This window comes from Marinobacter sp., from assembly GCF_033722735.1.
GTDB lineage: Bacteria > Pseudomonadota > Gammaproteobacteria > Pseudomonadales > Oleiphilaceae > Marinobacter.
On sequence record NZ_JAWVYN010000008.1, the window covers coordinates 57,672 to 113,690 of the forward strand.

General features: G+C 64.2%; 55 protein-coding genes (2 of these 55 running past the window's edge). 40 read left to right on the plus strand and 15 right to left on the minus strand.

Going from position 1 to position 56,019, the window contains the following annotated elements:
* Together R3175_RS07945 and R3175_RS07950 are read right to left on the minus strand one after the other, a co-directional pair.
* On the minus strand, positions 1-296 hold the beginning of the coding sequence (locus R3175_RS07945) for a hypothetical protein (RefSeq protein WP_318943538.1). It extends 352 nt beyond the left edge of the window; 296 of the gene's 648 nt are visible here — the first part of the coding sequence; it begins with the start codon at positions 294-296; the stop codon falls past the left edge of the window.
* 188 nt (positions 297-484) lie between these two features.
* A complete protein-coding gene (locus R3175_RS07950; RefSeq protein ID WP_318943540.1) occupies positions 485-1,825 on the minus strand; it encodes an MATE family efflux transporter in 1,341 nt (446 codons plus the stop codon).
* A gap of 236 nt (positions 1,826-2,061) precedes the next feature.
* On the opposite strand from R3175_RS07950, the gene coxB reads away from it, so the two are divergent.
* Genes coxB through R3175_RS07970 form a run of 4 tightly spaced genes read left to right on the plus strand, consistent with a single transcriptional unit; the run spans position 2,062 to position 6,362 of the window.
* Positions 2,062-3,186: a cytochrome c oxidase subunit II gene (coxB, locus tag R3175_RS07955; protein ID WP_318943542.1), complete on the plus strand. Its 1,125-nt coding sequence runs from the start codon at positions 2,062-2,064 to the stop codon at positions 3,184-3,186.
* 49 nt (positions 3,187-3,235) lie between these two features.
* Positions 3,236-4,819, plus strand: a complete 1,584-nt coding sequence (ctaD, locus tag R3175_RS07960; RefSeq protein ID WP_318943543.1) for a cytochrome c oxidase subunit I — start codon at positions 3,236-3,238, stop codon at positions 4,817-4,819.
* 15 nt (positions 4,820-4,834) lie between these two features.
* Complete coding sequence (locus tag R3175_RS07965; RefSeq protein WP_318943544.1) at positions 4,835-5,428, plus strand: cytochrome c oxidase assembly protein; 594 nt, start codon at positions 4,835-4,837, stop codon at positions 5,426-5,428.
* 16 nt (positions 5,429-5,444) lie between these two features.
* Positions 5,445-6,362: a cytochrome c oxidase subunit 3 gene (locus R3175_RS07970; RefSeq protein WP_318943545.1), complete on the plus strand. Its 918-nt coding sequence runs from the start codon at positions 5,445-5,447 to the stop codon at positions 6,360-6,362.
* A 13-nt stretch (positions 6,363-6,375) separates the two neighbouring features.
* Here the strand turns inward: R3175_RS07970 and R3175_RS07975 are convergent, their stop codons facing one another.
* Positions 6,376-6,579: a twin transmembrane helix small protein gene (locus R3175_RS07975; RefSeq protein ID WP_318943547.1), complete on the minus strand. Its 204-nt coding sequence runs from the start codon at positions 6,577-6,579 to the stop codon at positions 6,376-6,378.
* 61 nt (positions 6,580-6,640) lie between these two features.
* On the opposite strand from R3175_RS07975, the gene R3175_RS07980 reads away from it, so the two are divergent.
* The 7 genes from R3175_RS07980 to hrpB all read left to right on the plus strand — a co-directional run bounded on the left by R3175_RS07980 (position 6,641) and on the right by hrpB (position 14,801).
* Entirely contained in the window at positions 6,641-7,462 is an 822-nt protein-coding gene (locus tag R3175_RS07980) for an SURF1 family protein (protein ID WP_318943548.1), read from the plus strand.
* Positions 7,431-8,078 (plus strand): hypothetical protein, encoded by a 648-nt coding sequence (locus tag R3175_RS07985; RefSeq protein WP_318943550.1) that lies wholly within the window; start codon positions 7,431-7,433, stop codon positions 8,076-8,078. Before R3175_RS07980 ends, R3175_RS07985 begins: the two co-directional genes overlap by 32 nt.
* Before the next feature lie 30 nt (positions 8,079-8,108).
* Positions 8,109-9,173 (plus strand): COX15/CtaA family protein, encoded by a 1,065-nt coding sequence (locus R3175_RS07990; protein ID WP_318943552.1) that lies wholly within the window; start codon positions 8,109-8,111, stop codon positions 9,171-9,173.
* On the plus strand, positions 9,170-10,090 hold the full coding sequence (cyoE, locus tag R3175_RS07995) for a heme o synthase (RefSeq protein WP_318943554.1): 921 nt from the start codon (positions 9,170-9,172) through the stop codon (positions 10,088-10,090). Before R3175_RS07990 ends, cyoE begins: the two co-directional genes overlap by 4 nt.
* A gap of 30 nt (positions 10,091-10,120) precedes the next feature.
* A complete protein-coding gene (locus tag R3175_RS08000) occupies positions 10,121-10,786 on the plus strand; it encodes an SCO family protein (protein WP_318943556.1) in 666 nt (221 codons plus the stop codon).
* Positions 10,787-10,882: 96 nt separating this feature from the next.
* On the plus strand, positions 10,883-12,109 hold the full coding sequence (locus R3175_RS08005) for a YbfB/YjiJ family MFS transporter (RefSeq protein ID WP_318943558.1): 1,227 nt from the start codon (positions 10,883-10,885) through the stop codon (positions 12,107-12,109).
* A gap of 223 nt (positions 12,110-12,332) precedes the next feature.
* Entirely contained in the window at positions 12,333-14,801 is a 2,469-nt protein-coding gene (hrpB, locus tag R3175_RS08010) for an ATP-dependent helicase HrpB (protein WP_318943559.1), read from the plus strand.
* A 22-nt stretch (positions 14,802-14,823) separates the two neighbouring features.
* Here the strand turns inward: hrpB and R3175_RS08015 are convergent, their stop codons facing one another.
* The 5 genes from R3175_RS08015 to R3175_RS08035 form a co-directional block, all read right to left on the minus strand.
* Positions 14,824-15,030 carry a putative motility protein gene (locus R3175_RS08015; RefSeq protein ID WP_318943561.1) on the minus strand — a complete coding sequence of 69 codons (207 nt, stop codon included), beginning with the start codon at positions 15,028-15,030 and terminating at the stop codon, positions 14,824-14,826.
* 130 nt (positions 15,031-15,160) lie between these two features.
* Positions 15,161-16,363: a CynX/NimT family MFS transporter gene (locus tag R3175_RS08020; RefSeq protein WP_318943563.1), complete on the minus strand. Its 1,203-nt coding sequence runs from the start codon at positions 16,361-16,363 to the stop codon at positions 15,161-15,163.
* An 11-nt stretch (positions 16,364-16,374) separates the two neighbouring features.
* Complete coding sequence (locus R3175_RS08025; RefSeq protein ID WP_318943564.1) at positions 16,375-16,767, minus strand: ectoine synthase; 393 nt, start codon at positions 16,765-16,767, stop codon at positions 16,375-16,377.
* A gap of 188 nt (positions 16,768-16,955) precedes the next feature.
* Positions 16,956-18,386, minus strand: coding sequence for a GTPase/DUF3482 domain-containing protein (locus R3175_RS08030; RefSeq protein ID WP_318943566.1), 1,431 nt, complete (start codon positions 18,384-18,386; stop codon positions 16,956-16,958).
* Entirely contained in the window at positions 18,383-19,783 is a 1,401-nt protein-coding gene (locus tag R3175_RS08035; RefSeq protein ID WP_318943567.1) for a DUF2868 domain-containing protein, read from the minus strand. The genes R3175_RS08030 and R3175_RS08035 overlap by 4 nt, the downstream gene beginning before the upstream one ends.
* Positions 19,784-19,865: 82 nt before the next feature.
* Between R3175_RS08035 and R3175_RS08040 the strand changes: the two genes are divergently transcribed.
* From R3175_RS08040 to R3175_RS08050, 3 genes are all read left to right on the plus strand, one after another.
* Positions 19,866-20,225, plus strand: a complete 360-nt coding sequence (locus tag R3175_RS08040) for a DUF6164 family protein (RefSeq protein ID WP_318943568.1) — start codon at positions 19,866-19,868, stop codon at positions 20,223-20,225.
* 322 nt (positions 20,226-20,547) lie between these two features.
* Positions 20,548-21,888: an outer membrane protein transport protein gene (locus R3175_RS08045; RefSeq protein WP_318943570.1), complete on the plus strand. Its 1,341-nt coding sequence runs from the start codon at positions 20,548-20,550 to the stop codon at positions 21,886-21,888.
* Positions 21,889-21,905: 17 nt separating this feature from the next.
* A complete protein-coding gene (locus R3175_RS08050; RefSeq protein WP_318943571.1) occupies positions 21,906-25,034 on the plus strand; it encodes an Ig-like domain-containing protein in 3,129 nt (1,042 codons plus the stop codon).
* Positions 25,035-25,065: 31 nt separating this feature from the next.
* On the opposite strand, the gene R3175_RS08055 is transcribed toward R3175_RS08050, so the two are convergent.
* Positions 25,066-25,743 (minus strand): Crp/Fnr family transcriptional regulator, encoded by a 678-nt coding sequence (locus R3175_RS08055; RefSeq protein ID WP_318943573.1) that lies wholly within the window; start codon positions 25,741-25,743, stop codon positions 25,066-25,068.
* 503 nt (positions 25,744-26,246) lie between these two features.
* Between R3175_RS08055 and R3175_RS08060 the strand changes: the two genes are divergently transcribed.
* The 9 genes from R3175_RS08060 (at position 26,247) to R3175_RS08100 (ending at position 38,117) form a co-directional block, all read left to right on the plus strand.
* On the plus strand, positions 26,247-26,375 hold the full coding sequence (locus tag R3175_RS08060) for a hypothetical protein (protein WP_318943575.1): 129 nt from the start codon (positions 26,247-26,249) through the stop codon (positions 26,373-26,375).
* A gap of 174 nt (positions 26,376-26,549) precedes the next feature.
* Positions 26,550-27,707 carry a DcaP family trimeric outer membrane transporter gene (locus R3175_RS08065; protein WP_318943577.1) on the plus strand — a complete coding sequence of 386 codons (1,158 nt, stop codon included), beginning with the start codon at positions 26,550-26,552 and terminating at the stop codon, positions 27,705-27,707.
* Positions 27,708-27,842: 135 nt separating this feature from the next.
* On the plus strand, positions 27,843-29,291 hold the full coding sequence (locus R3175_RS08070) for a sigma-54 interaction domain-containing protein (protein WP_413231742.1): 1,449 nt from the start codon (positions 27,843-27,845) through the stop codon (positions 29,289-29,291).
* Between the two features lie 314 nt (positions 29,292-29,605).
* Entirely contained in the window at positions 29,606-30,658 is a 1,053-nt protein-coding gene (locus R3175_RS08075; protein ID WP_318943579.1) for a TRAP transporter substrate-binding protein, read from the plus strand.
* A gap of 106 nt (positions 30,659-30,764) precedes the next feature.
* A complete protein-coding gene (locus tag R3175_RS08080; RefSeq protein ID WP_318943581.1) occupies positions 30,765-31,403 on the plus strand; it encodes a TRAP transporter small permease subunit in 639 nt (212 codons plus the stop codon).
* Entirely contained in the window at positions 31,403-32,767 is a 1,365-nt protein-coding gene (locus tag R3175_RS08085) for a TRAP transporter large permease subunit (RefSeq protein WP_318943583.1), read from the plus strand. Before R3175_RS08080 ends, R3175_RS08085 begins: the two co-directional genes overlap by 1 nt.
* A 13-nt stretch (positions 32,768-32,780) precedes the next feature.
* Positions 32,781-33,560, plus strand: coding sequence for a 3-hydroxybutyrate dehydrogenase (locus tag R3175_RS08090; RefSeq protein WP_318943585.1), 780 nt, complete (start codon positions 32,781-32,783; stop codon positions 33,558-33,560).
* Positions 33,561-33,586: 26 nt separating this feature from the next.
* Positions 33,587-35,578: an acetoacetate--CoA ligase gene (locus tag R3175_RS08095; protein ID WP_318943587.1), complete on the plus strand. Its 1,992-nt coding sequence runs from the start codon at positions 33,587-33,589 to the stop codon at positions 35,576-35,578.
* A gap of 295 nt (positions 35,579-35,873) precedes the next feature.
* Positions 35,874-38,117, plus strand: coding sequence for an NADP-dependent isocitrate dehydrogenase (locus tag R3175_RS08100; RefSeq protein ID WP_318943589.1), 2,244 nt, complete (start codon positions 35,874-35,876; stop codon positions 38,115-38,117).
* Between the two features lie 130 nt (positions 38,118-38,247).
* On the opposite strand, the gene R3175_RS08105 is transcribed toward R3175_RS08100, so the two are convergent.
* On the minus strand, positions 38,248-38,424 hold the full coding sequence (locus tag R3175_RS08105; RefSeq protein ID WP_318943592.1) for a hypothetical protein: 177 nt from the start codon (positions 38,422-38,424) through the stop codon (positions 38,248-38,250).
* Positions 38,425-38,701: 277 nt separating this feature from the next.
* Between R3175_RS08105 and R3175_RS08110 the strand changes: the two genes are divergently transcribed.
* The 3 genes from R3175_RS08110 (at position 38,702) to R3175_RS08120 (ending at position 42,632) form a co-directional block, all read left to right on the plus strand.
* Positions 38,702-39,070: a VOC family protein gene (locus tag R3175_RS08110; RefSeq protein ID WP_318943594.1), complete on the plus strand. Its 369-nt coding sequence runs from the start codon at positions 38,702-38,704 to the stop codon at positions 39,068-39,070.
* A 204-nt stretch (positions 39,071-39,274) separates the two neighbouring features.
* Entirely contained in the window at positions 39,275-40,567 is a 1,293-nt protein-coding gene (locus R3175_RS08115; protein WP_318943596.1) for an ATP-grasp domain-containing protein, read from the plus strand.
* Between the two features lie 40 nt (positions 40,568-40,607).
* Complete coding sequence (locus tag R3175_RS08120; protein WP_318943598.1) at positions 40,608-42,632, plus strand: CocE/NonD family hydrolase; 2,025 nt, start codon at positions 40,608-40,610, stop codon at positions 42,630-42,632.
* A gap of 30 nt (positions 42,633-42,662) precedes the next feature.
* Here the strand turns inward: R3175_RS08120 and R3175_RS08125 are convergent, their stop codons facing one another.
* Positions 42,663-42,899 (minus strand): hypothetical protein, encoded by a 237-nt coding sequence (locus R3175_RS08125; RefSeq protein WP_318943599.1) that lies wholly within the window; start codon positions 42,897-42,899, stop codon positions 42,663-42,665.
* A 211-nt stretch (positions 42,900-43,110) separates the two neighbouring features.
* On the opposite strand from R3175_RS08125, the gene R3175_RS08130 reads away from it, so the two are divergent.
* The 3 genes from R3175_RS08130 (at position 43,111) to R3175_RS08140 (ending at position 45,130) form a co-directional block, all read left to right on the plus strand.
* Complete coding sequence (locus R3175_RS08130; RefSeq protein ID WP_318943602.1) at positions 43,111-43,974, plus strand: M15 family metallopeptidase; 864 nt, start codon at positions 43,111-43,113, stop codon at positions 43,972-43,974.
* Positions 43,975-44,018: 44 nt separating this feature from the next.
* Positions 44,019-44,486: a hypothetical protein gene (locus R3175_RS08135; protein ID WP_318943604.1), complete on the plus strand. Its 468-nt coding sequence runs from the start codon at positions 44,019-44,021 to the stop codon at positions 44,484-44,486.
* A gap of 167 nt (positions 44,487-44,653) precedes the next feature.
* Positions 44,654-45,130 (plus strand): YbhB/YbcL family Raf kinase inhibitor-like protein, encoded by a 477-nt coding sequence (locus R3175_RS08140; protein WP_318943606.1) that lies wholly within the window; start codon positions 44,654-44,656, stop codon positions 45,128-45,130.
* Between the two features lie 69 nt (positions 45,131-45,199).
* Here R3175_RS08140 and R3175_RS08145 read toward each other — a convergent pair whose 3' ends face one another.
* Positions 45,200-46,312 (minus strand): hypothetical protein, encoded by a 1,113-nt coding sequence (locus tag R3175_RS08145; protein ID WP_318943609.1) that lies wholly within the window; start codon positions 46,310-46,312, stop codon positions 45,200-45,202.
* 267 nt (positions 46,313-46,579) lie between these two features.
* On the opposite strand from R3175_RS08145, the gene R3175_RS08150 reads away from it, so the two are divergent.
* The 4 genes from R3175_RS08150 to R3175_RS08165 all read left to right on the plus strand — a co-directional run bounded on the left by R3175_RS08150 (position 46,580) and on the right by R3175_RS08165 (position 49,194).
* A complete protein-coding gene (locus R3175_RS08150; protein ID WP_318943611.1) occupies positions 46,580-47,215 on the plus strand; it encodes a glutathione S-transferase family protein in 636 nt (211 codons plus the stop codon).
* A 31-nt stretch (positions 47,216-47,246) separates the two neighbouring features.
* A complete protein-coding gene (locus R3175_RS08155) occupies positions 47,247-47,459 on the plus strand; it encodes a hypothetical protein (RefSeq protein ID WP_413231743.1) in 213 nt (70 codons plus the stop codon).
* Positions 47,460-47,485: 26 nt separating this feature from the next.
* Positions 47,486-47,803, plus strand: coding sequence for a VanZ family protein (locus tag R3175_RS08160; RefSeq protein WP_318943615.1), 318 nt, complete (start codon positions 47,486-47,488; stop codon positions 47,801-47,803).
* 101 nt (positions 47,804-47,904) lie between these two features.
* The gene (locus R3175_RS08165) at positions 47,905-49,194 is read left to right on the plus strand and encodes a hypothetical protein (RefSeq protein WP_318943616.1); all 1,290 of its coding nucleotides are present in this window, start codon (positions 47,905-47,907) and stop codon (positions 49,192-49,194) included.
* Positions 49,195-49,253: 59 nt separating this feature from the next.
* Here R3175_RS08165 and R3175_RS08170 read toward each other — a convergent pair whose 3' ends face one another.
* Complete coding sequence (locus tag R3175_RS08170; protein ID WP_318943618.1) at positions 49,254-50,129, minus strand: metal-dependent hydrolase; 876 nt, start codon at positions 50,127-50,129, stop codon at positions 49,254-49,256.
* A gap of 113 nt (positions 50,130-50,242) precedes the next feature.
* Here R3175_RS08170 and R3175_RS08175 point away from each other — a divergent pair, with 113 nt between their 5' ends.
* The 6 genes from R3175_RS08175 to R3175_RS08200 all read left to right on the plus strand — a co-directional run bounded on the left by R3175_RS08175 (position 50,243) and on the right by R3175_RS08200 (position 54,003).
* On the plus strand, positions 50,243-51,298 hold the full coding sequence (locus R3175_RS08175; protein WP_318943621.1) for an AraC family transcriptional regulator: 1,056 nt from the start codon (positions 50,243-50,245) through the stop codon (positions 51,296-51,298).
* Between the two features lie 95 nt (positions 51,299-51,393).
* Positions 51,394-51,918, plus strand: a complete 525-nt coding sequence (locus tag R3175_RS08180; protein WP_318943623.1) for a hypothetical protein — start codon at positions 51,394-51,396, stop codon at positions 51,916-51,918.
* A 33-nt stretch (positions 51,919-51,951) separates the two neighbouring features.
* Positions 51,952-52,239: a hypothetical protein gene (locus R3175_RS08185; RefSeq protein ID WP_318943624.1), complete on the plus strand. Its 288-nt coding sequence runs from the start codon at positions 51,952-51,954 to the stop codon at positions 52,237-52,239.
* A gap of 9 nt (positions 52,240-52,248) precedes the next feature.
* Positions 52,249-52,899, plus strand: a complete 651-nt coding sequence (locus R3175_RS08190) for an MOSC domain-containing protein (RefSeq protein ID WP_318943625.1) — start codon at positions 52,249-52,251, stop codon at positions 52,897-52,899.
* A gap of 61 nt (positions 52,900-52,960) precedes the next feature.
* Entirely contained in the window at positions 52,961-53,452 is a 492-nt protein-coding gene (locus tag R3175_RS08195; RefSeq protein WP_318943627.1) for a gamma-glutamylcyclotransferase family protein, read from the plus strand.
* 116 nt (positions 53,453-53,568) lie between these two features.
* Positions 53,569-54,003, plus strand: coding sequence for a GNAT family N-acetyltransferase (locus R3175_RS08200; RefSeq protein WP_318943629.1), 435 nt, complete (start codon positions 53,569-53,571; stop codon positions 54,001-54,003).
* Here R3175_RS08200 and R3175_RS08205 read toward each other — a convergent pair.
* Both R3175_RS08205 and R3175_RS08210 read right to left on the minus strand, forming a co-directional pair.
* Positions 53,994-54,827: an RNA pseudouridine synthase gene (locus R3175_RS08205; protein ID WP_318943631.1), complete on the minus strand. Its 834-nt coding sequence runs from the start codon at positions 54,825-54,827 to the stop codon at positions 53,994-53,996. The two genes, R3175_RS08200 and R3175_RS08205, sit on opposite strands and share 10 nt — an antisense overlap.
* Before the next feature lie 64 nt (positions 54,828-54,891).
* A complete protein-coding gene (locus R3175_RS08210; protein ID WP_318943632.1) occupies positions 54,892-55,146 on the minus strand; it encodes a hypothetical protein in 255 nt (84 codons plus the stop codon).
* Positions 55,147-55,254: 108 nt separating this feature from the next.
* On the opposite strand from R3175_RS08210, the gene R3175_RS08215 reads away from it, so the two are divergent.
* On the plus strand, positions 55,255-56,019 hold the 5' portion of the coding sequence (locus tag R3175_RS08215) for a LysR family transcriptional regulator (protein ID WP_318943634.1). It continues 156 nt past the right edge of the window; 765 of the gene's 921 nt are visible here — the first part of the coding sequence; the start codon lies at positions 55,255-55,257; its stop codon lies beyond the right edge, outside the window.

Consider the following 56,019-nt stretch of genomic DNA (forward strand, 5'->3'; position numbering starts at 1 on the left):
GCCAGCAGTTCCGATGGCTGGGTGAAATAACGGGTGGCGGCCTCGACAAACGGCGCGAACAGCTCCAGGCAGCCGGCTTCGCGGGCACAGGCCTCAACACACTCAATCAGCCGGGGGGCCATCTCGATGTATTCCACGGCAAACTGGAACAGGCTGATGGCCGGTTGGTAGCCGTCAACGGTAATACTGGCCGGGAGCGCTGACGCACGCGCCCGCATCTGCCGGAGGAACTCTCCGGAGTGGGCTTCCTGCCGGCGCGCCTGGTCGATGATGTTGAGTAATACCGCTGGTGTCATATCAGGAGAAGCCGGTGATTCAACGGAGTAGGGTCGCAAGGCGCCTCCCGCCATTCTGGTCCCGTCCCAAGAGCCAGGTTCCGGGTCTTCGCCCTCCCTGGTCGCCGTCAGCCCCTTGCCGATGGGCAATGCGGGGCCTCTTGAAAGAAGTGTAGTTGAGTTTTAACAGAGTGCCTGTACAAGCCCGATTACGTGAACCAGCGGTCGTTTTGAAGATCTTTGACAATTCGCCAGGCCATGCTGGCGGCCCTGGCCACCATCAGACAGATCAGCGAAAACCACAAGCCATGATTGCCCCAGCCGGTGGTCAGCCACCACACCGGCAGGAACACCACCACCGCCGAGAACAGCATGCTGTTCTGCATCTCCCGGGTGCGGGTGGCGCCGATGAAAATGCCGTCCAGCAGGAAGCCGCCCACCGACGCCAGCGGCAGCAGCCACAGCCAGGGCAGGTATTGCCAGGCGGCGTGCTGGACCGCCTCGATGCTCGTCAACAGACCAATCAGCCCGGGCCCGGCCAGCACGAACACGGCGGTGAACAGCACCGCCCCCCAGACGGACCAGCGCAGGGTGGCGGCACAGGTCCGGCGGAAGTAACGACGGTCCTGCTGGCCGATGGCCTCCCCCACCATGGCTTCGGCCGCGTTGGCGAAGCCGTCCAGGCCATTGGAGATCACCATCAGGAAGGTGATCAGCACCGCGTTGGCGGCCAGGATGACGTCCCCCTGGCGGGCGCCCTGGGCGGTGAAGAAGGCCAGCACCAGCAACAGGGTGACTGTGCGCACCAGGATGTAGCGGTTGACCCGCAGGAGGGCGGCGTAGTCGGTCAGGGTTCCCAGCAGGTGCCGCAGGCGGAACCGGGTGGCGGGGAGTCGGCCCAGCACCAGCCAGGCGCCAAGGCCGGCGGCGGCGTATTCGGCGATCACGGTGGCCAGCGCCACTCCCCGGCTGTTCCAGCCCAGGCCGGTGACGAACAGCACATCCAGCAGGATGTTCAGGCCGTTGGCGGCAATCAGCATCAACATCGGGCCGCGGGGAAACTGGGTACCGATCATCCAGCCCACCAGGGTGTATTGGCAGAGCACCGCCGGGGCACTCCAGATCCGGATGGCGGCGTACTCGGCGGCCAGCGCTGCCACCGCAGGGCTTGGATTCATCAGCGCCAGACCCAGCTCGATTACCGGTCGGTGGCCCAGGATCAGCAGCCCGCCAATCGCCATGGCAAGCAACAGCGAGCGCAATAACAGGGCGGTCTGGCCGAAGCCGTCCCGGCGTCCGTAGGCCTGGGCCGCCAGGCCGGTGGTGCCCATGCGCATGAAGCCGAAGGTCCAGTACAGCAGGGTGAACAGGTTGGCCCCGATCGCCACCGCGCCCAGGTATTCCGGGCTCGCCAGGTGGCCCAGTACGGCGGTGTCCACCAACCCCAGCAGGGGGACCGTCAGGTTGGTGAGCATCATCGGCCAGGCCAGGGCCCAGAGGCGTCGATCCAGGGTAGGCAGGGTCAGCCCGGAAAGTTTGGGTAACGGCATAGGGACATTGGGGGAGTGAATGGCTGTTTAGAAATTTTAATTATAAAAAAACCTTGTTAATAGTCGTTTATTGTTTAGTCGATTTTTAGCATTTCCCAAACCCCTGTCTATACTCATCAATGATTAATCCGTGAGCAGACTTCCACTTCGGTTCTAACGGTGCGTGCGAACACCGTCGGTTTCCGGAGCGGTGCGTTAGAAAATCCGACAAGAATAATCCTCTGCGGAGACACACTATGGGCGTGCACGCAATGCGGGCAGGTGTCCTCGCGGGTGGGCTGTTGCTGCCAGCCTGGTCCATGGCGGACTGGACTCTCAACATGACACCCGGCGTTACCGGCACCAGTAACGAGATTTTCAGCCTCCACATGACCATCCTCTGGATCTGCGTCGCCATTGGCGTGGTGGTGTTCGGGGTCATGTTCTGGTCGATCCTGGCCCACCGCAAATCCGAGGGCCACAAACCCGCTCACTTCCATGAGCACACCGCGGTGGAGGTGGCCTGGACCATTGTCCCCTTCGTCATCCTGGTGATCATGGCCATTCCGGCCACCGCCACCCTGGTGGATATGTACGACACCGGGGAGTCGGACATCGACATCAAGGTCACCGGTTACCAGTGGAAGTGGCGTTACGACTACATCAATGACGACTTCGGCTACTTCTCCAACCTGGCCACCAGCCAGGACGAAATCTACAACCGGGCGGAAAAGTCGGAGAACTACCTGCTGGACGTGGACAACCCCCTGGTGATTCCGGTGGGCAAGAAGATCCGTTTCCTGGTTACCGCCAACGACGTCATCCATTCCTGGTGGGTGCCGGCCTTCGGGGTGAAGAAGGACGCCATCCCCGGCTTCATCAATGAAACCTGGACCCGGGTGGATGAACCCGGCATCTACCGCGGCCAGTGCACCGAGCTGTGCGGCAAGGACCATGGCTTCATGCCGGTGGTGGTGAAGGCCGTGCCCCAGGAGGAATACGACGCCTGGAAGCAGGAGCAGATTGCCGCGGCGGAACGGGAGCGCCAACTCACCGAGAAGGACTGGACCCTGGAGGAGCTCATCGAGCGGGGTGAAGGGGTCTACGCCACCAACTGCGCCGCCTGTCACCAGGCCAATGGTGCCGGTGTGCCGCCGACCTTCCCGGCCCTCAAGGGCAGCCCGATCGTGACCGAGGACCTGCAGGCCCACCTGGACGTGGTGGTCAATGGGGTGTCCGGCACCGCCATGCAGGCGTTCGGACCTCAGCTCTCCGAGGCGGACCTGGCGGCGGTCATTACCTACGAGCGCAATGCCTGGGGTCACAACACCGGCGAGATGGTCACGCCGAAACAGGTTTTCGATTACAAGAACCAGCAGTAACTGACTGACAATCGCCACCGGCTGGTCCGGTGGCCACAGGGGGTCTTTCATGAGTGCGGTTATCGATACCCACACCGGAGAGCATCATCACGGGCCCGCCAAGGGCTACACCCGTTGGCTGTTTACCACCAACCACAAAGACATCGGCACCATGTACCTGGTGTTCAGTTTCGCCATGTTCCTGTTTGGCGGCAGCATGGCGATGGTGATCCGGGCCGAACTGTTCCAGCCCGGCTTGCAGATCGTCAATCCGGAATTCTTCAACCAGATGACCACCATGCACGGGTTGATCATGGTGTTTGGGGCGGTGATGCCGGCCTTCGTCGGCCTGGCCAACTGGATGTTGCCGATGATGGTGGGGGCCCCGGACATGGCGCTGCCACGGATGAACAACTGGAGCTTCTGGCTGTTGCCCTGTGCCTTCCTGATCCTGGCCTCCACCCTGTTCATGGAAGGCGGCGCACCGAACTTCGGCTGGACCTTCTACGCACCGCTGTCCACCACCTACGGGCCACCGAGTACCACCTTCTTCATCTTCGCGGTCCACATCATGGGGATCTCCTCGATCATGGGGGCGATCAACGTCATCGCCACCATCCTCAACCTGCGGGCGCCGGGCATGACCCTGATGAAGATGCCGCTGTTCGTCTGGACCTGGCTGATCACCGCCTTCCTGCTGATTGCGGTAATGCCGGTGCTGGCGGGCGTGGTGACCATGATGCTGATGGACATCAACTTCGGCACCAGCTTCTTCGACGCCAGCGGTGGCGGTGACCCGGTGCTGTTCCAGCACGTGTTCTGGTTCTTCGGCCACCCCGAGGTCTACATCATGATCCTGCCGGCCTTCGGCGCGGTGTCCCACATTATTCCGGCCTTCTCCCGCAAGCGGCTGTTCGGCTATGCCTCGATGGTCTATGCGGTGGGGGCCATCGCCCTGCTCTCCTTCGTGGTCTGGGCCCATCACATGTTCACCGTGGGCGTGCCCATCGCCGGCCAGTTGTTCTTCATGTACGCCACCATGCTGATTGCGGTGCCCACCGGGGTGAAGGTATTCAACTGGGTGACCACCATGTTCCGCGGCTCGCTCACCTTCGAGGCGCCCATGCTGTTTGCGGTGGCCTTCGTCATCCTGTTCACCATCGGCGGTTTCTCCGGCCTGATGCTGGCCATTGCCCCCGCCGACTTCCAGTACCACGACACCTACTTCGTGGTCGCCCATTTCCACTACGTGCTGGTGCCCGGCGCCATCTTCGGCATCTTCGCCTCCGCCTACTTCTGGCTGCCCAAGTGGACCGGCCACATGTACGACGAGACCCTGGCCAAGACCCATTTCTGGCTGTCGTTCATCGGCATGAACCTGGCTTTCTTCCCGATGCACTTCCTGGGGCTGGCGGGCATGCCCCGGCGGATCCCGGACTACGCCCTGCAGTTTGCCGACTTCAACATGGTCTCCAGCATCGGCGCCTTCATGTTCGGCGCCACCCAACTGCTGTTCCTGGTGATCGTGGTCAAGTGCATCAAGGGCGGCGAGAAGGCTCCGGCCAAACCCTGGGAAGGCGCAGAGGGGCTGGAATGGACCTTGCCCTCGCCGCCGCCGTACCACAGTTTCCAGACACCGCCGGAAGTCAAATAACGGCAGGGAGGAGCCATGGCCGAGTCGCAGCAACCGTCGACACGATCCAACGCCCGGGTGATCGCCTGGTGCCTGGCGGGGGTGGTGGGCATGTTCGGCTTCGGCTTTGCCATGGTGCCGCTGTATGAGGTGTTCTGTGACATTACCGGCATCAACGGCAAGACCGGCGGTCGTTACGAGAGCGTCGGCCAACTGGAACGGGACGAGACCCGGACCGTGGAGGTGCAGTTCATTGCCCAGAACGGGCCGGGCATGCCGTGGGTGTTCAAACCGGTGACCCGGAGTGTCGAGGTTCATCCGGGCGAGGCCACCACGGTGACCTTCTATGCCGAGAATCCCACCACCGATGAGATGGTGGGCCAGGCGGTACCGAGTCTGGCGCCGGCGGAAGGCACCCTGTATTTCCACAAGACCGAGTGCTTCTGCTTCAACCAGCAGACCCTGCAGGCCGGGGAAACCGTGCGGATGCCGTTGGTGTTTATCGTCGACCAGGCGCTGCCGGAGCATATCCACAAGCTCACCCTGTCCTACACCCTGTACGACCAGAGCAAGTTGCGGGAAGTGTCCCGCATTGAGCAGGCAATAACGACAACAAACGGTAACGGATAATTCGTCGGAGGCTGGCATGGCGACAGACCAGACGCACACCCACGAGGAGTACTCGTATCAGAAGTACTACGTGCCCGAGCAGAGCAAGTGGCCGATCATTGCCACTGTTGGTCTTGGGGTGACCCTGTTCGGCGTGGCGTCGATCATGGTGAACAGTTCCCAGGGCGAGTCCACCGGCGCCTCCTGGTTCCTGTTTCTGGTGGGCAGCCTGATCATGGCCTACATGCTGTTTGGCTGGTTTGGCAATGTGATCGAGGAGAGCCGCTCGGGCCTGTACAGCGACCAGATGGACCGCTCCTTCCGCTGGGGCATGAGCTGGTTCATCTTCTCGGAGGTGATGTTCTTCGCCGCCTTCTTCGGTGCCCTGTTCTACGCCCGGGTGTTTGCCGTACCCTGGCTGGGGGGCGAGGGTGACCGCGGCTCAAGCAACCTGCTCTGGGAAGGGTTCCAGGCCACCTGGCCGCTGATCAATACCCCGGATCCGGAGCTCTATCCGCCGGCCAAGGAAGTGATTGGCCCCTGGGGGCTGCCGCTTTTGAACACCATCCTGCTGGTGACCTCGTCACTGACGGTGACCATCGCCCACCATGGCCTCAAGCAGAACAAGCGCGGCAAGCTGAAGCTCTGGCTGGCGGCCACCATCGCCTTGGCCCTGGGGTTTGTCTTTGTGCAGGGGTACGAGTACATCCACGCCTACCAGGACCTCAACCTCACCCTGGAATCCGGCATCTACGGCACCACCTTCTTTATGCTCACCGGCTTCCATGGGGCCCACGTGATTCTGGGGACCCTGATGCTGACTATCATGCTGGTCCGCGTTTTCAAGGGGCATTTTACGCCGGATCAGCACTTCGGGTTTGAGGCGGCCAGCTGGTACTGGCACTTCGTGGACGTGGTCTGGCTGATGCTGTTTACCTTCGTCTACATCCTGTAGCGGGGCCAGCTGTTCAGGGCGTGGGGTTGAGGGTGAGGTCGCCGTGCCACAGGGCCACCACGATCAGTGCAATCAGGGCCAGGCTGAGGCCCACCCGGACCGCCAGGGAGTTAACCACCCGGTTGGTCCGGCCGCCGTCCTTGATCAGGAATACCAGGCCGGTGAACAGGCTGACCAGTACCGCAATCATCATCAACACTATGACTGCTTTTAGCATGGGGGGGCTCCGGTTGGTTTATGGGCAGACAAAGCAAAACCAGGGATCACTATAGCAAAGCATGACCCGGCACGACGTAACTCCGCCCAGGCAATGGCAGTTCAACCTCAAGCTGTTGGTGTTCAGCGGGCTGTTTTTGCCACTGTTGCTGGGGTTGGGGATCTGGCAGCTGGAGCGGGCCGGGGAAAAGGAGAGGCAATTGCAGCAATGGCAGCAGCAGGCCACGGAACTCAGTTGGCAGCAGCTGTGGCAACAAGTCCCGGAGCCGGGTCAGCCAGTGGTGCTCAAAGGGCAATTCACTGGATTCAGCTGGCTGCTCGACAACCGAACCCGGGATGGGGTTGCCGGCTACGAGGTGATGACCCTGTTTGAGGCAGTGGACGGCCCATCGGTGGTGGTCAATCGCGGCTGGTTGCGTGCGCCGGCCCGGCGGGAGACGTTACCGGCGTTCCCAACACCCCCCGGGATCGTACAGATTCGCGGCCGACTCGTGATGTTTCCTCAACCTCCGGTATTGGATACCCAGCCGCCTGCCGGGAACTGGCCACGACGGGTTCAGGCGCTCACCGCGGAACAGGCCGGTGAAGCGTCCCCCTCATTGGCTCCCCTGGTACTCCGACTGGCCGGTGGTGACCAGCCGGGTGCCTTCCGTGCCGACTGGCAGCCTGACCGGATGGGCCCCCAGACTCACTACGGCTATGCCCTGCAATGGTTTTCCCTGGCCCTGGTCTTGGTGATCCTCACCGTCGTGGCCAGCTATCGGCGGGTCGCCGGTTCCCCTACACCCTCATGCTCCAGCATGCCCCTTAGCTCAAGTTCGCTCTACAGCCCCAGTACCACAGGAGCCGATAATGACAACGACGACGGCCAACGCCATGACTGATCGCAACTCATCTCAATCCTCTCCCGAACAGATTCGCCGCGGCCGGCGCATGGCGTTGTTACTGTTCGCCGTGGGCTTCGGTCCGATGCTGGTGGCCACCGCGATGTTTTACACCGGCTGGTTCAACCCGGGCGGGCACACCAACCGGGGCGAGTTGTTACAGCCACCGCTTGCGGTTCAGGAACTGGCATTGCTGGGGGCGGATGGACAGCCGCTGGCAGAACGCTTCGTGCCGCAAGCCACGGACTCGAAATGGCTGATGCTGGTGGTGGCGGATGCCTGTGACGAGCAGTGCGAAGAACTGCTGTACCTGGCCCGTCAGGTCAACGTCGCCCTCGGCAAGAATGCCAACCGGGTAGGCCGGGCCGCCTGGCTGGGACAAGTGCCGGTGTCCCTGAGCGAGCGTTGGCCGGAGGAGTACAACGCCATGGAACGGTTGTCGGTGATGCCCGACAACCAGCCCGCATGGCCGGACCAGCTGTCTCCGCCCAGCGTTCCGAGCCTGTTCTTGGTGGATCCCCTGGGCAACGTCATGATGCGTTATGGCAACACCCATACCGGCGAGGACATGCTCAAGGACCTCAAGCACCTCCTCAAACTGTCGCAGATCGGGTAACGGCCCATGGTGAGTTCAGAATCGCAGGCAATGTTGCGTCGACGCATGGGCCGATGGTCCCTGGTGGCTACCCTGCTGGCCGTGGTGGTCGTGATGCTGGGGGCCTGGACCCGGTTGGTGGATGCCGGTCTGGGATGTCCGGATTGGCCCGGTTGTTATGGGTTTCTGACGGTGCCCCAGAGCGAGGCGCAGGTGGCGGTGGCCGAGGCCCGGTTTCCCGATGCACCGGTGGACGCCAGCAAGGGCTGGCCGGAAATGATCCACCGCTATGCCGCGGGCACGCTGGGCTTGGTGGTCTTTGGTCTGGCGGCCTTTGCAGTTTGCCACCGTCGTGAGGGCCTGCCCCTCAAGCTGCCCCTGTGCCTGGCCGGTTTGATCGTGTTACAGGCCGCCTTCGGCATGTGGACGGTGACCCTGAAACTGTGGCCTCAAGTGGTGGCCCTACATCTCCTGGGCGGTTTCACCACCCTGAGTCTGCTGGCGCTGATGAGCTTCCGCCTGCTGGTCCCTCCAGCCCGGGTAAGGCCGGAAGCTGTCGCGGGATTGTCGCGCTTGCGGCCCTGGCTGTACGGGGGAATGGTGCTGGTGGTTATCCAGATTGCCCTGGGCGCCTGGACCGCCGCCAATTACGCGGCGGTGGCCTGTACCGAACTGCCCACTTGTCAGGGGCAGTGGTGGCCACCCATGGATTTTCGTCATGGCTTTGATATCACCCAGCACGTGGGCCCCAACTATCTGGGAGGACAGCTGACCGCGGAGGGCCGGGTGGCCATTCATGTCACCCATCGCCTGGGGGCCCTGGTGGTACTCGCCTACTGGTCACTGTTATTGGCCCTGGTGTGGCGTCGCAGTGAACCGGGGCCAGTGAGAGGGGCGGCGTTACTCAGTGGTGCGGCACTGCTCAGCCAGATAGCCCTGGGGCTGGCCAACGTTGCGTTGCATCTGCCGCTGGCCATCGCGGTGGCTCACAATGCCCTGGGGGCGGGACTGCTGCTGACCATCATCCATTTGTTGTGGCGCGTGCATCACTGCCGCCACGTTGAAGGCCAATCCACAGAACAAGCCACGTTGATTAACCGGGAGGCGACCGTATGAGCGAACAAGGCAAGGCGCTGGCAATCCAGGCCCCCTCGTCCCAGGGGGTGGACAAGCTGTCTTGGCGGGACTTCCTCGAGCTGACCAAGCCCCGGGTGGTGGCGCTGATGATCCTGACCTCGGTGATCGGTATGCTGCTGGCGACACCGGGGGTGCCGGGCTGGTCGGTGTTGCTGTTCGGCAACCTGGGCATAGCCCTGCTGGCCGGCGCCGCGGCCGTGGTCAACCACGTGGTGGACCAGAAAATCGACACGGTGATGGCCCGCACCCGCAAGCGCCCAGTGGCCACCGGGCGCATCGCCGCCACCGACGCCCTGCTGTTCGCCACCTCTCTGGCGCTGGCCGGGATGCTGGTGCTGGTGTGGCAGGTGAACCTGCTCACTGCCTGGCTGACGCTGGCCTCCCTGGTGGGTTATGCCGGTGTCTACACCCTGTTCCTCAAGCGGGCCACGCCCCAGAACATCGTGATCGGCGGCCTGGCCGGCGCCATGCCGCCGCTGCTGGGTTGGACCTCGGTGACCGGTCAGGTGGACGGTCACGCGCTGCTGCTGGTGCTGATCATCTTTGCCTGGACGCCGCCCCATTTCTGGGCCCTGGCCATCCACCGCAAGGAAGAGTATGCCCAGGCCGGCATCCCCATGCTGCCGGTCACCCATGGCAATCGCTACACCGAGCTGCACATCCTGCTCTATACCCTGATGCTGCTGGCGGTCAGCCTGCTGCCCTTTGTCACCGGCATGTCCGGACCGATCTACCTGGTGGGGGCCACAGCACTGGGGGCGCGTTTCCTGTACTTTGCCGTCCGGCTGTGGCGGGGGGACGATCGCCGGGTGGCGCTCGCCACCTTCAAGTACTCCATCACTTACCTGATGGCGCTGTTTGTGGTATTGCTGGTGGATCATTTTGTCCGTTACTGAGTTCCGACCCCGAGTGACCCTGGAGACGCCATGGCCCTGACGATCCGTAGCACCGTTTTTCTCCTGCTGCTGGTGGTAGTGCTGATTTTTGGCCTGGTGATTGGCCGCCAGGTGTATCAGTCCGGCGAAAGCGCCAGAGCGGTGCCGGCGCCGGAACTGAGTGAGCTGAACACCTTTGTCTACGATCAGGGGCGTGCGCTGGCCCAGTTCCAGCTGCTGGATGAGCGTGGCCGGCCCCGGACCCCGGCGGATCTCAAGGGACGCTGGACCTTTGCCTTCATCGGCTACACCTTCTGCCCGGACGTCTGCCCGGCCACCCTGTCCACCCTGCGCCAGGCGGCTGCCCTGCTCCCGCCCGAGGTGCCCCAGCCGGACTACCTGTTGATCTCTGCCGACCCGGAGCGGGATACGCCGCAACGGCTGGCCGAGTACCTCCGGTTCTTCGGCGAGGACTTTCACGGTCTCACCGGTGACATCGAGGAACTGCGGCGTTTGGCCACCAGCCTGAACGCGGTGTTCGTGCATCGGGAGGACGACGGGACCCGGCTGGTGGATCACAGTGCGCACCTGGCACTGATCAACCCCCAGGGCGAAATGACCGCGGTGATCCAGCCGCCCCACACCCCCCGGGACCTGGCCGAGGCGTACCAGCAGATCTACCAGTGGGCCCGGGCCAACCGGCCGGGCGCGGGGTAACGGGCGCCGGATTGTTCCACTGCGCATAACGTCGACTTTCCCCGCCCCATTCCAATCCGTAAACTGTGCCGCCAACCCCCTGTTGCGGAACCGTTTATGCCAGCCATCCAACAAAGCTGTACCACCCCGCGGGAGCTGTTCTCGGTACTGGCGGCGGGTGCCACCCTGTTGCTGGTGGTGCATTCCCTGGGCCGCTTCATCTACACACCCCTGTTGCCCTACCTGATTGGCGATGGCCAGATCGATCCCCAGCAGGGCGCGAGCATTGCCACCTGGAACTACCTGGGCTACCTGATGGGGGCGATGCTGGCCATTCGCTGGCACCGCATCGACCACATCCGCTGGCTGTTGCCGCTGTCTCTGACTGTCCATGTGCTGACCACCCTGCTGCAGACCCAGCTCGATGATGCCACCGCCCTGGCCGCTGCCCGCTGGATCAACGGCGTCGCCAACGGTGTGGTGTTCGTGCAGGCACCGGCACTGATCCTGGAATGGCTGGTGTGGCGCAACCGGGCCAGCCTGAGCGGCCTGGTGTACCTGGGGGTGGGGCTGGGTCTGCTGGTCTCCAGTGCCCTGGTGTCCCTCACGGTAGACTGGCTGGCTGGTGCCGATCGGTGGTGGCCGGCGGCCCTGCTGTCCGTCCCACTGGCCTGGTGGGGCACCGCCCGCCTGCTGCGACTGGAGGTCCCGGTTCGTGCCGAGCACGAGACCGGCCAGCATCCCCGGCCAACCGCCTTGTTGGACCGGGCCAGTGTGCCCCTGTTCCTGTCCTACGCCGGCGCGGGGCTCGGCTATATCCTGCCGATGACCTTCCTGCCCCTGCTGGCCACGATCCAGCTGCCACCGGGGCACTGGCTGGTGGACGGCGCCTGGCTGCTGGTGGCACTGGCAACCCTGCCGGCGCCGTTTATCTGGAACCATTTGGGCGCGAAATTCGGCGATCTGCCGGCAATACGAGCGAATTTCGGGATTCAGCTACTGGGTGTTCTGGCCGCGGTGGTCTGGCCGGGGCCGCTGGGTCTCGTGCTGTGCGCGGTGCTGGTGGGCGTTACCTTCGTGGGGACCGTGCTGCTTACCCAACGCATCGGACGAGCCCTGCACCCCCACCAGGGTCCGCGATTGTCGGCCGCCCTGGTGGCTCTCTATGGCTTCACCCAGATGGCCGGCCCCTGGCTCACCAAGCAGTGGCTGGATTTCGGCGGCACCCTCGACAGTGCCTTTTGGATCGGTGTGGTGGCGTTGCTGTGGGGGCTGGTGTTTAGCGGGCTGGTGCCCAGGCCGGAGCAGTGGCATGCGCGGAGGACTGCGGGGGCTGAGGAATGAGTGCGGCTGGGGTCGCACGAACTTGTTGAATCCCGCGTTTTATCGTTCGCTATTCCAACCGACATCATTAAAATCCGATGAGGCCACTTCGAGATCCAACAAGGTGTGGGTAGGCAGTCTTTCTCATAACGGAGATGGTGTCTGAGCCTAGCGCGTTTAAAGCTCCGCTTTGAGAAAGACTGCCCGCCCGCGCCATGCACCAACACGACCAGTCCTACCAAACATGCTGCCAATCGACCCCCTCATCCCAGACCTCCATCAGGCTCTGACCAACCACACTACCGTCCTGCTGCAGGCCCCACCCGGCGCCGGCAAGACCACCCGGGTGCCGTTGAGCCTCCTGGACACCGACTGGCGCGATGATCGCAAGATCCTGATGCTCGAACCCAGGCGCCTGGCGGCCCGCTCCGCTGCCCGCTACATGGCCCGCCAACTGGGTGAGATGCCCGGCCAGACCGTGGGCTATCGCACCCGCCTGGACACCCAGGTGTCAGCGCGGACCCGCATCGAGGTGGTGACCGAAGGCATCCTCACCCGCCTGATCCAGAACGACCCGGCGCTGGAGGACTACGCCGCGGTGCTGTTCGACGAATTCCATGAGCGCTCGTTGCAGGCAGACCTGGGCCTGGCGTTGGTGCGGGAAGCCCAGCAGGCCCTGCGGGAGGACCTGCGGGTGGTGGTGATGTCCGCCACCCTGGACACCGCCCCCATCGCCCGCCTGTTGGGGGACGTGCCCATCCTTACCAGCGAGGGGCGCTCCCACCCCGTGGACACGCTGTACCGGCCGCCGGCCCGCAATGCCCGACTGGCGGACCAGGTGGTGACCGTGATCCGTGAGGCCCTGGCGGACCAGTCCGGCTCGCTGCTGGCGTTCCTGCCGGGTGCCGGGGAGATCCGTCGGGTGGCACAGGCCCTGGCCGGGTCCCTGCCAACCGGGGTCACGGTGGCGCCACTGTACGGCAGCCTGGGAAACGAGGAACAGGACCGGGCCATCGCCCCCGTACCAGAGGGCCAGCGCAAGGTGGTGCTGGCCACCGCCATCGCCGAGACCAGCCTGACCATCGAGGGCATCCGGGTGGTGGTGGACGCCGGCCTGCAACGCCGGGCGCTGTTCGACCCCAACAGCGGCATGACCCGGCTGGTGACCACCCGGGTCTCCAAGGCCTCGGCGGAGCAGCGTCGGGGGCGGGCCGGCCGGGTGGAGCCGGGGGTGTGTTACCGGTTGTGGAGCGAATCGGACCAGTTCAGCCTGGCGGACTATACCCCGCCGGAAATCCAGGAAGCGGACCTGGCCCCGCTGGTGCTGGAACTGGCCCAGTGGGGCGCCCGTGAGCCCAGTGACCTGGAGTGGATCGATCTTCCGCCCAGGGCCCATTGGCAGCAGGCAGTGGAGCTGTTGCGCTGGCTGGATTTGCTCAACGACGACGGCAGCATCAGCGACCAGGGCAAGGCCGCGCGGAGTTTGGGGATCCACCCGCGACTGGCCCATATGGTGTTAACCGGCCGTGAATGGGGGCTGGGTCAGGCCGCCGCCGAGCTGGCGGCGCTGCTGGAGGAACGGGATCTGCTGGGGCCAGGGGCCGGCGCGGATCTCCACCAGCGCTGGCTGCTGTTGCGCGGTGAGGCCCGGGACGGTCGGGTGGATGGGGCCCGCCTGCAGGCCCTGCGACGTTCGGTGCGGCGGCTGGTGGATCGGGACTCGTCGGCGGCGGCCGGCGCCAGTGACCTGGGGCGATTGTTGGCTCAGGCTTACCCGGATCGTATCGCCCGTCGCCGCAAGGGCGATGCTCCCCGCTACCAGCTGAGCAACGGGCGGGGAGCCCGGTTACGGGAGGATGATCAGCTGGCGCGGGAGCCCTGGCTGGTGGCGGCGGAGCTGGACGGCCAGGCGCGGGAGGCGCAGATCTACCTGGCCGCTCCGCTGGATCCGGCGGTACTGGCGTCGGACCTCGCCGCCCACATCGAAACCCGCGACGAATCGCTGTGGGACGACGCCCGTGGCCGGGTCGTTGCCCGCCGCCAGAGCCGCTTGGGCCAGCTGGTGTTGAGGGAGCAGGCCCTGCCCGATCCGGGACCGGAGCAGATCGCCGCCGGTCTGCTGAACGCGGTGCGCCAAAAGGGCCTGGACAGCCTGCCCTGGGACGCAGAAGCCCGCCAGTTCGTGGCCCGGGTGCAATGCCTGCACCGGCTGTGGCCCGAGGACTGGCCTGAGCTGGACGACCAGGCGTTACTGGACGGTCTGGAGACTTGGCTGGGGCCCTTCCTGATTGGTGTGGATCGCTGGTCCCGGCTGCAACAGGTGAAGCTGACACCGGCCTTGACCAGCCTGCTGGACTACCCCCAACAGCAGGCACTGCCGCAACTGGCCCCGGCCAGGCTGACCATTCCCACCGGCCAGTCGGTATTACTGGATTACACCGCCGACCAGGGCCCGGTGCTGGCGGCCAAGCTGCAGGCTCTGTTTGGCTGGACCGAGACACCCACCATCGCCCGGGGCCGGGTGCCGGTGGTGATCCACCTGCTGTCGCCGGCCCAGCGTCCACTGGCGGTGACCAGCGACCTGGCCAGTTTCTGGCGCAATGGCTATGTGGAGGTTCGCAAGGACATGCGGGGCCGCTACCCCAAGCATCCCTGGCCGGAGGACCCGTTCACCGCCGAGGCCAAACAGGGAACCAAGAAGCAGGGACGCTAACGGAGCAGCGATCCCGAGGGGATTACACCCGGATATCGATCTGGCTGCCCAGGTTGGGGTTGGCGCTGGTCGCGGTCGCCGGGGTGCTGGCCGTCACGCTGTCGAGCAGCTGCAGGACCCCATTGGCCGCCATGTCCTGGGCCGTCTTGAGGGTGCTGATCTGCACCTGCTGCTGCAGTTGCGCCTGACTGAGCTGGGTGCTGAAGCTGGCGAGAGAGGCTACGTCCACTGAGGATTCCCGGTTGAGGTGACTGGGCACTCCCCGGGAGGGGGAGCTGGTGTGGTTAAATTATCACCAGTTGGCCGGCTTTGGGAAGCGCCGGCTGCCAATGCTTGCACTCGGTAACATTTGCTTACAGTCACCGGCGTTGCCCGTCCGGCGGGCGTCGCAGGTCGAGGGTCAGGATCAGTGGCAGCACCAGCACACCGTAGGCCAGCATGACCGCCAGTGCATGGCGGACATCGCCGGTCACATCGGCCAGCACGCCGCCCAGCATGGGAATGCCGAACGCCAGGGTGTAACCCACCAGGAAGTTGCCGGCGGACAGCCGGCCGGTTTCCGAGGCCGCCGCCAGCAGTGGCGGCAGCGCCACCAACAGGATCAGCAGGATGCCGGCGGTAAAACTCATCAGGGTGGCGCAGGCGATGGCCTGCCAACCCTCGAGCACCAGGGCCCCGCCAGTGGCGGCCAGGGACACCACCGCCATGACCAGGATCAGGCTGCGTCGCCCCACCCAACTGCGGGCCAGCTTCAGCATCACCAGTGAAGCCACCACCTGGGCCAGGTTGTAGCAGAACAGGGCGTCGGCCAGCATGTCCAGTTCACCCCGCTGGTCCAGCAGGGTGGCCAGATAGGCGTTGAAGCCGAAAAACAGGGAACCGGACAACCCCAGTAACAGGCCGAGCTTCAGGGTTAGCGGATTGCGCCAGTCCGGTAGCCAGGCAGGGCGACGGTCGGGCCGACCGTGGTCAACCCGGGGCAGGTACAGCGCCGCGGCCACCGCCAGGGCGGGCAGTGACCAGACCAGCAGCGTCAGCCGCCAGCTCTGGTCCACCAACGGCATGACCACCGGCAGGGTGATGCCGGCGCCTATGAACTCGCCGGTCAGCATGCCGTTCATGTAGAGGGCGCTGCCCAGGGCCAGGTGCTTCGGTTCCAGCCACCTTGGCAACAGGGCCGGCAGCGCCGGTTGCATCATCGCCACGCCCAGGCCCATGACCGCACTGGCCAGCAGCAGGCTGGCGGCATCCGGCACCAGGCCGCGGGCGGCGGAACCAATGGTCATGATCAACAGGGCCAGAGCCAGGGTGTGGCGGGGCCCGAGGCGGGAAATGGCCAGCGAGCCGGGCATGGCGCCAACGGCCAGCATCAGGATGGGCAGGGTGGTCAGGGTGCCGGTCAGGGCCTGGCTCAGGGCGAGCTCGTCGGCAATGAACGGCGCCAGTGCGGGGGCCACCAGTATAGGGACCCGCAGGTAGGCCCCCGCGAGCCATAACAGGCCGGCGATGACGGCCAGCTGCAGTCGGGAGGGCTGACCGTCACCGGGTGGCTGCGGGGGCACGGAGCGGAATCTCAGCCCTCGGGATCGGGCATGTAGGCGCCGTCCTCATCATGCACTTCGCGACCGGTGACCGGCGGGTTGAAGGCGCAGATCAGGCGCATGTCCTCGGTACCACCCCGCAGGATGTGGCGGTCGTGGTTGTCGAGGGCGTACAGGGTGCCGTCGCTGATCTCATGGGTTTCGTCGGTGGCGAGGTCCGTAATGGTGCCGTTGCCGGCCACGCAGTACACCGCTTCCAGGTGGTGCTTGTACCACAGCTTCAGTTCGGCCCCGGCAGGGATGATGGTTTCATGGAACGAGAAGCCCATGCCGTCTTTCTTCAGCAGCAGTCGACGGCTGGTCCAGCCCGGACCCTCCACTTCACGCTCGGTGCCGATGATGTCCTGTACCCGTACGATTTTCATAACATCCCTCAATTGGCTGTGACAGAGCCCTACAGTATAAACATCCTAGACCACCCCGGTTCAAATCGGCGACAGCCGAAAAAAGGGCGTCGCCGATGGAGTACCCGATCGGCTCTGGCAGTCGGTCCCGTTAATCGGAGGCTCCTTAGCCACCCCATGGTCGGGCGTGAGCGTTTCCAGCCAGCGTCCTACCCCCGCGCCTGCCGCCACTGGCCATAGGTGTCGAGGGCCGCCTCCACGGCCATGGTCAGCCGGTGTCGCTGGTCGCTGCTCAGCGAGCACTGTTTGCGGCAGCGGGTAAACGCCCGCTGGATCTCGTGGCGATACTCCGGTTCCAGATCCTCCAGCCAGTGGCGGTCGGTGGGCTCGAGATCGAGCAGGTCCCGGCCGGCGTGATTGCGGTGGCTGACCTGCCACCAGTGGTCCACCGCTCGCCCCAGTACCACATAGCCGAACTGGCTGTCCTGCACCGGCCCGAAACTGGCGGTCTGCAGGCCGTGGCTGAGGGGGCCGATGCGCAAGACCGGCAGGGACAGTCGATCACCGTAGAAATAACTGCCGGCGGCGCCCAGCAGGCCACCGATCAGCGCCCCGGTGCCGAGGGAGGAGCCCAGGGCGATGGCATCGATCCCGGCGCCGCCAATGGCCCCTGCACCGAACCCGGCGGTGGCCAGGTAGGCCTTGCTGACCCCCCAGGTCTGGCGACTGGTCTCGCTGAACAGGTCGTGTTCGCTGTGCCAGGCCAGCTCCGCCTCCTGACGCTGGATGCGATGGTGCTGGTACAGCTGCTCGATGGCCAGGCGCAGGGACTGCTCCCGTTGACGCTGGTGCTGATACCAGCGCTGTCTCAGGTCCTCCGCCAGGGTTTCCCGGGAGGTGCCGGTCAGCTGGCCGGTGGTGAGGGTGCGTTTTTCCTGCCACCCCATCATGTCCTCCAGGGCGGTGGCGATAAGACGGGCGGCCTGCTCCTTGCGCTGCGCGCGCTGGTCGGACAGATGCATCACCGCCTGGTCGAGCACCGTCTCCCAGGCTGGCTCCAGCTGGCCAAACGCCTTGAGCAGGCTCAGGTGCTGGTTGAAGGGCGCGGTCACCGCGTTGAATTTGCGCACCACCTGGAAGAACTGGCCCAGGGCCTTGTGCCAGTCGTCGCTGTAGTCGTCGCAGCCAATGCTGTTGATCAGCGCCAGGCTGGGTTGCCCGGTCCAGCGCAGGATGGTCATTTCGCTTTCGTTTTCCGTGCTGTAGGGCACCGAACCGTCCACCACGTAGATGATGCCCGCCCCCTCGACCAGTGGGGTGAGCAGTTCGCACTCGTCGTGGAAGCGCGGCTCGTCCCGGTGCTGGCGGACAAAGGCCGCCACTGTCTCGGCCCGGTCCGAGGCCGACAGGCTGTGAGCCTGCAGCCATTCGAGCACCTGTCGCGGCCGCTGGAAGCCAGGTGTGTCCACCAGGGTGTAGAGCACCTCGCCATCCACCCGCAGGGGGTACGCCTGGCTGTGGCGGGTGGTGCCGGGTTCCAGGGCAATGGCGATGGCGTCGTTCTGGGACAACGTGGCGACCACACTGGACTTGCCCTTGTTGGGGTGGCCGACCACCGCAAACACCGGCGCCTCCGTCATGACTGGCCCTCCACCGCCCGGTTGGCAAGGTCCGGGGTCTGATGAACGCTGACCTGCAGGCGGGGATCGGCCTGACGCTCGGCAAAGCGCAGCCACTGCGCCAGTTGCGTCTCACTGGGCCGGCGGAGGCAGTCGGTGGCCAGCGGCACCAGGCAGATCAGGGTGCCTTCCGGCCACTGGTCCCGGGCCAGGGTCAGGAAATCCTCCAGTTCGGCGGTGGGGGGTTCCCAGGCCCGGGTGAGCAGGGTGGCAGACGGTTCGGCCCGGCTTGCCAGTACCAGCCGGGCCTGCTGGATGGCGTGGCGATCGTCTTCCAGCGTGGCGGCGCCGCCGGCGCTCAGCACCTGGCGGTGGGCGTTGGCGGTGAAGTCGTCGGGCAGCACCGGTTCGCCGGCACCGGCCCAGCGAATGACGACGGGGCTGTCGGGACAGGGCTGGAGATCGGCGTGGGCCGATAGCGCCGGGGCCTGGTGGATGGCCTCCTCCGTGCTGCCGGTGTCGAGGATGGGCGTTTCCATGCGATAGCGCAAGGCGGTGAAGCCGGGGTGACCCACCAGCAGGCGTCTCGCGCGCAGCCGTAGGTGCACCTGGGCCAAACCCAGCAACAGCATCCGGGGCAGCACCAGGTAACAGCTCCAGGCCATGGCCACGAACGGCCACCAGTCCCCCCAGCGGGCGGCATCGATTGGTGGCGGGGTACCGGCGCGAAAGAAGCGGGTGCTGGCCACCAGGTCGGCATCCGGCACGGCCGCCGGCCACAGGGATTGCCAGGGCCAGGCCAGGGTCTGTACCCAGTGATGATAGGCGGGGGCGCCGGTATCGAGCGTGGTGCTCCAGCCGAACGCCAGGTCCTGAACCACCACCAGCAGCAACAGGGTGGCCAGGCCGGTGAGGCCGAACAGCAGGCCGCCGCCATGGGCGGCGCGGGCCAACAACTGCGGGTGCAGTCGGGTGAGGACCGAGGCGATTTCCCCGGAGCGGCGGGTATAGCGGTCCACCAGCCAGCCCCAGGGGCGCCAGCCGGCAAAGGCCTGGACCGTGGTGGCTGTGGCCAGCAGCAGTTGCAACAGGATAAAGCCCAGGATCACGGTGAGGTTGATGCGGCCGCTGCCGTCGTAGAACAGCAACCCCAGCATGGCGAGGATACCCAGCAAGGCACCGGCGACGGCAAAACCCAGGGTGATCCGGCGCCATCGGGCCAGGCGTTTGTCCGTTTGTCCGGGCGGACGACCGCTCAGGCGATGCAGATGGGCCAGCCACTGGCGGGGAGCCAGGCCGTCGTCCGCTTCCAGGGCGTATTTCCGGTCCCGCCGGTGCAGAAAGGCTGGGGCCTGGTGTTGGTCGCGCCGCACCTGGTCGTCAAATTCCAGCAAAAGCGTCAACGGATGCTCAGACATCGGGGATCCTTTCGGCCGGGGAGTGATACTTCCCTGAAACTGCTAGGATAATAGTACCTCTTATCTGGGCGCCATACGTACCATGCCACACCACCTGATGAACCTGCGACACGTGCCGGATGACGAAGCGGATGAAATCCGTGCGCTGTTCGAGCAACACGACGTGCCCTATTACGAGACCCCGCCCAGCCGCTGGGGCATCAGCATGGGCGGGTTCTGGGTGCATGACGATGCCGAGGCGACCCGGGCCCGGGCGTTGCTGGACGAGTATCAGCGGCAGCGTCAGGAACACCAGCGGGCGCAGTACCAGCAGGCGCTGCGGCGTGGGATGACTGGTGGTGTCTGGCATCGCCTGCGGCAACGGCCGGTGACCACCCTGGCCGCCTGTCTGGCCATCCTGGTGATGGTGCTGCTGAGTCTGGTGCCGTTTCTCCGGCTGTGATCGCGGGGCATCGCCTTCCTCCAGCGCTTTATTCCCCCAGGCCGGATCTCCCTCCGTGGCCTTCAGCATTGCTATGTGATTGATTTCACAGAATCAAAAAAGGCTTGTTCTCCGCAAAAAATAACGGTTCACGCAGATTTCCTTTTGAAACAGTTTGTTACCATATGTAGCGTCCGTCGTATGCCGGCGTGCCCCGAGTCGTTGTCGTTATTGCCAATCTGTGCCGGTGTTTGCCTCACTAAGGTGCTGCTCTTTGATAGTGCAGGCACTGGATCATGACGGCCTGCGCCCCAGTAACGCCGGAAATAAAGGGAGTTAACCGATGGTTTCCGCACTTGGCGCCCCCCCCCCACGCTTCTCGCGTGTTTCTGCCCTGTCTGTGTTGGTGACCGCCCTGGCGGCGCCCACCGCCATGGCCAGCATGGGCAATCTTGGTTCCACTTACGGCGTGTTGCCGTCGGATCTGGCCTCGGCCCAGGCCCTGTCCATGTTCAACACCCAGGTATCCGCCAACTTCTACAATCCGGCCTACCTGGCCACCGATCCCCGCGGCGAGCTGACCACCGGCATTCTGCACGCCCAGCCGGACCTGGAGGCCCGAGGCGCCAGCGGCACCCTGTCGTTCGACAAGGAGAGCCAGCACGTGCTGATCGGGATGAAAACTGACCTGTCGTCCATGCTGCGGTCCGGACCGCCCATCTACCTGGGGTTCATCGCCGGCCTGGAGAAGTACGGCAAGGAGATGCTGGCGTTCAATGCCCGCACCTCCGAAACCGGTCAGTTCCTGCAGTATGGTCGCCAGCCCCTGTTCCTCAACCTCGGTGGCGCCTCCAACGTCTGGCGTGGCATCAATGTGGGCGCCTCGGCGCGTATCACCCTGCACGCCAGTGCCGAGCTGCGCACCGTCAGCGACCTGGCCGGCAACACCGAACAGGAAAAGCTGACCGTTAACGCCGAACCGTCCATCCGCCTGATCTACTCCGCCAGCGCCAACCTGGGCGACACCCTGTGCCCGGACAGCGACTGTTTGCTGGACGGCTGGGAAGTGGCGGCGGCCTATCGCACCAGCTCCGACACCAACACCACCGTCGATGCCGGCGTGGTGATTCCGGGCCTGATCCCGGCCAGCGACCCGCTGGAATTCACCGTCAAGACCTACGACTCCTACCAGCCGGAGACCCTGTCCCTGGGCCTGCAGTACCTCGGCGATGGCTGGCGGGTTGGCGGCAGCGTGGAGCAGCAGAACTGGTCCGACCTGACTGACAAGTTCGAAGGGGACAACATCCGCGATCAGGCCGGTGTGCAGTTTGATGACACCCTGGTGCCGCGGCTGGGCGCGGAATACCAGCTCAGCCAGCACTTTGCGGTGACCGCCGGTGTCGCCTACCAGGAATCACCGCTGGAGGACGGCCTGACCCCCGACGTGAACTACTACGACAACGACCGGGTGATCGTTGGCCTGGGCCTGACTGCCGAGTACGACCGTACCCGCATCCTGGCCTATCCGCTACGCCTGGACCTTGGCTACCAGTATCACCGCATGGACGACCGCGACTTCACCCTGAGCGCCGTTGGCCCCGGCGAGACCGTGACCACCGGGGACACGGTGACCGCCGGCGGTGAGGTTCACGTGGTGGCCGGCTCCCTCACCCTGAAGTTCTGATGTTGGAGGCTGATCGTATGTGTATTCGCAAGTTGCTAGTGGTCGCCGCCCCGTGGCTGCTGCTGGCGGGGTGTGGTGGTGATGAGTCCAGCATGAAGGCAAGCGACGCGGCGCCGAGCCTGATCTACAGCTACCCGGCCGACGGCCAGGCCGAGGTGGCCACCCGCGCCGACCTGGTGTTGCGTTTTTCCGACCCGGTGGATGAGCCGCAACTGGCCCTGACCGAGACGGATTCCGACAGTGCCATCGCCCATACCCTCAAGGCGGTGGACGGTGGCCGCAGTTGGGTGATCTCGCCGAAGCAACCCCTGGCGCCGGTGCAGGGCTACCGCCTCCGCCTGGCGGAGCCGCTGACGGTGGGTGATCAGGTGATCGGGCGACTGGACGGCGACGGTGAGCTGGTGTTCACCACCCGGGCCAGTGCCGGGTCCATGCGCAGCCAGACCAGCACCGATACCGATTTTGCCCTGGCACGGATGATCCCGGATGGGGAGACCTACCCGATGATGGATTTCTCCACCCTGCGCCTGACCCTGACCCAGCCCATTCATCCGGACGGCGTGGTGTACGGGGAGTCGGTGCGTCTGGAAGACCGCGAGGGTAACCTGGTGCCGGCCTACACCCTGGCCCGGGGGCGCCAGCTGGTGATTGACCCGCTGGCCGCCGAAGGCAGCGACAGCGACGAGCTCACTTCCGGTGAGACCTATACCCTGATCATTGACGACCTGCCGAACCTCTATGGCGACGCGCTGCTCAATGTCAGCCAGACCCTGACCCCGCGGGAATCGGGACCCACCGAAATCCTGTACCAGACCGCCACGGCCAACAGCAGCGAGCGGGACCTGCGCTCCGTGCTCAATGGCGATCCCATCAACGGCATCGCCCTCAGTTCGGTGCTGCTGGGGGATACCCCCTATGCCTGGCAGACCGGCGAGATGTGGGCGGAGCTGGCCTACAGCCCCAACTACCCGGACATGACGCCGCTGCGTATTCCCCGGGGCACCGTGCTCAGCAGTACCTCGCTGGACGTCAACGTGGGTGGCGTGGTGCCGCTGATGACCGAGCGCGGGGTCCAGCAGACCGGCGAGATCCGGGTCACCATGACCACTGACGCCATCGGCTACCTGTACCGCAACCCGTTCAGCAACGCCGATGACGCCCCCCGTCATGTCCGCCTGTTCATGGACGTGTCGATGAACACCGAGAACGGCCAGCCCAACGCCGCCCTGTCCCAGGACCTCACCGGCCTGGAGCTGGTGGGCGTGGCGATGATCAAGGACGGTACCCTGGAAATCGATGCCCTGAGCATGGTCCAGCCCCGGCTGCTGGGGCTGGAGGACGCGGTGGCGTCGCTGGCCTTCAACATCCGCGCCGAAACCCAGGGCCGGGCCCAGCAGAACGCCCCGGCACCGGAAGTGGACGTGACCGGGCCCAGGCTGCTGAGCTGGATGCCGGACGAGTCCGAGCCCGGCATGGCCGGCAGCCACCGGCCGGGGGACCCGGTGTCCCTGTTCTTCGACGAGGCCCTGGACCGGACCACGGCCCGGGCCGGCCTGAGCCTGTTCGCCGATGGCAACGAGGTGACGGCGCTGGAGGTGATCGTCGATGGCACTTCGGTGACCGTCAACCCGGTGGGTGGCCTGAAACACGGCACCGACTACGAGCTGCAGATCGACGCCGCGCTGACCGACCTGGCCGGCAACGGCGCCGAGCCCCGCACCCTTCGCTTCTCGCTGCCCGAACTGAAGGATCAGTCCGCCTCTTCGCCCCTGCCGGTGGCGACCTACCCCGGCTTCCCCTGCGTCACCACCGGGCTGGATCTGGCGAACGGTTTTCACGGTCGTTGCGACGGCGCCCTGGATGGCTACGGTGAGCCCTACAACAAGGCTGACGAGGTGATGCCGGTGCACGACCTGCCGGCCAACCGGCCGGTGATGGTGACCTTTTCCCAGTCCATGGACCTGACCTCGATCCGGCTCAACGAGACCTTCCGGGTGGAGAAGGTGACCGACCTGGGCAGCGGCGACGGTGCCGATGTGACGGTGGCGCCGGAACCGGTCGCCGGCCGGCTGGCGTTGAACCACCAACGTCTGCACTTCTATCCGGACCAGCCCTGGGAGCCCGGTGCCTACTACCGCTACACCCTGGCCTCCCAGGCCAGCGACAGCCCGGACTGTGCCAGCGCGATCTGCTCGGTTGCCGGCCAGGCACTGGAAACCAATGCCCTCTGGGGGCTCAGTCAGCCCGGCGGTCCGGACCTGACCATCTATTTCCGCGGCGCCCAGGCCAGCGACACCGTGTTCCTGCCCCTGCGTAACCTGCCGGTCAGGGACGTCAATGCCGACAACGTCATCCAGTGTGGCGTGGTGGACGAGACCAACAGCGACGGGGTGGTGATCCGGAAGAGCTACGCCCGGGACTGCGCCGAGGCGCCGGACGTGGCCTTTGACAGCGAGGGCAACCCGCTGACGCCGCCCCAGGCCACCCGGGTGGTGAGCACCAGCCGCTCCGACGCCCGGGTGGGCTGCAACCGGGACCGCGACCACATCTTCGCGCCCTGGATCGAGACCGAATGCCCGGAGCTGAAGTTCATCTACCAGACCGGTGCGCTGTACACCGAGGTGGTGGGACCGGTGGACCCGGATAACCCGGAGGCCGGGGTGCGGGTACTGCTGCACCCGACCCTGCTGACCACCAACTCGCTGACGGTGCACGCCAAGGTGTTGTCGGACCTGACCTGGGCCGAGACCCCCACCGGCAAGCAGATCATCCGCATGCGCTACGCCGAGGATGCCGAGGGCAACCGCACGGCGCTGATCCCGGGCGTCATCCGCACCGGGGAGGATGGTTTTCCGGTGTTCGAGACCGACGTCAACCTGTATCTGGATGCGCCGGATCTGGAAACGCCGCTGAGCCTGCCCCACAACCAGCACAGCATCGAGCTGGACCTCAACCTGCTCGGTGAGGTGAAGTTCCTGGAGGATGGCCGTCAGGTGATCGAGCAGTACAACCAGCAGCCCCAGATTATCCCGGTCGACGTTGCCGGCCTGGTGCAGTTCGATTTGGAGATCCCGGTCAACGGCCTGCGGTTGAGCTACCTGTCGGCCCCGGTGAAGGAGCTGTCGGTGTTCCAGGACGCCGACTGATCGACGTCTCCGCCAGCCCGGCGTGGCCGGGCTAGCGGCCCTTCTTCAGCCGGGAAAAGGTCGCCGGCACCACCCCAAGCCAGGACGCCAGCTGATTGTCCGGCACCCGCGGCACCAGATCAGGGTACTCCTGCAACAGAAGGTGGTAGCGCTGCCGCGCCGACAGGGTCTGTTTCTGGAACTCCCGCACGGTGGCCGACTCGGCCAGCTCCTCGGTCAGGGCCAGGGCAAAGCGGGCCCAATGCCCTTCGCCACTCTGGCGGATGCTGTCGCGAAAGACCTGGAACTCCGCCTGCCAGAGGGTACAGGCGGTCACCGCCGACAGGCACAGGGTGTTGCGGACGGTGCGGCTGCGGCCGAACACCGGCCAGATCAGCGCGCCCTCGGTGAAGAAATGGTGGATGGCGTGCTTGCCGGACGGTGCCTCCCGGAACAGCCGCATCACGCCATGCTGGAGCAGGTAGACATTGGCCCAGGGCCGGCGGTGCTGTTCCAGGGCGCAGTCCGCCGCTACCCGCCGTTGGTGGAACAGGCGACCGAGGTCGCGGAGCCGTTGCGCGCTGTCCTCCGCGTGCGGGCTCAGTCCAAAGCTCCTGGCCAGTCCGTTGATCAATACCTGGTCGGGCCGGACTGTCACCGGGTCCTGGCTGTCCAGCAGGCAGGGCGCGGAGGCGCAGCGAGCGGGCTCATTGGCGGAAGACTCTGACATGGTACGTAAACCCTTCTGCGGTGGCCGACGTTGGCCCGTTCAGTATGCGACAGCCCATTTATCCGCAAAAATGGTTTAATCTGGATAGCCTTATCCGTCAGATCGATAACGAGTCGTGGTATCTCAAGGCCGACCGGTGAGCGTCCACACGCCCTTGCCCCGATCTCCAGCGGTCGCTTCCGGTGAATCATCCGGACTGCCGGACACCGTCCGGAAAACCTGACACCTTTTCCCGTTTGCTGCCCCGGTGGCGCCCTTCTCGATTTTCCTGCGGTTTCGCGGGCTTCCACCGTGGGTACCTGAGTGTCCGGATGCCCGGACAGCTTCGCATTAGCGTCCTATGGATAGATGTTAACCATCTGTTTTAATTGGGAAAATTAAATTGGCATGGGATCCGCATTGGCCCGGTTGCGATCGCCCGGGTTTGCGTCTTCCCGGGGTCTGGTTGCAGGGGCCCCGCTGGGGCTCCGAAAACAACAACAATGCCAGGAAGGAAAAGACCCATGACCATTCGAACGCGGTTTGCTGTTCCTGCGGGCTTCGCCCTTGCCTTGACATTGGCCGTCGGCCAGCTCCAGGCCCATCCGGGCCGTGCCTTCAACGAACGCCCTGATGTTCTGGCCGGTGGCTGAGCCCCCCCCTTGAGGTCGGCCTGTTTGGGATCCCGGACTGAGTCAATGATTGCCAGTGCCGCCGCACTGGACCGCCGCATTCGGCGGCAGACGGCGGGCGAGCGGCGGCGGACCTCGCCCGGGACGTACCGGTGCTCCGGTACCGGATTTACTGACAACAAAGGAAAACCACGAATGCAGAACAAAAAACTCTTGTGCGGTTCCGTATCCCTGCTCGCCCTGGCCATTGCCGGCCAGGCCAGCGCTTTCGAACTGAGCGCCGGTGACTACCGGGCCGAGCTGTACGGTTACGCCCGCTTCAACGCCAGTTACGACATCGAAGAGGAAATCGCCATCTCCACCCGCTCCGGGGCTTTCTCATCGATCAACACCGGCGCCGCCGAGGACGACGAGGTGACCGGTCACTTCGGTGCCGACGCGGTACAGACGCGTATCGGTGTGCGCTCCACCACTCCCGAAGGGGTCAAGGTGGTGGTGGAAGGGGACTTCCGGGGCGGAACCCTGCGGCTGCGTCACGGCTACGGTGAGTACAACGGCGTGCTGCTGGGCCAGACCTGGTCCAATTTCAACAGCTTCGTCGGCAACACCAGGGTGCTGGACTTTGACGGCCTGGCGGGCAATGCCGGCTTGCAGGGACGGGTTGCCCAGGCCCGTTACAGCTCGGGACCGCTGTCGTTCTCCCTCGAAGAGCCACGCACCAACTTCACCTTCAATCAGTTGGATGACGACGGCGACCTAGTCAATGCCAGCGCCGGCGGCAAGCAGTCGCTGCCGACCCTGACCGCCCGCCTGGAGGATGCCGCCGGGGGCCTGTCCTACTCGGCGGCGGTGCTGGCCCAGCAGGTCGAGTACGACACCGGCAGCGAGGATGACAGCGTGATCGGCTTTGCCGCCTTCGCCGCCGCCAGGCTGGCCCTCACCGACGCGCTGACCCTCCAGGGGGCGGTCTCCTACACCGACGGCGCCAACGCCTACCTGTATCGCTCCGGTGACAACTTTGCCGCCGAAGACGCCTATGTCGACGCCAGCGGCAGCCTGGAGACCCTGGCCGGTTATGGCGGCACCCTGGGGCTGGGTCTCGATCTGGGTGGCGGCCGCAGCCTCAACCTCGGCTACGGTTGGGTGACCGTGGACTGGGATGACGCCGAGGATGACGGCCTCCTGGTCGGTGGCAAGAGCGAGACCAACCAGAACCTGATGGCCAACTACCTGTGGTCGCCGGTGAAGCACGTCACCCTGGGCGTGGAGTACGGCTACTTCAAGCGGGAGAACGTGAGCGGCGACGACGGCGATGCCAGCCGCATCCTGTTTGCCGGCCAGTACAACTTCTGATCCCCCGGGATCGGTGCCGGCGGCCCGCCCTGCTACTTAGGTCGGTGCGGGCCGCCAATTGCCAATCCCGCTTCCCCCAGATACTCTCTGGAACAGCCCATCGCCAAGCGGTGGTGGGCAGGCAGGTAAGCCTTCATGACCGATTTTTTTTCAGGCAGTAGCCAGTCCATGACCGAGCCGTACCCGAACAAACCCAACAGCGGCCTGACCCGTGAACTCATCGAGGTGTTGTTCCCGATGTTCGAACAGGCCAGTGCCGGCGCCATTGCCGTGGACCGGGAGGCTCGCATCACCTGGATCAACGACAGCTACGCCAGCCTGCTGGGCTTTGCCGACCCCCAGGCCATGATCGGCAAAGACGTGCGCACGTTGATTCCCCACACCCGGATGGACGAGGTGGTGAAAACCGGTCAGCCCCTGTTGCTGGACATCATGGAGCACGACACCCAGCAGCTGGTGGTCACCCGGTTACCCTTCTTCGACAAAGAGGGGCAGATTCAGGGGGCGGTGGCCTTCGTGCTATACGACGATCTGCAGCCGCTGACGCCGCTGGTGAGCAAGTATCGCCGCCTCCACCAGGACCTGGTGGCCGCCCGCAAGGCCCTGGCCAGGAAGGCGGCGCGGGGCACCCGCTACAGTCTGGGGGATTTTGTCGGCGCCAGTCCCGCCGCGCTGGAAGTGAAGCGGCGCGCCCGCCTCGCCGCCGGACGCGATGTACCGGTATTGCTGTTGGGGGAGACCGGTACTGGCAAGGAGGTTCTCGCCCAGGCCATTCATTCGGTCTCCAGCCGGGCGGAGCGGCCGTTTGTCGGTGTCAATGTGGCCGCCATCCCGGAAAACCTGCTGGAGGCGGAGTTCTTCGGGGTGGCGCCCGGTGCTTACACCGGGGCCGACCGCCGCCACCGGGAGGGCAAGTTCCAGCTCGCCAACGGCGGCACCCTGTTCCTCGACGAAGTGGGCGATATGCCGCTGGCGTTGCAGGCGAAGCTGCTGCGGGCCCTGCAGGAGGGCGAGATCGAGCCATTGGGCTCCAACAAGGTGGTGTCGGTCAACGTCCGGGTCATCGCCGCCACCAGTCGCAACCTGGAAGCGATGATGGCCGAGGGCACCTTCCGCTCGGACCTCTATTACCGGCTCAATGTGCTGGAAATTCCCATCCCGCCGCTGCGGGAACGGCTGCCGGATCTCGGCGTATTGTGCGAGGCGATCCTGGAAGACCTGTGTGAAGGGCTGGACATCCGGGGCGAAATCACCGATTCCGCGGTCTCGGCCCTGGCCAGTTACCACTGGCCCGGCAACATCCGCGAGTTGCGTAATGTGCTGGAACGGGCCTTGACCATGGGGGAGGACAACGGTCTGCTGGATGCCGATGCCATCTTCCGGGTCCTGCCCCGCAACGGCAAGCGGCCGCCGGTGGCCCAGTCCCCCCGCCCCATCCGTCCCTTGGCCCAGACCCTGGCCGACGCCGAGGCCCACGCCATCGAGGAGGCGCTGGTGGCGAGTCGTGGCAATCGCACCCGGGCCGCCAAGCTGCTGGGCATCTCCCGCTCGGTGCTCTACGAGAAGCTGGCCAAGCTGTCCTGAGCACCGGACAGGTGTCCGTGAAAGCGGACACCTGTCTGCGACCAATGTCTGATGTTGTTCGGAATACCAGACACTCCTCTCCGTCACCGCTCCCTGAATTTGTTGATAACACATTGTATTTTAAATGAAATGTTGATGTGGCACGGTCTCTGCTCATGTCGGATAGCTGGACGTCGGTACAACGCAGACAACAAAAATGACGCCTCCGCTTCCGACCGTCTTTTTGTTTCCTGCGCTGGCTGACTACACTCAAGCCAGGCCTGCCGCATTGTTACTGACGGGCAAGCTACAAAAACAACACAAGGAGACCATCGATGAAACTTGCCAAGGCCATTACAGGCGTTGCCGCTGCGATCGCCCTGTCCACCGGTTCCGCCTATGCAGACAACCTGCGCTGGAAGATGCCGGTGGCCTTTGCCACCAACCTGCCGGGTCTGGGGTCACCCGCCGCCTGGGTTGCCGACAACCTGACCACCGCCTCTGACGGCAGCATCCAGGTCCGCGTCTATGAGCCGGGCGAGCTGGTGCCGCCGTTCGACATCCTGCAGTCCGTCTCCGACGGCAAGGTGTCCACCGGCTACACCTGGATCGGTTACGACCAGGGCAAGGTGCCGGCAGTGCCCCTGTTCGCCGCGGTGCCCTTCGGCATGAAGCCCTGGGCCTACATCGGCTGGTACTACTACGGCGGCGGCCATGACATGCTGCAGGAGGTCTATGCCAACAAGGGCTTCAACGTGCATGCCCAGCTGTGCGGCATCATCGGGCCGGAAACCGCCGGCTGGTACGCTGACAAGATCGAGTCCCTGGAAGACTACGACGGCATGAAGATCCGTTTCGCCGGGTTGGGTGGCAAGGTGTTGGAGCGTCTGGGGGCGTCCGTCACCATGATGCCTGGCGGCGAGCTCTACCAGGCCCTGGAGAAAGGCACCATCGATGCCACCGAGTTCTCCATGCCCGCCATCGACCAGATCCTCGGTTTCCAACAGGTGGTCAAGTACAACCTGTTCCCGGGCTGGCACCAGCAGTTCACCGCCCAGTACCTGCTGATCAACGGCGACGAGTGGGAGGAGGCAACCGATGCCCAGAAGGCGCTGGTGGAAGCCTCCTGCACCGCCGCCACCACCCGCGGCCTGGCCGAGGGGGAATACAAGAACGGCGCCGTGCTGGCCGGCTTCCAGGAGGAAGGGGTCCAGGCCGATCAGATCCCGCGGGAAGTTCTGGAGGAGCTGAAGTCCGTGACCCAGGAGGTGCTGGAAGAGGAGGCCTCCAAGGATGACGACTTCAAGCGCGTCTACGAGAGCCAGCAGGCCTTCATGGAAACCTACCGGGTCTGGGACAGCCGGGCCTATCTGCCCAGCGACCTGTAAACCTGCCGGAGAGTCGGGGGCACCGGGTCCGGTGCTGTCGACCCGAGCGGATGGCCCCCAGCTGGCGGGCCATTCGGCGTTTGTAGTCTGAACGAGGAAATTTTCAATGACGGTGTCTGACCAAGGCTCGCCCTTGCCCGGGCATGCCTCCGTAACCGATACGGACGACTTGATCCACCACCACACCGAACTTCCGGACACCCGAATCAGCCTATGGATCGATAGTGCGCTGTCGGCCGTTGGCAAGTTCGCGTCCTGGTTCTGGGTGGTGGTGACCGGGATCATTATCTGGGCGGTGGTGAGCCGTTATGTCTTTGGCCAGGGCTCGGTGTTGCTGGAGGAGCTGCAGTGGCACATCGCCGGCGCGGGCTGGTTGCTGGGCCTGGCCTATACCCTGGTGTGTGACGATCACGTGCGGGTCGACGTACTGCATGAACGCTTCAGCCTCAGGACCCAGGGCTGGATCGAACTGCTCGGCCTGCTGGTGCTGCTGTTGCCGTTTCTGGTGATTGCCATCTACGAGATGGTGCCCTACGCCCTCAGTTCCTACGAGGTGGGTGAAAGCAGTCCGGCGCCGGCGGGGCTGGCCAATCGCTGGATCCTCAAGGCCGTGGTGGCCTTTTCATTCATCCTGATCGCCCTGGCGGCGGTTTCCCGCCTGTTCAAGGTGACTGCCTTGCTGTTCGGGTTCCCGCGGCCGATCAAGCGAAATACCGAGAAGAACGACCAAGGGGACGCTGCCTGATGGAGTTGGAAACCCTATACGTAATCGGCATGTTCCTGACCTTCGGCGCGCTGCTGCTGACCGGTTTCCCGGTGGCCTGGGTGCTGGGCGGTACCGCCGTGATCTGGACCGTCATCGGGGTGGTGTCGGTGGAGAACTTCGGCGCCAACCTGTGGTTCGACTACCCCTCCTCCATGGGCCTGGTGCCGGAGCGGATCTGGGGCATCGTCGAGAGCGAAACCCTGGTGGCGCTGCCGATGTTCATCTTCATGGGCATCATGCTGGACCAGTCCGGCATTGCCGAAAAACTGATGAAGAGCATGGTGAAGCTGTTCGGCGCAGTGCGCGGCGGGTTTGCCGTCACCGTGATCGTGATCGGCGTGCTGCTGGCGGCCACCACCGGCATCATCGGCGCCTCCGTGGTGCTGCTGGGCATGCTGTCGCTGCCGGTGATGATGGACAACAAGTACGACAAGGGCTTTGCCGTGGGCACCGCCTGTGCCACCGGCACCCTGGGCATCCTGATTCCGCCGTCCATCATGCTGGTGCTGATGGCCGACCGGCTGGCGGTGCCGGACGCCTCGGTGGGGGACCTGTTCATGGGGGCCTTCCTGCCCGGCCTGCTGCTGGGGGCCATGTACGTGGGCTACGCCATCCTGCGGCCGCTGTTCCAGCCGCACATGGCGCCGGTGCCGGAGGGCATGGGCAAGGTCAGTCCCGGCGTGGTCTGGGAGGTGTTCAAGGCGGTGATCCCCACTGCGGCGTTGATCCTCGGGGTGCTCGGGTCGATCTTCGCCGGCGTGGCCACCCCCACCGAAGCCTCCGGCGTCGGGGCGATGGGGGCGTTGCTGTTGGCCCTGCTGTCCGGTCGGCTGACGCTGCCGGTGCTCAGTGCGTCGCTGTTCCAGACCACTCGCACCGCGGCATTTATCTTTGCCATCTTCCTGGGCGCCACGGCGTTTTCGGTGGTGCTGCGGGGCCTGGGCGGCGACGAGGTGATCGAGGAGGCCTTGCTGGGGCTGCCCTTCGGCCCCTACGGCGTGGTGCTGACCATCCTGTTCGGGGTGTTCCTGCTGGGCTTCTTCCTGGACTGGGTGGAGATCACCCTGATCATCCTGCCGCTGGTGGCGCCGGTGGTTCAGCAACTGGGCTTCGACCTGGTGTGGTTCACCATCCTGTTCGCCATGTGTCTGCAGACCTCCTTCCTGACGCCGCCGGTGGGCTTTGCCCTGTTCTACATCAAGGGCGTGGCGCCGCCGGAGATCAAGGTCACCGACATCTACCGTGGCGTGGTGCCCTACATCATTATCCAACTGGTGGCCCTGGCGGTGGTCTTCCTGGTACCGGAAATTGCGACCTGGCTGCCCAGTGTGGCGTACGATTGAGGAGACTGACAACATGCGTTTACAGAACCGGACTGCCCTGATCACCGGGGGCGCCCGCGGCATTGGCCGCGCCATTGCCGAATACTATGCCCGTGAGGGTGCCTGGGTGGCGGTGGCGGACCTGGATGGCCGGGCCGCCGAAGAAACGGCCCGCGCCATTGAAAGCAACGGCGGCACCGCCCTGGCCTTGGCCATGGACGTGACCGACGAGGACGCGGTGGAGCAGGGCGTGGCGGCCATCGTCAAGGAATGGGGCCGGCTGGACATCGCCCTGGCCAACGCCGGCATCCAGCACATCGACCCGGTGCACAAGCTGGCATACGCTGACTGGCAGAAGGTCCTCGACGTCCACCTGAGCGGCGCCTTCCTGGTGACCCGGGCGGCGCTGCAACGGATGTACGACAATGGCGGTGGCACCATGCTGTACATGGGCTCGGTGCACTCGCTGGAAGCCTCGCCGCTGAAGTCCCCCTACGTGGCGGCCAAGCATGGCATGCTGGGGCTGTGTCGGGCGGTGGCAAAGGAAGGGGCCGAACATGGCGTGCGCAGCAACATCATCTGCCCCGGCTTCGTGCGCACCCCGCTGGTGGACAAGCAGATTCCGGAGCAGGCCAAGGAACTGGGCATTTCCGAGGAAGAAGTGATCAGCAAGGTGATGCTGAAGAACACCGTGGATGGCGAGTTCACCACCGTCGACGACGTGGCGGAACTGGCCGTTCACCTGGCCGCCTTTCCCTCCGCCGCGCTGACCGGGCAGTCGGTGGTGGTCAGTCATGGCTGGCATATGCAGTAAGGCGGCGGATCAGACAGGAGAGACGAATGAGCAATACCGAACAGTCATCGGTGGTGTGGAGCCCCGGTGATGAGCAACTGAACAACAGCCAGATGGCCCGCTTCAAGGCGTGGCTGGAAGACCAGGGCAAGGGCCCGTTTGCCGATTACCACGCCCTGCACCGGTGGTCCATCGAGGACCTGGAAGGCTTCTGGCAGGCGGTGTGGGATTTCTGTGGCCTGCAGTGCGACACCCCGGCCGAGCGGGTGCTGGGCAAGCGCGAGATGCCGGGGGCGGAATGGTTCCCGGGCATGCGCCTGAACTTCGCCGCCAACCTGCTGCGCCACGCCGACGGTGAGCACGCCAATCGGGAGGCGGTGGTCGCCTACTGTGAAACCCGCCCGGTGCTGCGCCGCAGCTACGCCGCACTGAAACGGGACGTCGGGGCCCTGGAAGCCTTCCTGCGCAGCAAGGGCATCGAAGCCGGCGACCGGGTGGCCGGGGTGGTGACCAACGGCTACGAAGCCATGGTGGGCATGCTGGCGGCCACCAGCCTGGGGGCGATCTGGAGTTCCGCCTCGCCGGATTTCGGCACCGGCGCCATTCAGGACCGGTTCGGCCAGATCGAGCCGGCGGCGCTGATCGTGGTCAACGGCTATGGCTACGGCGGCAAGGTGTTCCCCCGCCAGAGCGAGTTCGCCGAGCTGGTGAGTGCCCTGCCCAGCCTGCGCTGCGTGATCAGCGTGCAACAACTGCCGGATCAGCCCCACCTGGCGGGGACGCGGGTGACCGCCTGGGAGGACGCCCTGGCGTTCGGCGAGGGCCAGGCTCCCTCCTTCACCCTGATGCCGCCGGATCACCCGGTGTACATCCTCTATTCCTCCGGCACCACCGGCAAGCCCAAGTGCATCGTGCACGGCAACGCCGGGCTGCTGGTCAACCACGCCAAGGAACTGATGCTCCACGGCGACGTGGGGCCGGACGACCGTTTCCTCTACTTCACCACCTGTGGCTGGATGATGTGGAACTGGCAGGCCTCGGCGCTGCTCACCGGTGCCGCGGTGATCACCGTGGACGGCTCACCGGGCTACCCGGACCTGAACTTCCTGTGGCAGACGGTGGCGGACGAGAAGGTCACCCACTTCGGCACCAGCGCCCGTTTCATCGCCGGTTGCCGCAAGGCCGAGCTGGCGCCGGCCCGGGACTTGGACCAGTCCGCATTGCGGGTGGTGTTCTCCACCGGCTCGCCGCTGTTGCCGGAGGACTACGACTGGATCTACTCGGTGGGTGCCCCCCGGGCGCTGCTCGGCTCCATCGCCGGCGGCACCGACATCTGCGGCTGCTTCGTGGGCTCGACGCCGCTGTTGCCGGTGCGTCGGGGCGAGATCCAGTGCCGATTCCTCGGCGTCGATGCGGTGGCCTACGGCGACGACGGCCAGCCGGTGAGTGCAGGCCGTGGCGAGTTGGTGTGCCGCCAGCCGTTGCCGTCCATGCCGGTCAGCTTCTGGAACGATGCCGACGGCCAGCGCTACCACGACGCCTATTTCGACACCTACCCCGGCGTCTGGGCCCACGGTGACTTCATCGAGTTCACCGAGCACGGCGGCGCCATCATCCATGGCCGTTCCGACGCCACCCTCAACCCCGGTGGCGTGCGCATCGGTACCGCGGAGATCTACCGCCAGGTGGAAACCGAAGAGGCGGTCAAGGACAGCCTGGTGGTGGGCCGGCAGATCGAGGGCGATGTGGAGGTGGTGCTGCTGGTGGTGCCGGCGCAGGGTTACAGTCTGGACGACGACCTGATGGCGCGGCTGCGCAAGCGCATCCGGGCAGGGGCCAGTCCCCGCCATGTGCCGAAACACATCGTCTCGGTACCGGACATTCCCTACACCCGCAGCGGCAAGAAGGTGGAGCTGGCGGTGGCCCGGCTGATCAACGGGTCCGCCCGCAGCGACAACCGGGATGCCCTGGCCAATCCCCAGGCCCTGGACCAGATCCGTGAGGTTCTGATCGACGCCCGGCTTCTGCCCTCTTCTTGAGCATGGCAATGCCCCGCACTGGTGCCTATGCTTGGTATTGGTGCGGGGATCGCCCCCGCCTTTTCGTAAGTTTTCCGAATGTTCCGTAAAAATCGGTGATTTAACCGAATTGTCACCGCACTTTGGGACAATAAGTAGGTTGTTATACTAATTTCTTAGTCATTTTGATGAAAAAACTGGTATCTTTATACGCCCATCGAAAGTTCGCATTCAGTCTTTGCCCTGACCGTTCGTTCACAAGACGTCCGGTCTGGCCATGACCGTCCTGAACTCCAACATTAGACAGAGGACGAAAATGACCGCATCACATTCCAAGATCGTTTACACCCTGACGGACGAAGCACCGGCGCTTGCAACCCGTTCCCTGCTACCCATTCTGGAAACCTTCTCCAAACCGGCTGGCATTGAATTCGAAACCAGCGACATCTCGCTGGCGGCCCGTATCCTGGCCCAGTTCCCGGACTACCTGCGGGAAGACCAGCGGGTTCCCGATGCCTTGGCGGAGCTGGGTGAGTACACCAAGAACCCGCACGCCAACATCATCAAGCTGCCCAACATCAGTGCTTCCATCCCTCAGCTGCGTGCGGCGATCAAGGAGCTCCAGGCACAGGGCTACGAACTGCCGGAATACCTGGAGAACCCCCAGACCGACGAGGAAAAAGAGGCCAAGGCCCGTTACGCCAAGGTACTGGGTAGTGCGGTTAACCCGGTGCTGCGGGAAGGCAACTCCGACCGCCGCGCCCCGGCAGCGGTCAAGGCCTTCGCCCGCAAGTTCCCCCACACCATGGGTGAGTGGAGCCCGGCCTCCCGCACCCACGTCGCCCACATGCGTGGCGGCGACTTCTACTCCAGTGAACAGTCGCTGACTCTGGACAAGGCCACCACCGCCCGCATCGTGTTCGAGAACGCCAAGGGTGAGCAGACCGTCTTCAAGGACGACCTGGCCCTGCAGGAAGGCGAAGTGCTGGATGGCATGTTCATGAGCAAGAAGGCCCTGTGCAAGTTCTTCGAGGACGCCATCGCCGATTGCGAGAACTCCGGGGTGATGTTCTCCCTGCACGTCAAGGCCACCATGATGAAGATCTCCCACCCGATCGTGTTCGGTCACGCGGTGAAGATCTTCTACAAGGAGCTGTTCGACAAGTACGGTGAGCTGTTCGAAGAGATCGGCGTGAACCCGAACAACGGCCTGTCCAGCGTGCTGGAAAAGATCAAGCAGCTGCCGGAGTCCAAGCAGGAGCAGATCCAGGAAGACCTGCACGCCTGCTACGAGCACCGTCCGGAAATCGCCATGGTGGATTCCGTCAAGGGCATCACCAACCTGCACGTCCCCAGCGACGTGATCGTCGATGCCTCCATGCCCGCGATGATCCGTAACTCCGGCAAGATGTGGGCCCGGGACGGCAAGCTCAAGGACACCAAGGCGGTCATGCCCGAGTCCACCTACGCCACCATCTACCAGGAAGTGATCAACTTCTGTAAGACCCACGGCGCCTTCGACCCGACCACCATGGGTACCGTGCCCAACGTCGGCCTGATGGCCCAGAAGGCGGAGGAGTACGGCTCCCACGACAAGACCTTCGAAATCCCGGAAGACGGCACCATCCGGGTGGTGGACGCCGACGGCCGCGTGCTGACCGAGCACAAGGTGGAAGAGGGCGACATCTGGCGTGCCTGCCAGACCAAGGACGAGCCGATCCGTGACTGGGTCAAGCTGGCAGTGAACCGTTCCCGTGCCAGTGGCATGCCGGCGCTGTTCTGGCTGGACGACGAGCGGGCCCACGACGCCCAACTGATCAAGAAAGTCGAGAAGTACCTGGCGGAACTGGACACCGAGGGCCTGAACATCCAGATCAAGAGCCCGGTTCGCGCCATCCGCTGGACCATGGAGCGGCTGATCCGCGGCCTGGACACCATTTCCGTGACCGGCAACGTACTGCGTGACTACCTCACCGACCTGTTCCCGATCCTGGAGCTGGGCACCAGCGCCAAGATGCTGTCCATCGTCCCGCTGCTGGCCGGTGGTGGCCTGTACGAGACCGGTGCCGGCGGTTCCGCGCCCAAACACGTGCAGCAGCTGCTGGAAGAGAACCACCTGCGCTGGGATTCGCTGGGTGAGTTCCTCGCCATTGCCGTCTCCCTGGACGAGCTGGGTGAGAAGGAAGGCAACCCCCGCGCCCGTATCCTGGGCCAGGCCCTGGACAAGGCCACCGAGCGCCTGCTGGAGAACAACCAGTCTCCGTCCCGGGTCACCGGCGAGCTGGACAACCGTGGCAGCCACTTCCACCTGTCCCGCTACTGGGCCGAAGCCCTGGCCAACCAGGACGACGATCCCGAACTGAAGGCCTTCTTCGCCAAGATCTCCGAGCAGCTGGAAGCCAACAAGGACCAGATCCTCGAAGAGATGAGCGTGATCCAGGGCCACCCGGCCGACATTGGTGGCTATTACCATCCCCCGGCGGACAAGGTGTGCGAGGTGATGCAGCCGAGCAAGACCCTCAACAAGATCCTCGAGGAAGCCCGCGCTTCTGTCGCCTGATGGATCTGATGGTCGGTTGACGACCTGAGGCACCCCAAGAACCCGGACCGCCGTGAGGTGGTTCGGGTTTTTTTATGGGGATCCGGCGAGGTGGGGAACGTTGTCGCCTGATCAGGACCGGAGCCCCAAGTCAGCCGTTGTCCTTGGTAGCCGCTTGGATCTGCTCCAGTTTCTCGCGCAACAGCTTCTCCAACTTGATCAGCTTCTCGCGGTTCTTCTCGTTGGGCCGGTTGGTGTAGAGGTCAACGTAGGTTCGGGTGACTTCGCTGAGTATGGGATGTAACTGCTTGTACTCGTCGTCGCTCATGACGGTTCTCCTTGTCCTTCACATTTTACCGTTGGATGCCCCCACTATGGCCCAGATTCTGAACCCTGGGAAATGGTGCGGTCGAAACAACTTATGTCCTGCTAGAGTTGGATATGAACCGGGTGCGAATCGCCGGGGACCGGGGACGGCGTTATCAGCTCCCGGCCAGCATGCAGTGGTCAGGGGCGGAGTGATCGACCAGGGAGCGGTGCGACATCATGCCGCCAGTGGGCGTTGCTGAGGCGCCGCGGACATCCAATGGACAATGGAGGAAAGGGTGATCACCAATGTGATTGTTGGAACCAACGACCTCGAGAGAGCCGAACATTTTTACGACGCCTTGCTGGCCCGATTCGACGCCCGCCAGGTGATGAAGACTGCGCGCTCGATTCTCTGGAAATCGGAGGGGGACGGAGTGGGGCTTGCGGTTTGCGTTCCGTTTGACGAACAACCGGCAGGTCCTGGCAACGGCAGTATGATCGGTCTGCGGGCCAGGTCCCAGGTACACCTGATCAGCGTCTATGAGACGGCGCTGGCGTTGGGCGGCTCCAGTGAGGGGGAGCCCGGCGAGCGCAGACCCGGCGTAATGGCGGCCTATTTCAGGGATCTTGACCAAAACAAATTCGGTGTTTTTTACCTCGAGTGACCGTGCCAACGTCTGGCGGACTCCTGCGCAGCGCTGCTTTTCCCGGCGTTCCGGATGATCTCCATCAGTGTGCCTGTCACCGGATTGTGCGATCTTAAACATACCGAACACCGGCAGGCCGTCGCAGGGTCCGTCGCGGGATGTTAGTCGCAGTGTGGTTGGCACCCTGTCTCGTCTTTGCCCGCGCAAAGGAGCAGCACCGCTATGGTCTGGAATGTCTTTGTATTGGGATTGGATGAGCTGGGTCGGCGGTTGCTGGCCGATCTGCGTTACGTCGAGGACTACCGGTTTCACGGTTTGCTGACGTTGGATCAGGCCGTCCACGCCGACGAGTATGATTTTGACTGGCTGCTCTCCCACGCCACCCGGGGGTTGAAGGCGCACGCCGGGTCTGTCGATGCGGTGGTGAGCTACTGGGACTTCCCAAGCAGTGTCCTCGCACCGTTGATTTGTCGACGCCTTGGCTTGAGCGGGCCATCGCTGGAGTCCGTGTTGAAGTGCGAACACAAATACTGGAGCCGCCGGGAGCAGCGGGCGGTGGTGCCCGATTGCGTACCGGCGTTTCAGGCGGTGGATCCCTTTTCGAAAGCGCCGCTGGCGGAGCGTCAACTGCCCTATCCGTTCTGGCTCAAGCCCGTGAAAGCGCACTCCTCGCAGCTGGGCTTTCGGATCGACAACGACGAGGACTATCTGGCGGCCCTGGCGGCGCTCAAGCAAGGGGTTGGCCGGCTGACCCGACCCTTTTCGAAAGCTCTGGACCACGCCGAGGTGCCGGAAGCCATCACCGCCACGCTGCATCAAACCTGTTTGGCGGAGGGCATCATCTCGGCTGGCCGTCAGTGCACCCTGGAGGGCTTTGTCTTCCAGGGCGAAGTGAGGCTGACCGGCATCGTTGACACCATCCGGGACGCCCGGTTCCGTTCGGTACTGTGCCGCTACGTTTATCCATCGGGTCTGCCCACGGGGGTTCAGAACTGCATGTTTGACATCACCCGCCGGGTGATGGCCCGCATCGGCTACGACAACGCAGCCTTCAACATCGAGTTTTTCTACGACGAGCAGAACGACCGGATCTGGCTGCTGGAAATCAATGCCCGGCTGTCTCGCTCCCACGCCGCCCTGTTTCAGCTGGTCGACGGTGCGCCCCATTTCCAGGTGATGGTCGACCTGGGGGTGGGGACCGAGCCCCGCATGCCCCACCGTGAAGGCCCTTATCCGATCGCCGCAAAACAGATGATCCGTGTGTTCGAGGACGGCGTCGTGGTCAAGGTGCCGGATTCGGCTACCATTAAGGCATTGGAGCGTGAATTTCCCGGTACTGTGATCGAACTGAATGTCGAAACGGGAACGCGATTGTCCGATCTGCTGCACCAGGATGAGCTGTCCTATGAGTTGGGGGTTATCTTCACCGGCGCCCAGGACGAGGACCAGCTCAGCGAACGCATCAAGTACCTGGAGTCGGCGTTGGGCATTCAGGTTCAGGCCGGTACTGCTTGAGATTGAGCTGCGGGCTCCTATGCGGACAGGAGGCTTGCCCATGAAGGTTGTGCACGATTTCCCGAACCCGGTGGATTGTCTGGATCCGGCCTGGATCCCGATGCGGGACGGCTGCCGACTGGGCGCCCGGATCTGGCTGCCTGCCGGGGCTGCTGACACCCCGGTTCCCGCCATTCTCGAATACATCCCCTACCGCTTGCGGGACGGCTCCGTGCTGCGGGATGCGGTCCACCACCGATATTTTGCCGGCCACGGCTACGCCTCGGTGCGGGTGGATCTGCGGGGCAGTGGCGATTCGGATGGAGTGCTGCGAGACGAGTATCTGGAGCAGGAGCTGGCCGATGGCGAGGACATCCTGCGCTGGCTGGCGGACCAACCCTGGTGCGACGGCAAGGTGGGGATGATCGGTATCTCCTGGGGCGGCTTCAATGGCCTGCAACTGGCCGGTCGAAGCCCGCCTGAATTGAAGGCGGTGGTCAGCGTCTGTTCCACCGACGATCGCTACGCCGACGACGTTCACTACATGGGGGGCTGCCTGTTGGGGGATAACCTGTCGTGGGCCTCGACCATGTTCGCCTACAACTCCCTGCCGCCGGACCCCAGTGTGGTCGGCGAGCGCTGGCGGGAGCTGTGGCGGCAACGGCTGGAGGGCAGTGGGCTGTGGTTGGTCAATTGGCTGGAGCACCCCCATCGCGACGATTTCTGGAAGCATGGGTCGATATGCGAGGACTTCAGCACGGTCAAGGCTCCGGTTCTGGCCGCCAGTGGCTGGGCGGATGGCTACTCCAACGCGGTTGTGCGGTTGGTGGACAACCTGCCGGGCCGCTGTAAGGGGCTGATCGGTCCCTGGAGCCACAAGTACCCCCATCTGGGCGAACCCGGGCCGGCGATCGGCTTCCTGCAAGAGTGCCTGCGCTGGTGGGACCACTGGCTCAAGGGGGTGGATCGTGGTGTCGACAAGGATCCGGCGCTGCGGGTCTGGATGCAGGACAGCGTGCCGCCAACCACCAGTTACGGCCACCGGCCCGGACGCTGGGTGTCCGAACCCCGCTGGCCCTCCCCCAATATCCGGCCCTGGCGCCTGGGCCTGGCGCCGAACCGGCTGGCCAGGAATGGGCAGCGGCGCCGGGAGGAGACGGCGATGACGGTGGAGTCGCCGCTGAGTTGCGGTCTCTTTGCGGGCAAGTGGTGTTCCTACGCCGCCGGTCCGGACCTGGCCCACGACCAGCGTGAAGAGGATGGCGGCGCGCTTACCTTCGAGTGCGAGCCGCTGGAGGGAGACCTGGAGATCCTCGGGGCCCCGGAGGTGGAGCTGGAAGTGGCGGCCAATCGGCCGGTCGCCATGGTCGCGGTTCGCCTGTCCGATGTGGCGCCGGACGACAAGGCCACGCGGGTGACTTACGGCCTGCTCAACCTCACCCATCGCGACAGCCACGAGCACCCGGAACCCTTGCAACCCGGTAAGCGCTACCGGGTCAAGGTGCAGATGAACGAGGTGGCGCAGGTGTTCCCGAGCGGGCATCGGCTGCGATTGTCATTGTCCACCTCCTACTGGCCCCTGTCCTGGCCGCCGCCGGAACCGGTTCGGCTGACCGTCTTCGACCGCAACAGCGCCCTGGTGCTGCCCGAGCGGCCGAGGCGCGACGACGCCGACGACCAACCGAGGTTTGAGCCGTCCGAAGGCGCGGTGTCGGTGCCCTACACCGTGATCGAGCCCCCCCATCACAACTGGTATGTCCATCGTGATCTGGCTCGGGACCGTTCCACCCTGGAAGTGATCAACGACTCCGGCACCGTGCGTCTGGAGGATTCCGGCCTGGAGGAGCAGAGCCGGGCGGTGGAGTGGTACAGCGCCGAGGGAGACGACTTCGACTCGATTCGTGGCGAAACCCTCTGGGAGCGTTCACTGCGGCGTGGCGACTGGCACATCAACACCGTCACCCGGACCATCCTGACCTGCAATAAAGAGCACTTCCACGTCCACGCTACACTGGACGCTTACGAAGGGGAGCGGCGGGTGTTTTCCGAGACCTGGAACCGGGATGTGCCGCGTCGATTGGTGTAGGCCGAGGCTACGCGCTGACCGCAGTCGCGGTTAACAACCGCCCCCGCCGTCGCCTCCACCGCCACCGTCGCCAAACCCGCCGGAGCCGAAACCGCCACCCGAACCGCCACCCGAACCGAACCGGTTGGACAGCCACACAATGCCCGAAATCACGGTAACGGCGAAGACGCCAGGCCACAGGAAACCGGCCAGGAAACCATCGGATTGAGCGTCCATCCAGGTCCAGGACAGATAACCGGTAGCGAGGATAATCAGTAAGGTTTTCATAGAAATGGCAAATGCAGTGGCTGGGGTCATGGAGGCCGGGGCCGAGGGCGTTCCGCTCCCGTAAGGGTAGCAAGCCCTTGCGCCGACGTCCCGTTGGCATTCCCCAATGCTGACCGAATCCTCGCGACACCCATATTTGAGATGACCTGGCCCGCAGCTTTGGCTAAAGTAGCCCAGCGCGGAACCGGTATGGGGCAAGGAGTCAGGTGACATGAACAAGTCGTTTGGGAGCGTCGGGGCAGCCGGTATCGTCCTGCTGCTGTTGGTTGCCTGCCTGCCTCGGGCGTTGGCGGATGCGGCGAAGCCGGCAGCGGCGTCCTATCGCGCGCTCAGTGCCGCGGAATGTCGGCAGTTGCGAACCGGTGGAGTCATCACGGCCAGCAATCCGGTGCCCTGCCACCGCCTGAGCAAGGTGAGTTTCAGCTACGCCAGCGACCACGGTGAGATCAAAGGGGACGGCGAGCTGGTGGTGCTGGATGTGCTTGCTCCCAACGTTGCCGCGATCACCGATGAGCTGCTGGCCCGCAAGTTCTACATCGCCAGGGCCCGTCCGATCGAAGCCTACGGCGGCGATGACCAGGCCTCCATGGCCGATAACAACACCTCGGCGTTCAACGGGCGGCGCATCACCGGTGGTCGCGGCTGGTCCACCCATGCCTATGGCGTTGCCATCGACCTGAATCCGGTGCAGAACCCCTACATCCAGATCCGCCCGGACGGCACAGCCAGGATACTTCCCCCGAGCAGTGCCCGCTACGCGGTGAACCGGTCCGACAGCCGGCCCAACAAGGCCCCCCGGCCGGGCATGGCGGAGCACGTCACCGACCTGTTCGCCCGCAATGGCTTTTTTGTCTGGGGCGGTGACTGGAACTACCCGATTGACTATCAGCACTTCCAGGTGGGGCCCCGCTCGTTTGTGCAATCCCTGGCCTCTCTCTCGGTGGAGGACGGGCGGGCGTTGCTGAATCGCTACATTGCCCTGTACACCGCTTGCATGGCCGAAGGGGTGAACCAGGATCCGTTCAGGCGCCAGCGGGCCGGGTGCATTGAGCAGGTGTTCGAGGCCATGCGCTGAGTACCCAGAGGATTCGTATCGACGATGCAGGAAGGTCCCGCTTCATGAACAGAATACTGAAGGCCCTCGGCTACCTGATGCTCACCCTGGCGGTCGTGGTGCTGATGGTGGTGGTGTGGTTCGGCATTAATGCCTCGAAGAACATCGACCGGGCCCGGCCCTACTTCGAGGAGAACCTGGCCGTCCTTGTCGGTTGGGAGCCGGAACGGCTGACGCCGATGCTGACCCCGGTGCTGCAGGCCCAGCTGCGGTCCCAGGAGGGGCGGCGGTATTTACTGGCAGCTTCGGAGTTGGGCGCGTTGCAGTCGTTCGAGCAGCTGCAGTACCTGGGGACCGATACCGGGGTGACCATCGACGGGCAAGACTACGATCTGCTGGGCTATTCCCTGCTTGCCCACTTCGCCGGCGGAGATGCCCGGTTGCACATTACCCTGGCCCAGTCTGACGATACCACGCTGGTTCATGACGTCCGTATCCGCGCATCGGCACTGCCGACGGGCACCGACCAGTAACCTCGGACCTCAGATCCTGCGAACCCCGCTGTAGACGGACATGACCGACCCTGGCCCCGGGAGCGGCTGTTGGTAGGTCATTTCTGTCGGGGCTGCTAGGCTTAGGGTAGTGGCAGTATGCAGTTAGTTTCGTTCTCACCACCGAACCGACGCACTGCGGAGGCCCTATGGCGATGACGCTTCACTCTCCCGAGTTTTCCGACGGCGGCTCGATTCCCGCGAAGTATACCTGTGAGGGGCGGGACGTCTCGCCCCCTCTGACCTGGGAGGGGGTGCCAGAGACGGCCCACAGCCTGGTGTTGATTGTCGATGATCCTGACGCACCGGACCCCAAGGCCCCCAAAACCACCTGGGTGCACTGGCTGCTCTACAATCTGCCCCCGAGCACGACCGGGCTGCCGGAAGATGCGACCACTGTCCACCTTCCGGCCGGCACGGAGGAAGGCCTGAACGACTGGCACAAGACCGAGTATGGGGGGCCCTGCCCGCCCATCGGCCGGCATCGTTACATTCACAAGCTCTACGCCCTGGATATCAAGCTTGAGATCGACTATCCACCCACCAAGGCCGCGCTGGAGGCGGCCATGCAGGGCCATGTCATTGAACAGGCGACACTGACGGGGACCTACGAGAAGTCCGGGTAGGCAGCGCCCCATCGCATCGTGTTTCGCTTGGCCCGTGGTCTCGGTAAACCCACGGGCCTTGGCCGGGGGTTACTTGCTGACCAGCAGGACGTTGAACATCTTGCTGTTGTCCCCGGGGGACTGGCCGACACAGCTGGCGATGGTGCTGTCGGTGTCATTGGCGTTCAAGTCCACCATACAGGCCAGATTGCCGCTATTGCTGTCCGAATCCTGGATCACGCCGGTAACGAAGTTGTCGGACAGCGAGCCACTAAAGGTGATGGTCACGCCTTCCTCGCTGGCGGCACCGGTCTCGATGTCTTCCACCAGATAGCCTTCACACACCGAACCGGAACAGGAGAAGGCGACCGGGTTGATCTGCGTACCGTCGGACATGTTGTCGTCGAACAGCATGCCGGCGAAGTCCCCATCCAGGTCGCTGCCGTCGACGGCATCGGCGGTGAGGCCGAAGATGAATGAAGAATCGGTTTCACTATTGATATTGGTCTGCACGATGGCCCCGCCGTTTTCCGTCAGGTACATCGCAGCAATATCCGGCTCCTCGCCCACCAGCATCAAACCATCCTCACAGGTCCCGCTGCCGTCAATGCCGCCGTCGGTCACCAGGGGGAAGCCGCTGGTGAGCGCATGCTTGGTCGGCAGCGAGGGGGTGCCTGTGCTGCTGTCGAATTCGAAGGTGCCAAAGTAGTCGCGGGAGTCCGACGATGCGTCGCTGTCACTGTGCCCCTTGACCATGACCCAGTTGGCGGCGAGATCTCCGTCCGGGCAACTGCCCGCGGTCACCATGGCGATGACCTGGTCGCCGTCCATGGGTTTGAGCAAAAAGGCGTATCCTGGCACTTCCAGCGCCCAGGCCTGGTCACCCGCCACCGGCGCATCAGTGCCGGTGGCCTCTTCCACCACCAGCTGCAGATACCCGGAGTCCAGGCGCTGGTAACTGCCGGAGACCGTCAGATCAATCGGGGTGAGCGGGGTTTCCCGGCGGGTGATGTCGAAACTGCCATCTTCGTGGAGCGCAACATCCCATTTGGACCCCGGGCCGTTGTAGTTGACGGAAGCCTCCCCGGTGTTGCTGTCCCCGGAACCGGAATCCGAGCCGGAACCACCGCCGCCACAGCCAGCGGCGGCAAGCGTTCCCGCCAGTACCAGGGAACCCCACATTAACCTGTTGGTTATCGCCATCCTGCAGTCCTCTTGATCATCTCGTGCGTTGTTGTTGAAGGCGTTCCCGACACCGGTCGGGCCATACGCCGGCAATAGGATCGATTGTAGGGATCTGCACGCTGGCTTCCGTCGCAAAAGCGCAGGGATTTGTGTGTCGCCGTCAAAAAGCTCAAAGCTGGGTAAGCTTCTGTAAGGTGGTTTACATTACTAATGATTCAAACGGCGTCCCATCTGCGGCGGGGGTCGACTAATCTGATGGAAACCGGTGAGCTGATGGAGACTCGCATGCCCGTTACTGAATCTAAAGATTGTGATCTGGTGCTCTACACCAACCCCCAGTCCCGGGGGCGCATTGTGCGCTGGATGCTCGAGGAAATCGGCGCGCCCTATCACCAGGTACTCCTGGACTATGGTTCGTCGATGAAGGCGGACGACTTCCTGGCCATCAACCCCATGGGCAAGGTGCCGGCGATTACCCACCAAGGCGAGGTCGTGACCGAATGCGCGGCGATCTGCGCCTACCTCGCCGATGCCTTCCCGGCGGCGGAGCTGGCGCCGCCGACGGGAAAGCGGGCGGCCTATTACCGCTGGCTGTTCTTCGCCGCCGGCCCACTGGAAGCAGCGGTGACCGACCAAGCGCGACAGGTGACAGTCAGTCCGGAGCAGCAACGGATGGTAGGCTATGGCAGCTTCGAGCGAACCCTGGAGGTGCTGGCCCAGGCGGTGAGTGCGGGCGACTACATTGCCGGCGACCGGTTCACCGCGGCGGATGTCTATGTGGGGGCCCATGTCCTCTGGGGCATGCAGTTCGGCTCCTTGCCCAGGCGACCGGAATTCGAGGCTTACGCTGCCCGCCTGTCTAACCGGCCGGCACTGCAGAAGGCTCGTTCGATCGATGACCAGCTCGCCGCGTCATCGTGATGACGCTACGCCATACGCAAGGATGGCCAGTTTGACTCGAAACGACTTGCGCGACACCATCCCCGATGTCCGGGACGGCCTGACCCGCACCGAACGGATTGTGCTGTACGTGCTTCATGAAACCCAGCGGGAACTTAACGGCCGTAACGTGCCCACCGCCATGCTCTATGGTCGGGTGTTGGAATACGTGAATATCAGCGAAGCCGAGTTGCATGACTACCTGGAACGCCTGGGCGTGAGATAGGCCCGCGACTGGCCGGCACTGAAAGCTTGTCATTTTTCGTCACAATCTTCCCCCGAGTTGGCCACCTGATGCTGGACGGCCTGTTGACCCTGCTGCTGAACCTGTCGCTGGAACTGCGCACCCTGAGCCTGGGCTTGCTGCGCCTGTATTTCGGCACCTTCGCCGTTGCCCTGTTGGCCCTGGTTGAGGAACTGAGCCAGGCCTGGCTGCCCTATCGCACCCTGGATGCCCAGGACTTGCTGGCCGATGCCTTTGGGATTGCGGCGTTCAGCCTGGTGAGAAATGGCCACCCAGCCTGGCATCTTTTTGGAACGTCTCTTTATGGAAATGTTGACACTCTGTAATATTCGTCGGCTGCGGCGACGGCTTGATCGCTCACCGCACAACTTGCTAACTGACAATATAATGGATTAACGGAAGTAACATAATGAAAAACCAAGGATTAATGGCTTTACTTTTGGCGTCGTGCTTCGTCTTGAGCGGGTGTAACGGCAGCAGCAGTTCGGATAAGGACGACAGTTCCCCGGCGCCAACCCCCAGTCCCCAACCGGAACCGGAACCGGAACCGGAAACGGTTTCCGCCACCTTTGTGGACAGCAGCGTCTCCGGGCTTCGGTACCTGTGCTCCAGCTCTGACGAGGTGCAACTGACCGATGCCAACGGTGTCCTGACCTGTGAGATAGGCGACACCGTGACCTTCTTCGTGGGCAGCATCGAGCTGGGCAGTACCGTGATGGAGGAGAACACCGTCTTCATCACGCCGGCGACCCTGGTGGGCGACAACACCAATGAAGCCACCGATGCGGTCCTGAACATGGCCCGTCTGCTGATCAGCCTGGACACGGACCAGGATCCGTCCAACGGCATCTCCCTGGATGAGTCATCTCATCAGGACATCGGGGCGGTACTGGAGTTTGATCAGACGGTGGAGAATTTCGAAGTGTCTGTGGCGAGCATCCTCACCCAGCTTACCGATGACCTGCCGGATGGTCCCTACACCCTGGTGGATGCAGACGAGGCGAAGGGGCACCTGATACTGGGACTCTTTATCCAGTACGCCGGCCTTTACGATGGCACAGTGGATTTCGGCGAGGCGACTACCCGGTTAACCTTCGTGGTGTCCCGTCAGGGCATGGCTTATGGCGTCAATGAAACTGCTGACGGCATTTATGCCCAAGCGGCCAGTGAGGTAGATCCAAGCAATTTCGATACCCTGGGTGTTTTTGAGGAATTCAAAATCGATGGCTCTACCGGGGCGACTTATTACGTTCCGGCCGAGATCAGAGATGGGGTTCTCTCCGGCAGCGATGGCGATGGCCGGATATCCTTTACGGCCACACGCGAACTGCACTTCGATCCGGTTATTGATGAGGCCCTGGTCCAGCAGTTCTCGGTGTTGCTTCCGTTTGCCATCCACCTCGATGACAGCCGAACGTTCGTCTTCTCCGATGATGCCCTAGCCGGCTTTCCCTTCGGGATGTTCGAGGGCGGCACCCCGCCTTCCGATAACGCCGCCAATGATCCGGAATACTGGGATATCAACGTGGTCGAGGTTGTGAGTACCCGCGAGGATACCGTCCGGCTCATTGCCATCGCGATGAACGGCCTGCTGCTGGACATCTCCGTCGACCTTTCCGGGGAGACGCCGGCCGTGCTGGCGAACTGGACCCATGTCCATGAGGGCACGGAAGGGACCACAACGGACTTCGAAGCAAACTACGCTTTGCCTAAATAACCGGCACCGCCACCCATGCCCCGGTTGGGTCATGGGTGGTCCGCCTGCCATGTACCCGTTTAGTGGTTAGGACTCCCCAGCCACTTCCGCTTCGCCTTCGCCACCAGCTCCCGCGCGTCGTGGTTCCAGGGGTGGAAGCTTGGGCTGTAGTACCTGAAGTAGGACGGCAGCAACTTGCGCAACACCCCCGGCTTGCCCCACAGGTAGTTCACCATGTCGGCCCAGGATTTCAGGTTGCCGAGCTGGCCGTCTTCTTTCATCAACTGTACCAGGTGCATGGTGGTGAACACCGGGAACATCACACTGACCACCAGCATTTCCGACAGCCGAACAAACTCGCTGCCGCCAATGGCCTTGTAGACGTCGAAGGCCACTGCCTTGTGCTCGGATTCCTCAATGGCGTGCCAGGCCCAGATGGGGGCCATGCGGGGGTCCATCTCCTCCAGGGCGTCGTACTTGAGCAGGAAGTCCTCCGCCATCAACGCGGTGAAATGCTCCACCGCTACGGTGTGGGCGAGCTGGCGCTCGGGGGTGAACGCCTTGCGCATCCAGTCCATGAAGTCCTGGATTTCCCGCTCCAGGCGCGCCAGGCCAATGCCCCGATCCGCCAGGTAGCCATTCAGCGCCTTGTGCTCCCGGGAATGATGGGCCTCCTGGCCGATAAAGCCGCGGATGGCCTGCTGCAGTTCCGGGTCGGTGATGCGGTCCTGGTAGTGGCGCACCGAGTCGATGAAGAAGCGCTCGCCCGGGGGAAAGCTGGAGGACAGCGCGGCCAGCAGCAGGGTTCGGGCAGGGTCATTGGCCCACCAGTACTTCGGCACATTGGCGGACAAATCGAACTCCGGCCGACGCACCTGGGGAATCAGTCCGGCCGGGGTAACGGCCCTGGCCGGGCGGGACCTGGCGGCTCGGGTGATGGCTGCGATCGCGTTCATACCGGTACTCCTTCAAGACGGGCATGGGTTGGTGTCTGGCCTCTACGGTACTGGTGGAAGCGGAAGGGGCGTGAGATGCTGCGCGGACAAAGCACTTGTCATTGGTGGCCAACGTGTCTGAATCCCAATCCCGGAACCCCATGCCGGCCTGGACCCGCCAGGCCAACCAAGCGGTGACCTACCCGCGGATGTTCGTGGACGTGGCCGGGGACCAGGGGGTGTCCCGAGTTCAGATCCTCCGGCACGCCGGTCTGCCCCTCGATGCGCTGGACGATCCGGCCGGCCGCCTGTCACCGCAGCACAGCTGGCGTATCCTCGACGCCTGCCTCACCCTGACCGGCGATCCAACCCTGGGTTTCCAGAACGGTCTGCGCCTGCCCCTCACCGCCCATGGCAGCCTGGGGTATGCCCTGATGTGTGCAGCTACCCCCGCCGAGGCACTGGCCATTCTGGAGCGTTTCTGGCATCTGCGGGGGCGGGGGGTGCTGCTGATGGTGACCCGGTCCGACACCGGGATGTTCTTTGAGTTGATGCCGGAAGTGCCGATGTCGCCGGCGTTACGGGATTTGAGCCTCAGCTCCATGCTCACCAGTATCTACCGGGGCATGCAGTTTGTCCTGCCGATGCTGCCCGGCGACACCGCCCTCTGGCTGCCGGGGGAGCGGCCCGAGGGTTTCGAGTACTGGCAGGCGCAACTGCCGGTGGTCCGCTTTGACATGCCCCGCGCGGGAATTGCGGTGCCGGGCTCCCAAGGCTGGCTCGATCAGCCGCTGCCCACCGCCAACCCGGAAGCGCTGGCCCAGGCCGTGGCCCAGTGTGAACGGGAGAGCGCGCTGATCAGCGCCGTGGATGATGTTCTGCGCCAGAGCCGGGCGGCCTTTGTCCTGGGGACCGACGGCTACCCCTCGCCGGAGCAGTTGGCGGAGCGCCTGTGCCTGACGCCACGCACCCTCCGTCGACGGCTCCACGACCAGGGGCTCAGCTACCGTCAGCTGTTGGAGGAGGCTCGCCGCCGCGACAGCCGTCAGCTGCTGGCCAAGCCCGACCTGGAGATTCAGCGGATCAGCGAACTGCTGGGCTATACCGATCCTGCCAATTTCACCCGAGCGTTCAAAGCCTGGACGGGGCTGACGCCGAGTGTCTGGCGACGAAGGCATTGGATGGGGTGATCACAGGGTTATTCCATGACAGGTTGACACTTTTTGACGTTCTGGCCATTGGTTATCTGGTATGTTGCTTCCGTGGATACATAAGGAGTGTGTAAATGCGCAACGTTCTGATCGCCCTATGGGTGCTGTTCAGTCCCCCCCTGCTTGCCTTCACCTTTGACGCCGGCCAGATCGAGATTCCGGACGGGTTTGACGGGCCCACCTCAAAAGGCATGGGCAACAACACGATTGTTCACGCCTTCACCCACCCCCATTCCGGCGAAGACTCCTCGGCCCTGTTGCAGATCTCCATCTGGAATCCCGGCGGTACCTTCCCATCAATGACTGGCCAGCAGCGGGAAGAGGCCGCCAAGAGTTACCTGATGCAGTTCCTGTCTGGCGTCGCCCGGGCCCGTCGCGGCTTCAGGCACGGCGACGTTGAGATCCTCTCGATATCCGGTCAACCGGTGGCCAGGGTGGCATGGCAAGGGGAAGTGGATAAGGGGAGTGCCGAAGGCGTAATGTATTGCTATCTTGGTCGTTCCCAACTGGTCGTATTACACACTCAGGACCTGACCCGCTTCGACCGGCGTTACATCGACCAGGCGGTGCAGGCCTTTGAAGCCATGAAGCTTCGCTAGTGTTCCCATCATTCCAGGACCGAGCACAGAGCCATGAAAAAACAGATTCGCCGCTTTTCTCCCCACCAGACCGCCAAGGTTATCGCCGTGCTGATGGCGGTAACCTCTGCCCTGTTCCTGTGGCCCATGATGTTGTTTATGGGGCTGATAGTGCCGGGGTCGGGCATGCACGGGGGCCCCAATGCCTTTCCGATGACGGCCTTCTGGCTGATGCCATTGCTCTACCTGATCTTCACCTACCTTTCCGTTGCCATTGGCTGCCTGCTTTACAACCTGCTGTATAGGGTCGTGGGCGGCATCGAAGTCACCGTGGACGAATAGGAGCCCGCAATGCCTGCCCATTCGAGACTGCTTTCCATCAACGTGGGCGCCCGCGATACCCTCACCGTTGGCCAGCGGGACCAGGAAAGCGGCATTCTCAAGCGGCCGGTGGCTGGCCGGGTTCGGGTCGGCAGAGGCGGGTTGGCGGAAGATATCATCGTCAACCGCAAGCACCATGGCGGCCCGGACCAGGCCTTGTACCTGTACAGTGGCGAGGACTACGCCTGGTGGTCTGCCGAGCTGGATGGCGAGCCGGCACCGGGCACTTTCGGGGAAAACCTCACGCTCTCCAGTTTCGTGGCGACCGAGCCACGGCTCGGTGATCGTTATCAACTCGGCGAGGTGCTGCTGGAGGTCACCGCACCCCGCATACCCTGCGCCACCTTTGCCGCCCGGATGAACGACCCGCAGTTCCCGGCTCGCTTCATCGAGGCCCGTCGCCCGGGGCTCTATGTTCGGGTTCTGCAAACGGGCGACATCCAGGCGGGGGAGACGGTGGCCTATCAGCCGACCACCGAGGAGCATCCTACGGTGAACGAGCTGTTCGACCTGTTCTACCGTCAGGAACGGGACCCGGACCTGGTTCGGCGGTGCCTGGCAGCGCCGGTGTCGGAACGGGTGCGAAAGAAGCTGGAGCTGTGGCAGCGGTCGGCCCGGTAAGACCGGAAGGATGCTGCCCATCGCACGCTTCGTGTGTTCACCCGAGATGGCAGGAGAAATCGTGCTCTGCTTCGCGTATGGCTCCAACATGTCCCGAGCCCGTCTCCAGGCCCGGCTGGCCTCTGTTCGGTTCGTCACGGTTGCCTCGCTGCCTGGCCACCGGCTGAATTTTCACAAGGTGGGCTGCGATGGCTCGGCGAAATGCGACGCCGAGGCAACCGGCCGCGCCGGGGATTGCGTCATCGGCGTTGTTTATGAGATCGACGAGGCCGACAAGTCGGTGCTGGACCGGATTGAGGGGCTGGGGGTGGGTTACCGGGACAAGACCGTTGAGGTGTTGACGGCGCAAGGCGACACCCTGACCGCCACCCTGTATGTCGCCACCCGGGTGGACCCCGCCCTGAAACCCTATTCCTGGTACCGGCACCACGTCCTGGTTGGCGCGCGGGAGCATGGCCTGCCGTCGGCGTACATTGCCCGAATCGAGGCGGTGGCGGTCTGTGAGGATCCCGATCGCGAACGCCACCACCGGGAGCTGGCCATCCATCGTTAACCCCGGGTCGCTGCCTCACCGTGAGCGGGCGGGCAACGGTGTGGTAGTTGGTGAACTGGTTCGCAATCGCATTGTCACCAGATAGACAAGTCCGGAAAAATGCGAGGAGGCCGTCTATGCAGGTGACAATCAGACCGGCTGAGCCGGGGGATTATGAAGCGGTCACGGACATCGCTGCCGCCGAAGATGCCGAACAGAGCCCGGTTGGCAACGGCCGAGCCGATTTCGAGGCCCTTCGGCAGTCGCCGGACCACCGGGTCTGGGTGGCGGACGCCGAGGGCGCGGTGGTGGGCTGGCTGCACGCCTTCCTGGTCCGCCGGGTGGGCCACCCGCCGCTGGTGGAAATTGAGGGGCTGACGGTGTCAGAGCGGTTCCGGCGGGTGGGCATCGGCTCTCGCCTGATCGCCGAGGCCAACGCCTGGGCCCGGGAGCAGAACCTGGATATCCAGATGCACTGCCGCCCCGGCAGCGACTACAGCCACGATTTCCTGCGCCATCATGGCTACCACTTCCTCAAGCAGCAGCAGGTGTTTGAGGGCAATCACATGTAGCGGTGTCCTGGCGCGGGGCCGTTCGACAATTGCAGCTCATCGGGCAGCCACAGGTCGACGGCCTGTCTCCCCAGCGGGCATCGAAACGCCAGTCGCACCGCCACCAGCTGGAGGGGCTGCTCCGCCGCCCGGCCATAGAGCCGATCCCCAACAATGGGGTGGCCGATGCCCGCCAGGTGGCGGCGGATCTGGTGTTTACGGCCGGTCTCGATGCTGACGGCGACCAGGGTAGCGTCGCCTTCCTGGCGCAGGGTGCTGACGTGGCTGACGGCCGGCTTGCCGTCGATCTCGGCATCCAGTCGTTGTTCCTCCGCCTGCAGGGAGCCGCTCACCCAGGCCTGGTAGAGCTTGCCAATGGCACGGCCCTGGAACAGCCGGGACAGGGCTGCGGCCGCCCGGGCGTCGTGGGCGACCACCATCAGCCCGGCGGCGTCGGCGTCCAGCCGGTGCACCAGGAAACAGTCCCGCCCGGTCTGTTGCTCTACCCAACGCAGCAGGCTGCAATGATCCCCCCACTGGGACCCCTGGGCCAGCAGGCCATGGGGTTTGTACCACACGCTGTAGCGGCCGTAATCCCGGATACTCCGGGCCGGTATGGGCTTGCGGGCGAGCACCCGCTCGTCGTAGCACAGGGTTAGCCGGGTGCCCGGTCGCAGGGACTTGCTGGCCCGGCGCAGTCGCAGCTGTTTGCCTTTGTGGGTCCACCAGCAGGCGCCCTTGGTCATGGCATCCTTGATCCGGCCCTTGGACAGGCCGGTATGCTGGGCCAGGGCGTCGGCGGCGGCCTGGGACTGGGTGAGGGTGAGTTCGAAGGTTTTGCGCATGTCAGTTCGTGCCTGGCTGGGTAGCCGTTTATTGTAAGCGCACTTTGCCATGCGGCAAGGACCGTCACTCCCGCCAGAAGGGCTTCCCCGCCTCCTCCGTCAGACTGCCGGCGGGCAGTCCGATGTCCTTTTCCTCCAGGCCCACATCCAGGTATCTCAGCTGGTGCCGCAGTCGGGTCCGGGCCCGGTAACGATCCCACCAGACCGCGAGCGTCGCCAGCACACGCTGGCTGAGGCCTTCCCGGGCGAACGCAGGTTCGGAAGTCTCCAGTGGCGGAATGAATACCGTCCGCTGTGTCGATTGATTGCCCTGTTCCATGTTCAGTGCCTCCAGGAAATGTGAATTGAGGCCGGCCGGTACCTGGCATTAAACTCTGGTATTACAGGGTGATCCATCAGTCTTTTCTGAATCAGGCGTTCGTAAAACATGAACATAAAGCTCGATAAACTGCGCTCTTTCGTACTGGTGGCCGAGGAAGGCAACCTGACCCGGGCGGCCAGTCGACGGCACACCACGCCATCGGCGGTCAGCGAACACCTGCGCCAGCTCGAAGCGCACTTTGGCCTGACCCTGTTCGAGCGCAGCGCCCGGGGCATGGCGCTCACCGCCGCCGGCGAGGCCCTGGTTGCCCATGCCCGACAGGCGCTGAAGCAGGTATCAGACATGGACGAGCTGGCCCGCAGTCTACGCGGCCAACAGCCCACCCGCCTGGCGGTGGGACTGAATGCGCCCCCGGAATACCTGAAGGTGGACCAGCTGCTGCGCCTGGCGGCCAGAGAGTTGCCCGAAGTGGCGCTGGAGTTGGTGACCAGCGCCTCCAGTCTGATGGTGGGACAGGTACTGCGTGGCGAACTGGACCTGGGCTTCGCCTATGGGGACTTTTCCGCTGAGCCGGTGCTCAGCGTTCCCCTGGCGGGGATACCGCTCAGCCTGATTGGCCCGGTGGACGGCGGGCGGGACGCCCTGCCGGAACAGGCACCGGAGCGCCTCCGGTTACCCTGGATCTGGCCCGCCCAGAGCTGTCCCTTCTACCGTCTGATGCCTCGGGTAGTGGGTGGTCAACGGGATCAGGCCAATACCGTGGCCACCTCCGAGGATGAACACACCACCCTGTCGATGATCCGGGCCGGCATGGGCTACGGCCTGGTGGAACACGAACTGTCCCGGCACTGGGCCGACCGGGGCAGCGTC

Bases quoted from the DNA above. Each gene is read 5' to 3' on its own strand.
- R3175_RS08030 (WP_318943566.1), bottom strand. From the start codon at position 18,386: ATGACGGAGGCGCCGGTGTTTGCGGTGGTCGGCCACCCCAACAAGGGC.
- R3175_RS08130 (WP_318943602.1), top strand. From the start codon at position 43,111: ATGAACAAGTCGTTTGGGAGCGTCGGGGCAGCCGGTATCGTCCTGCTG.
- R3175_RS07985 (WP_318943550.1), top strand. From the start codon at position 7,431: ATGACAACGACGACGGCCAACGCCATGACTGATCGCAACTCATCTCAA.
- R3175_RS08200 (WP_318943629.1), top strand. From the start codon at position 53,569: ATGCAGGTGACAATCAGACCGGCTGAGCCGGGGGATTATGAAGCGGTC.
- R3175_RS08125 (WP_318943599.1), bottom strand. From the start codon at position 42,899: ATGAAAACCTTACTGATTATCCTCGCTACCGGTTATCTGTCCTGGACC.
- ctaD (WP_318943543.1), top strand. From the start codon at position 3,236: ATGAGTGCGGTTATCGATACCCACACCGGAGAGCATCATCACGGGCCC.
- R3175_RS07970 (WP_318943545.1), top strand. From the start codon at position 5,445: ATGGCGACAGACCAGACGCACACCCACGAGGAGTACTCGTATCAGAAG.
- R3175_RS08115 (WP_318943596.1), top strand. From the start codon at position 39,275: ATGGTCTGGAATGTCTTTGTATTGGGATTGGATGAGCTGGGTCGGCGG.
- R3175_RS08085 (WP_318943583.1), top strand. From the start codon at position 31,403: ATGGAGTTGGAAACCCTATACGTAATCGGCATGTTCCTGACCTTCGGC.
- R3175_RS08185 (WP_318943624.1), top strand. From the start codon at position 51,952: ATGAAAAAACAGATTCGCCGCTTTTCTCCCCACCAGACCGCCAAGGTT.
- coxB (WP_318943542.1), top strand. From the start codon at position 2,062: ATGGGCGTGCACGCAATGCGGGCAGGTGTCCTCGCGGGTGGGCTGTTG.
- R3175_RS07965 (WP_318943544.1), top strand. From the start codon at position 4,835: ATGGCCGAGTCGCAGCAACCGTCGACACGATCCAACGCCCGGGTGATC.
- R3175_RS08145 (WP_318943609.1), bottom strand. From the start codon at position 46,312: ATGGCGATAACCAACAGGTTAATGTGGGGTTCCCTGGTACTGGCGGGA.
- R3175_RS08150 (WP_318943611.1), top strand. From the start codon at position 46,580: ATGCCCGTTACTGAATCTAAAGATTGTGATCTGGTGCTCTACACCAAC.
- R3175_RS08080 (WP_318943581.1), top strand. From the start codon at position 30,765: ATGACGGTGTCTGACCAAGGCTCGCCCTTGCCCGGGCATGCCTCCGTA.
- R3175_RS08090 (WP_318943585.1), top strand. From the start codon at position 32,781: ATGCGTTTACAGAACCGGACTGCCCTGATCACCGGGGGCGCCCGCGGC.
- R3175_RS08190 (WP_318943625.1), top strand. From the start codon at position 52,249: ATGCCTGCCCATTCGAGACTGCTTTCCATCAACGTGGGCGCCCGCGAT.
- R3175_RS08050 (WP_318943571.1), top strand. From the start codon at position 21,906: ATGTGTATTCGCAAGTTGCTAGTGGTCGCCGCCCCGTGGCTGCTGCTG.
- R3175_RS08005 (WP_318943558.1), top strand. From the start codon at position 10,883: ATGCCAGCCATCCAACAAAGCTGTACCACCCCGCGGGAGCTGTTCTCG.
- R3175_RS07990 (WP_318943552.1), top strand. From the start codon at position 8,109: ATGTTGCGTCGACGCATGGGCCGATGGTCCCTGGTGGCTACCCTGCTG.
- R3175_RS07950 (WP_318943540.1), bottom strand. From the start codon at position 1,825: ATGCCGTTACCCAAACTTTCCGGGCTGACCCTGCCTACCCTGGATCGA.
- R3175_RS07975 (WP_318943547.1), bottom strand. From the start codon at position 6,579: ATGCTAAAAGCAGTCATAGTGTTGATGATGATTGCGGTACTGGTCAGC.
- R3175_RS08075 (WP_318943579.1), top strand. From the start codon at position 29,606: ATGAAACTTGCCAAGGCCATTACAGGCGTTGCCGCTGCGATCGCCCTG.
- R3175_RS08065 (WP_318943577.1), top strand. From the start codon at position 26,550: ATGCAGAACAAAAAACTCTTGTGCGGTTCCGTATCCCTGCTCGCCCTG.
- R3175_RS08025 (WP_318943564.1), bottom strand. From the start codon at position 16,767: ATGAAAATCGTACGGGTACAGGACATCATCGGCACCGAGCGTGAAGTG.
- R3175_RS08060 (WP_318943575.1), top strand. From the start codon at position 26,247: ATGACCATTCGAACGCGGTTTGCTGTTCCTGCGGGCTTCGCCCTTGCC.
- R3175_RS08140 (WP_318943606.1), top strand. From the start codon at position 44,654: ATGGCGATGACGCTTCACTCTCCCGAGTTTTCCGACGGCGGCTCGATT.
- R3175_RS08205 (WP_318943631.1), bottom strand. From the start codon at position 54,827: ATGCGCAAAACCTTCGAACTCACCCTCACCCAGTCCCAGGCCGCCGCC.
- R3175_RS08000 (WP_318943556.1), top strand. From the start codon at position 10,121: ATGGCCCTGACGATCCGTAGCACCGTTTTTCTCCTGCTGCTGGTGGTA.
- R3175_RS08105 (WP_318943592.1), bottom strand. From the start codon at position 38,424: ATGAGCGACGACGAGTACAAGCAGTTACATCCCATACTCAGCGAAGTC.
- R3175_RS08035 (WP_318943567.1), bottom strand. From the start codon at position 19,783: ATGTCTGAGCATCCGTTGACGCTTTTGCTGGAATTTGACGACCAGGTG.
- R3175_RS08120 (WP_318943598.1), top strand. From the start codon at position 40,608: ATGAAGGTTGTGCACGATTTCCCGAACCCGGTGGATTGTCTGGATCCG.
- R3175_RS08055 (WP_318943573.1), bottom strand. From the start codon at position 25,743: ATGTCAGAGTCTTCCGCCAATGAGCCCGCTCGCTGCGCCTCCGCGCCC.
- R3175_RS08165 (WP_318943616.1), top strand. From the start codon at position 47,905: ATGGCTTTACTTTTGGCGTCGTGCTTCGTCTTGAGCGGGTGTAACGGC.
- R3175_RS08070 (WP_413231742.1), top strand. From the start codon at position 27,843: ATGACCGATTTTTTTTCAGGCAGTAGCCAGTCCATGACCGAGCCGTAC.
- R3175_RS08095 (WP_318943587.1), top strand. From the start codon at position 33,587: ATGAGCAATACCGAACAGTCATCGGTGGTGTGGAGCCCCGGTGATGAG.
- R3175_RS08180 (WP_318943623.1), top strand. From the start codon at position 51,394: ATGCGCAACGTTCTGATCGCCCTATGGGTGCTGTTCAGTCCCCCCCTG.
- R3175_RS08040 (WP_318943568.1), top strand. From the start codon at position 19,866: ATGCCACACCACCTGATGAACCTGCGACACGTGCCGGATGACGAAGCG.
- R3175_RS08100 (WP_318943589.1), top strand. From the start codon at position 35,874: ATGACCGCATCACATTCCAAGATCGTTTACACCCTGACGGACGAAGCA.
- R3175_RS08170 (WP_318943618.1), bottom strand. From the start codon at position 50,129: ATGAACGCGATCGCAGCCATCACCCGAGCCGCCAGGTCCCGCCCGGCC.
- R3175_RS07980 (WP_318943548.1), top strand. From the start codon at position 6,641: ATGACCCGGCACGACGTAACTCCGCCCAGGCAATGGCAGTTCAACCTC.
- cyoE (WP_318943554.1), top strand. From the start codon at position 9,170: ATGAGCGAACAAGGCAAGGCGCTGGCAATCCAGGCCCCCTCGTCCCAG.
- R3175_RS08210 (WP_318943632.1), bottom strand. From the start codon at position 55,146: ATGGAACAGGGCAATCAATCGACACAGCGGACGGTATTCATTCCGCCA.
- R3175_RS08135 (WP_318943604.1), top strand. From the start codon at position 44,019: ATGAACAGAATACTGAAGGCCCTCGGCTACCTGATGCTCACCCTGGCG.
- hrpB (WP_318943559.1), top strand. From the start codon at position 12,333: ATGCTGCCAATCGACCCCCTCATCCCAGACCTCCATCAGGCTCTGACC.
- R3175_RS08045 (WP_318943570.1), top strand. From the start codon at position 20,548: ATGGTTTCCGCACTTGGCGCCCCCCCCCCACGCTTCTCGCGTGTTTCT.